The sequence below is a fragment of the Steroidobacter sp. genome (assembly GCF_036406195.1).
GTDB lineage: Bacteria > Pseudomonadota > Gammaproteobacteria > Steroidobacterales > Steroidobacteraceae > Steroidobacter.
In genome coordinates this window covers 172296-229966 of sequence record NZ_DASWVW010000033.1, presented here as the reverse complement: position 1 = coordinate 229966, position 57671 = coordinate 172296, and the positions used below count along the sequence as shown (strand labels likewise).

44 protein-coding genes and 1 riboswitch (2 of these 45 cut by a window edge) are annotated in these 57671 nt (G+C 62.6%); of the genes, 28 read left to right on the top strand and 16 right to left on the bottom strand.

What is annotated here, in order from left to right; all coding sequences use genetic code 11:
* Positions 1-125, top strand: the final stretch of a protein-coding gene (locus VGE08_RS16020) for a phosphoenolpyruvate carboxylase (protein ID WP_331068915.1). It extends 2590 nt beyond the left edge of the window; only the last 125 of its 2715 coding nucleotides appear in the window; its start codon lies beyond the left edge, outside the window; its stop codon occupies positions 123-125.
* 17 nt (positions 126-142) lie between these two features.
* Here VGE08_RS16020 and VGE08_RS16015 read toward each other — a convergent pair whose 3' ends face one another.
* Complete coding sequence (locus tag VGE08_RS16015; protein WP_331068914.1) at positions 143-370, bottom strand: hypothetical protein; 228 nt, start codon at positions 368-370, stop codon at positions 143-145.
* Positions 371-800: 430 nt separating this feature from the next.
* Between VGE08_RS16015 and VGE08_RS16010 the strand changes: the two genes are divergently transcribed.
* The gene (locus VGE08_RS16010; RefSeq protein ID WP_331068913.1) at positions 801-1328 is read left to right on the top strand and encodes a MarR family winged helix-turn-helix transcriptional regulator; all 528 of its coding nucleotides are present in this window, start codon (positions 801-803) and stop codon (positions 1326-1328) included.
* 102 nt (positions 1329-1430) lie between these two features.
* Here VGE08_RS16010 and folD (VGE08_RS16005) read toward each other — a convergent pair whose 3' ends face one another.
* The 3 genes from folD (VGE08_RS16005) to VGE08_RS15995 all read right to left on the bottom strand — a co-directional run bounded on the left by folD (VGE08_RS16005) (position 1431) and on the right by VGE08_RS15995 (position 5002).
* Positions 1431-2324: a bifunctional methylenetetrahydrofolate dehydrogenase/methenyltetrahydrofolate cyclohydrolase FolD gene (gene folD / locus VGE08_RS16005; protein WP_331068912.1), complete on the bottom strand. Its 894-nt coding sequence runs from the start codon at positions 2322-2324 to the stop codon at positions 1431-1433.
* 15 nt (positions 2325-2339) lie between these two features.
* Positions 2340-3887 (bottom strand): malonyl-CoA synthase, encoded by a 1548-nt coding sequence (locus tag VGE08_RS16000; RefSeq protein ID WP_331068911.1) that lies wholly within the window; start codon positions 3885-3887, stop codon positions 2340-2342.
* Between the two features lie 92 nt (positions 3888-3979).
* Positions 3980-5002 (bottom strand): diguanylate cyclase domain-containing protein, encoded by a 1023-nt coding sequence (locus VGE08_RS15995; RefSeq protein WP_331068972.1) that lies wholly within the window; start codon positions 5000-5002, stop codon positions 3980-3982.
* A gap of 308 nt (positions 5003-5310) precedes the next feature.
* Here VGE08_RS15995 and VGE08_RS15990 point away from each other — a divergent pair, with 308 nt between their 5' ends.
* The 5 genes from VGE08_RS15990 to folD (VGE08_RS15970) all read left to right on the top strand — a co-directional run bounded on the left by VGE08_RS15990 (position 5311) and on the right by folD (VGE08_RS15970) (position 10915).
* Positions 5311-6240 (top strand): carbohydrate kinase family protein, encoded by a 930-nt coding sequence (locus VGE08_RS15990; RefSeq protein ID WP_349258718.1) that lies wholly within the window; start codon positions 5311-5313, stop codon positions 6238-6240.
* 29 nt (positions 6241-6269) lie between these two features.
* Positions 6270-7457: a methionine adenosyltransferase gene (gene metK / locus VGE08_RS15985; RefSeq protein WP_331068909.1), complete on the top strand. Its 1188-nt coding sequence runs from the start codon at positions 6270-6272 to the stop codon at positions 7455-7457.
* A gap of 78 nt (positions 7458-7535) precedes the next feature.
* A riboswitch (S-adenosyl-L-homocysteine riboswitch) is annotated at positions 7536-7628 on the top strand.
* Between the two features lie 14 nt (positions 7629-7642).
* Positions 7643-9061: an adenosylhomocysteinase gene (ahcY, locus tag VGE08_RS15980; RefSeq protein ID WP_331068908.1), complete on the top strand. Its 1419-nt coding sequence runs from the start codon at positions 7643-7645 to the stop codon at positions 9059-9061.
* A gap of 106 nt (positions 9062-9167) precedes the next feature.
* The gene (gene purU, locus VGE08_RS15975) at positions 9168-10034 is read left to right on the top strand and encodes a formyltetrahydrofolate deformylase (RefSeq protein WP_349258717.1); all 867 of its coding nucleotides are present in this window, start codon (positions 9168-9170) and stop codon (positions 10032-10034) included.
* A complete protein-coding gene (gene folD, locus VGE08_RS15970) occupies positions 10031-10915 on the top strand; it encodes a bifunctional methylenetetrahydrofolate dehydrogenase/methenyltetrahydrofolate cyclohydrolase FolD (RefSeq protein WP_331068906.1) in 885 nt (294 codons plus the stop codon). The genes purU and folD (VGE08_RS15970) overlap by 4 nt, the downstream gene beginning before the upstream one ends.
* 109 nt (positions 10916-11024) lie before the next feature.
* Here folD (VGE08_RS15970) and VGE08_RS15965 read toward each other — a convergent pair whose 3' ends face one another.
* Entirely contained in the window at positions 11025-11939 is a 915-nt protein-coding gene (locus tag VGE08_RS15965) for a hypothetical protein (RefSeq protein ID WP_331068905.1), read from the bottom strand.
* Between the two features lie 96 nt (positions 11940-12035).
* Between VGE08_RS15965 and VGE08_RS15960 the strand changes: the two genes are divergently transcribed.
* Positions 12036-13109 carry an energy transducer TonB gene (locus VGE08_RS15960; protein ID WP_331068904.1) on the top strand — a complete coding sequence of 358 codons (1074 nt, stop codon included), beginning with the start codon at positions 12036-12038 and terminating at the stop codon, positions 13107-13109.
* Positions 13110-13112: 3 nt separating this feature from the next.
* On the opposite strand, the gene VGE08_RS15955 is transcribed toward VGE08_RS15960, so the two are convergent.
* Positions 13113-14006, bottom strand: a complete 894-nt coding sequence (locus VGE08_RS15955; protein ID WP_331068903.1) for a rhomboid family intramembrane serine protease — start codon at positions 14004-14006, stop codon at positions 13113-13115.
* Positions 14007-14275: 269 nt separating this feature from the next.
* Between VGE08_RS15955 and VGE08_RS15950 the strand changes: the two genes are divergently transcribed.
* Positions 14276-14920 (top strand): hypothetical protein, encoded by a 645-nt coding sequence (locus tag VGE08_RS15950; protein WP_331068902.1) that lies wholly within the window; start codon positions 14276-14278, stop codon positions 14918-14920.
* A 165-nt stretch (positions 14921-15085) separates the two neighbouring features.
* On the top strand, positions 15086-15592 hold the full coding sequence (locus VGE08_RS26385; protein ID WP_349258714.1) for an endonuclease domain-containing protein: 507 nt from the start codon (positions 15086-15088) through the stop codon (positions 15590-15592).
* A 92-nt stretch (positions 15593-15684) separates the two neighbouring features.
* Here the strand turns inward: VGE08_RS26385 and VGE08_RS15945 are convergent, their stop codons facing one another.
* Together VGE08_RS15945 and VGE08_RS15940 are read right to left on the bottom strand one after the other, a co-directional pair.
* Positions 15685-16611 carry an aldo/keto reductase gene (locus VGE08_RS15945; protein ID WP_331068901.1) on the bottom strand — a complete coding sequence of 309 codons (927 nt, stop codon included), beginning with the start codon at positions 16609-16611 and terminating at the stop codon, positions 15685-15687.
* A gap of 53 nt (positions 16612-16664) precedes the next feature.
* A complete protein-coding gene (locus tag VGE08_RS15940) occupies positions 16665-18812 on the bottom strand; it encodes a S9 family peptidase (protein WP_331068900.1) in 2148 nt (715 codons plus the stop codon).
* A gap of 256 nt (positions 18813-19068) precedes the next feature.
* Between VGE08_RS15940 and VGE08_RS15935 the strand changes: the two genes are divergently transcribed.
* The 4 genes from VGE08_RS15935 to VGE08_RS15920 all read left to right on the top strand — a co-directional run bounded on the left by VGE08_RS15935 (position 19069) and on the right by VGE08_RS15920 (position 25823).
* Entirely contained in the window at positions 19069-19566 is a 498-nt protein-coding gene (locus VGE08_RS15935; protein WP_331068899.1) for an RNA polymerase sigma factor, read from the top strand.
* A 125-nt stretch (positions 19567-19691) separates the two neighbouring features.
* A complete protein-coding gene (locus VGE08_RS15930; RefSeq protein WP_331068898.1) occupies positions 19692-20756 on the top strand; it encodes a FecR family protein in 1065 nt (354 codons plus the stop codon).
* Between the two features lie 109 nt (positions 20757-20865).
* Positions 20866-23589: a TonB-dependent receptor gene (locus VGE08_RS15925; RefSeq protein WP_331068897.1), complete on the top strand. Its 2724-nt coding sequence runs from the start codon at positions 20866-20868 to the stop codon at positions 23587-23589.
* Positions 23590-23642: 53 nt separating this feature from the next.
* Positions 23643-25823 carry an Atxe2 family lasso peptide isopeptidase gene (locus VGE08_RS15920; RefSeq protein WP_331068896.1) on the top strand — a complete coding sequence of 727 codons (2181 nt, stop codon included), beginning with the start codon at positions 23643-23645 and terminating at the stop codon, positions 25821-25823.
* Here the strand turns inward: VGE08_RS15920 and VGE08_RS15915 are convergent.
* Together VGE08_RS15915 and VGE08_RS15910 are read right to left on the bottom strand one after the other, a co-directional pair.
* Entirely contained in the window at positions 25796-27727 is a 1932-nt protein-coding gene (locus VGE08_RS15915) for an asparagine synthase-related protein (RefSeq protein ID WP_331068895.1), read from the bottom strand. The two genes, VGE08_RS15920 and VGE08_RS15915, sit on opposite strands and share 28 nt — an antisense overlap.
* A gap of 34 nt (positions 27728-27761) precedes the next feature.
* Positions 27762-28544 (bottom strand): lasso peptide biosynthesis B2 protein, encoded by a 783-nt coding sequence (locus tag VGE08_RS15910; RefSeq protein WP_331068894.1) that lies wholly within the window; start codon positions 28542-28544, stop codon positions 27762-27764.
* A 531-nt stretch (positions 28545-29075) separates the two neighbouring features.
* On the opposite strand from VGE08_RS15910, the gene VGE08_RS15905 reads away from it, so the two are divergent.
* From VGE08_RS15905 to VGE08_RS15895, 3 genes are all read left to right on the top strand, one after another.
* On the top strand, positions 29076-30416 hold the full coding sequence (locus tag VGE08_RS15905; protein ID WP_331068893.1) for an IucA/IucC family protein: 1341 nt from the start codon (positions 29076-29078) through the stop codon (positions 30414-30416).
* Positions 30417-30763: 347 nt separating this feature from the next.
* Entirely contained in the window at positions 30764-31249 is a 486-nt protein-coding gene (locus VGE08_RS15900) for an ECF-type sigma factor (RefSeq protein WP_331068892.1), read from the top strand.
* A gap of 131 nt (positions 31250-31380) precedes the next feature.
* On the top strand, positions 31381-32499 hold the full coding sequence (locus tag VGE08_RS15895; protein ID WP_331068891.1) for a metallophosphoesterase: 1119 nt from the start codon (positions 31381-31383) through the stop codon (positions 32497-32499).
* Between the two features lie 75 nt (positions 32500-32574).
* On the opposite strand, the gene nagA is transcribed toward VGE08_RS15895, so the two are convergent.
* From nagA to VGE08_RS15880, 3 genes are read right to left on the bottom strand one after another with little or no spacing between them, the layout of a single operon-like run.
* Positions 32575-33714, bottom strand: coding sequence for an N-acetylglucosamine-6-phosphate deacetylase (gene nagA / locus VGE08_RS15890; protein WP_331068890.1), 1140 nt, complete (start codon positions 33712-33714; stop codon positions 32575-32577).
* The gene (locus VGE08_RS15885) at positions 33714-34739 is read right to left on the bottom strand and encodes an SIS domain-containing protein (RefSeq protein ID WP_331068889.1); all 1026 of its coding nucleotides are present in this window, start codon (positions 34737-34739) and stop codon (positions 33714-33716) included. The genes nagA and VGE08_RS15885 overlap by 1 nt, the downstream gene beginning before the upstream one ends.
* Positions 34736-35479, bottom strand: a complete 744-nt coding sequence (locus tag VGE08_RS15880) for a GntR family transcriptional regulator (protein WP_331068888.1) — start codon at positions 35477-35479, stop codon at positions 34736-34738. The genes VGE08_RS15885 and VGE08_RS15880 overlap by 4 nt, the downstream gene beginning before the upstream one ends.
* A gap of 246 nt (positions 35480-35725) precedes the next feature.
* Between VGE08_RS15880 and VGE08_RS15875 the strand changes: the two genes are divergently transcribed.
* Positions 35726-38398 (top strand): TonB-dependent receptor, encoded by a 2673-nt coding sequence (locus VGE08_RS15875; protein ID WP_331068887.1) that lies wholly within the window; start codon positions 35726-35728, stop codon positions 38396-38398.
* A 107-nt stretch (positions 38399-38505) separates the two neighbouring features.
* Here VGE08_RS15875 and VGE08_RS15870 read toward each other — a convergent pair whose 3' ends face one another.
* Positions 38506-40134, bottom strand: coding sequence for a tetratricopeptide repeat-containing sulfotransferase family protein (locus VGE08_RS15870; RefSeq protein WP_331068886.1), 1629 nt, complete (start codon positions 40132-40134; stop codon positions 38506-38508).
* Here VGE08_RS15870 and VGE08_RS15865 point away from each other — a divergent pair.
* The 5 genes from VGE08_RS15865 (at position 40133) to VGE08_RS15845 (ending at position 49090) form a co-directional block, all read left to right on the top strand.
* Positions 40133-42322, top strand: a complete 2190-nt coding sequence (locus tag VGE08_RS15865; protein WP_331068885.1) for a family 20 glycosylhydrolase — start codon at positions 40133-40135, stop codon at positions 42320-42322. The two genes, VGE08_RS15870 and VGE08_RS15865, sit on opposite strands and share 2 nt — an antisense overlap.
* Before the next feature lie 10 nt (positions 42323-42332).
* Entirely contained in the window at positions 42333-44891 is a 2559-nt protein-coding gene (ptsP, locus tag VGE08_RS15860) for a phosphoenolpyruvate--protein phosphotransferase (RefSeq protein ID WP_331068884.1), read from the top strand.
* A gap of 28 nt (positions 44892-44919) precedes the next feature.
* Positions 44920-46677, top strand: a complete 1758-nt coding sequence (gene nagE / locus VGE08_RS15855; RefSeq protein ID WP_331068883.1) for an N-acetylglucosamine-specific PTS transporter subunit IIBC — start codon at positions 44920-44922, stop codon at positions 46675-46677.
* An 80-nt stretch (positions 46678-46757) separates the two neighbouring features.
* Complete coding sequence (locus tag VGE08_RS15850; protein ID WP_331068882.1) at positions 46758-48083, top strand: amidohydrolase family protein; 1326 nt, start codon at positions 46758-46760, stop codon at positions 48081-48083.
* An 86-nt stretch (positions 48084-48169) separates the two neighbouring features.
* Positions 48170-49090 (top strand): dihydrodipicolinate synthase family protein, encoded by a 921-nt coding sequence (locus VGE08_RS15845; RefSeq protein WP_331068881.1) that lies wholly within the window; start codon positions 48170-48172, stop codon positions 49088-49090.
* 16 nt (positions 49091-49106) lie between these two features.
* Here the strand turns inward: VGE08_RS15845 and VGE08_RS15840 are convergent, their stop codons facing one another.
* On the bottom strand, positions 49107-50384 hold the full coding sequence (locus VGE08_RS15840) for an MFS transporter (protein ID WP_331068880.1): 1278 nt from the start codon (positions 50382-50384) through the stop codon (positions 49107-49109).
* A 72-nt stretch (positions 50385-50456) separates the two neighbouring features.
* The gene (locus VGE08_RS15835) at positions 50457-51374 is read right to left on the bottom strand and encodes a LysR family transcriptional regulator (RefSeq protein WP_331068879.1); all 918 of its coding nucleotides are present in this window, start codon (positions 51372-51374) and stop codon (positions 50457-50459) included.
* 153 nt (positions 51375-51527) lie between these two features.
* Here VGE08_RS15835 and VGE08_RS15830 point away from each other — a divergent pair, with 153 nt between their 5' ends.
* The 5 genes from VGE08_RS15830 to VGE08_RS15810 all read left to right on the top strand — a co-directional run.
* Positions 51528-52724 (top strand): FAD-binding oxidoreductase, encoded by a 1197-nt coding sequence (locus tag VGE08_RS15830; protein ID WP_331068878.1) that lies wholly within the window; start codon positions 51528-51530, stop codon positions 52722-52724.
* A complete protein-coding gene (locus tag VGE08_RS15825) occupies positions 52724-54145 on the top strand; it encodes an FAD/NAD(P)-binding oxidoreductase (protein WP_331068877.1) in 1422 nt (473 codons plus the stop codon). Before VGE08_RS15830 ends, VGE08_RS15825 begins: the two co-directional genes overlap by 1 nt.
* A 79-nt stretch (positions 54146-54224) precedes the next feature.
* Positions 54225-55568 (top strand): sugar MFS transporter, encoded by a 1344-nt coding sequence (locus VGE08_RS15820; RefSeq protein WP_414717501.1) that lies wholly within the window; start codon positions 54225-54227, stop codon positions 55566-55568.
* 132 nt (positions 55569-55700) lie between these two features.
* Entirely contained in the window at positions 55701-57533 is a 1833-nt protein-coding gene (locus tag VGE08_RS15815) for a sensor histidine kinase (RefSeq protein ID WP_331068875.1), read from the top strand.
* Between the two features lie 68 nt (positions 57534-57601).
* Positions 57602-57671, top strand: the 5' end (the start) of a protein-coding gene (locus tag VGE08_RS15810) for an NADPH-dependent FMN reductase (protein ID WP_331068874.1). It continues 509 nt past the right edge of the window; the window shows 70 of its 579 coding nt (coding positions 1-70); its start codon is at positions 57602-57604; its stop codon lies off the right edge, out of view.

Sequence of the window (57671 nt, the reverse complement as noted above, 5' to 3'; positions counted from 1 at the left end):
CGATGCACCTGGTTCAGGTGGATCTGTTGCGGCGCTGGCGCGCCGGCAAGCGGGAAGACCGAGAGCTGCTGTCCGCGCTGCTGGCCACGGTGAGCGGCATCAGCCAGGCGTTGCAGGGCGCCTGACCGCCTGCGTTCAGGCACTAGCGCCGCCAGACGAGCTGATCTGCGGATTTCAGGTGGGGAAGCAGCCAGTTCACGATCATGTCGTGATCGACTTCGGCGCGCTCACGGCTGCGGCCGAACATTTCCGGCCGGTCTTGCAGCAACCTGAACGCGAAAGCGACCGCGTCGGTGGCGTGCGACCGACGAGATTCCGGTAGCCGGAACCATTCTTCTAGAACGCGCGCTTGGGCCTCTGGTTGTAGCATGCAGCGCTCCTGACGAGCGCGCCGGACGATAGCAGTCCGTTTTTATCGCCGCATCACTTTTTTCCTGCGTGCCCGGCCAAGGCGCGTGGTCAGGAAACGTCACTTGCGATTCGCAGCGTGCAAACAGGCAGATAGCATGTGGCGTGGCGCGAATGGACAAAAATTGTCACTGCCGGCGCCGCGGCCGACAACAGGCAGACCAAGAAATCACGGCAAATTCTCGCGCAGAAACATTCCGCCGCGCGCGCGTTGCAGCTGTGTTTGCATAACGCGCCTGATGCGTTCCGGAAATGGTGTTTACAACATTCCTTGATGCAACGTTCTATTCAAGCGCGACTGCTTGCGGCAGAATCCGCGTCCTCCCAATTTCTTCGGCCACAGCCGAATCGGCACGTAAGTGAAAGCTCCGCAGAAGAAGTCGCGTCAACGGATGACCAGCAAGACAACCTCTCCGTGGTCCAAGGTATCGAGCAGTGGCTCGCATCTGAACGTGGAGGACTTCCTCACGTTTAGATTGACGCGCCTGTCGAACTCCCTGCGCACCAATCTCACCAAGCCGTATCTCGAATCGTTCGGCTTGAGCTTGCCCGAGTGGCGCCTGCTCGCACTGGTGGCGCGCTTTGCGCCGATGCGCTTCTCGGAGGTGACCGCGCGCAGCGGCATGGACAAGGGACAGGTGAGCCGGACCTTGCGAGTCATGGCGTCTCGCGGCTTGACCAAGACCAAGGCGATCCGGGATCGCGGTTCGCGCTCGACCGAGGCGCTGGCGGCGCCGGTGATGGTGTCCATCACGCCCAAGGGCACTTCTTTATACAAGGCAGTGCTACCGGTGGCACGCAAGCGCCAGGCCGACATGCTGCTGGCGTTGAGTCAGCCGGAGCGCGTCGCTCTGTATTCCATTATCGACAAGCTGTCGGCCAACATCGGTGACGCCGAAGGCGCCGGCGACGCCGAGTAGTTTCCCGCCCGAGTGCCAACGGGCTCGCCCCGCCGGCGAGCCCTCGACGTATCAGCCCAGGTAAACGCGCAGCGTCAGGCTGGCCGTCTCGTTAGCTGGCGCTCAAGACAAGCCGATGAGCGGGCCGACGTCGCGACTGCTCGAGCGGATTGCCGCGTTCACTGTATTCATCAGCAGGCATGCGATGGTCATTGGCCCGACGCCGCCGGGCACCGGTGTGATCGCTCCGGCGCGCGCTACGGCGGTTTCGAAATCCACATCGCCCACCAGCTTGCTCTTGCCGTCCGCGCCGGTGATCCGATTGATGCCGACATCGATCACGATGGCGCCGGGGCGAATCCAATCGCCGGCGATGGCCTTGGGCCGACCGATGGCGGCAACCAGGATCTCGGCCTCGCGGCATAGCTGCGGCAGGTCCCGCGTACGGGAGTGCGCGATCGTTACCGTGCAATCGTTCTGTAACAACAATTGCGCCATGGGTTTGCCGACGATGTTGGAGCGGCCCACGACCACCGCGCGCTTGCCGGCCAGATCGCGCGTGACTTCGCGAATCAGGATGAGGCAGCCCAGCGGCGTGCAGGGCACGATCGTGTCCTGACCCAGCGCCAGCCGGCCCGCGTTCACCGCGTGAAAGCCATCGACGTCCTTGTTCGGATCGATCGCCGCCAGTACCGCCGCGCTGTCCACGCCGGGCGGCAAAGGCAACTGCACCAGGATGCCGTGCACGTCGCTTTGTGCATTCAGCCGCTCCACCAGCGCAATCAGCTCGGCGGTGCTCGTGGTCGCCGGCAAGCGATGATCGAAATGTCTCAGCCCGGCGGCCGCGGCTTGTTTGGTCTTGCTGCCAACGTAGACCTGGCTGGCCGGATCGTCGCCGACCAGCACCACGGCCAGGCCAGGAATCAGACCGTGTCTGGCCAGCTCGGCGGTGCGGGCGGCAACACGTTCGCGCAGGCGTTCGGCCACAGCGCGGCCATCGATCAGGGTGGCGGTCATGGAGAATCTCTCTGTTTATTTATAAAGGTTGCGATAACGCTCGCGCAGCGCACTCTTCTGTACCTTACCCATGGTGTTGCGCGGCAACTCGTCGAGCACCACCACGCGCTTGGGCAATTTGAACTTGGCCAGCCGCTGTTCGAGCGCGGCGCGAATGGCGGCTTCATCGAGCGTGGCATTCTTTTTGGGCACGACGACCGCGGTGACGCCTTCGCCGAAGTCGGGATGCGGCACGCCGATGACGGCGCTTTCATTCACGCCGGGCAGGGCGTCGATCTCCAGCTCCACTTCGATGGGATAGACGTTGTAGCCGCCGGTAATGATCAGGTCCTTGCCGCGGCCAACGATGTGAATGTAGCCGCGCGCATCGCGCTTGCCGAGATCGCCGGTGATGAAGAAGCCGTCGTTGCGAAATTCGGCGGCGGTTTTCTCGGGCATGCGCCAGTAGCCGGAGAAAACATTCGGCCCGCGCACCTCGATCATGCCGATGGTATCGGGCCCGGTCAGCGTCGCGCCGCTCTCCGGATCGGTGATGCGAACCTCCACGCCGGGCAGCGCCGGGCCGACCGAGCCGGCAATGCGCTCACCCTCATAGGGATTGGACGTGTTCATCAGCGTCTCGCTCATGCCGTACCGTTCCAGGATGGCGTGTCCGGTGCGTGACTGAAACTCGCGATGCGTTTCGGCCAGCAGCGGCGCCGAGCCGGAAACGAACAAGCGCACGTTGCGCACTACATCCCGGCTCAAGCCTGGATGCTGCAGCAGCCGTGTATAGAAAGTGGGCACGCCCATCATCACGGTAGTCCGCGGCAACAGGCAGACCACCTGGTCCACATCGAACTTGGACATGAACAGCATCGAGCTGCCGGATGCCAGCACGGTGTTGATGGCTACGAACAGGCCGTGCACATGGAAAATGGGCAGGGCATGCAGCAAGACGTCACTTGCGGTGAATCGCCAGGCTCCTGCCAGCGTCGCCGCGTTGGAGGACAGGTTCGATCGGGTCAGCATGGCGCCTTTGGAACGGCCCGTGGTTCCAGAGGTGTAGAGCAGCGCCGCCAATGACGAAGGTTCATGGGAGCCGCTGAGCACGCAGCTGTCCGTTGGCAGCCGATCTGCGATCTCGAGTAGAGAGCCGCCGCGCTGATGGCCGTCGTCCAACGTCTCTACGTGCCGGACGCTACAGCGCTGCGCGATCGGCAGTATCTGTTCCCGGTCGGCCGGCCGCACCACGGCGACGCTCGGCGCCGCATCGCCAAGGAAATACTCGAGCTCGGCGAAGGTATAGGCGGTATTGAGAGGAACGAACGTCGCGCCGAGTTGCAGGCAGGCGAGATACAGGGCAACGGCTTCGGGAGACTTTTCGACCTGCGCGACGATTCGATCGCCCGGGGCGACCTGCAAGGAGGCGAGCGCGGCGGCCACGCGGCGCGTGAGCGCCAACATCTCGCCGTAACTCAGGCGGCGGCCTTGGTCCGTTTCCAATAGCAGGCGCTGTGGATCGTCAGCGGCGACGGTTTCCAGCCACCGTGACGGGTCCCCGGCGGCAACGGCGTTCGACATCGGCAAGTCTCATGGACGGAATCAGGGCGCCCATGATACTCGCTCGTGCCCCACGTGATGCCTCGGGGCGTCTGGCGGGCTCGGTATAGAGATCAATAGCCGCGGCGGGACACCGCACGCTTCTCTTCGTACATGGCCGCGTCGGCGCGGGCCAGCAGTGACTCCAGGTCGTCTTCGGTGGGAATGTCCACCAGCGTCATGCCCACGCTGATGTTCAGCGGGTAGGGGCGACGGTGGGTCTGATTGAAAATCTGCAGATGCTCGCGGAGCCGGCCGCTCAAGGCATGCAGGTCCTGAGTCGAGTGCACGTGAGCCATGGCTACGAACTCGTCACCGCCGATACGCGCGAGGATGTCGGAGTTGCGGAACGTGTCTCGTAGCACTACGGCGGTGTCACGCAGCGCCTGGTCGCCAGCCCGGTGGCCGAGTGTGTCGTTGATGCGCTTCAACCCATTCAGATCCATGAAGAACACGCCCATCGCATAGTGCTCGCGCTGCGCGACCTTCAACGCCTGCTGGGCAAGCTCGAAGAATCCGCGGCGATTGCGCAACTGGGTGAGCTCGTCGATCAGCGTCAGGTTCTGTAGCAGCTCGGCGCTTCTGCGCAGCTCTTCCTCACGCTCGCGCACTGCCTGCTCGGCGCGATGCTTGTGGATCGCGACCTCGATCGCACAGCGCAGCTCGTCCTCATGAAACGGTTTGATGAGATAGCCCAGCGGCCCGGTCATGACCGCGCGCTGGAGCGTCTCGCTGTCGCGATGTCCGGTAAGAAAGATGATGGGCACATGCGAGTGCTCCTGCATCATGCGTGCCGCCTGGATGCCGTCGATGTCGCCGCGCAGGCTCACATCCATGACCACCATCTCGGGGGTCAGCTGCGTGGCCATGGCCACCGCCTCGGCACCTTCGCTGGCCACGCCACAGATGCGGTAGCCCAACCGGGTGAGCGCCTCCATCAGATCCTGCGCCACGATCCCTTCGTCCTCGACGATGAGGATGGAGGCGCCCCGCGTGTCGGACGCCGCCGCATCGAATCCCGCGACGACCTGCGGCCCGTCGTCACCTGGCGACGTTCCGGCATCGGCTGAGCGATCGTAGCGGTTGCGAGGCTCCACGTTGATCAAACCATCCTCCCGCGCGGCGGGGAACCCGCCTTGGCGCCGGGTTAACGCTTGAACCGTCCTACAGGTTCACCCGCCCAAGGCGCAAAAAGGCCTGTGGTCCAAAAATGGGGTGCAATGTCGCCCTCAGCGGCACGAACAGGTTTACTGGCGGGCCGGTTCGCCTACAATTCCGGCGCTCCAAACGTCGCCCGCCGCCGACGTGCGGCACGGTCCTATCCGACGATTCCCGCGGCCTCGAGGAGATACGACGTTTGAGTCAGCATGCCTTGATCTGCGGCTCGGTGGCCTTCGACACCATCATGGTGTTCGAGGACCGTTTCCGGAATCACATCCTGCCCGACAAAATTCACATGCTGAACGTGTCGTTCCTGGTGCCGCAGATGCGGCGCGAGTTCGGCGGCTGCGGCGGCAACATCGCTTACAACCTCAAGCTGCTGGGCGACACGGGATATCTCATGGCCACCGTTGGCCGCGATGCCGGTTTATACCTGCAATGGATGAGCGATAACGGCATTCCCACGGACTACGTGCGAGTGATCGAAGCCGAGCACACCGCGCAGGGCTTCGTGACCACCGACCTGGATGACAACCAGATCTGGGCGTTCCACCCCGGCGCCATGCAGCTGTCGCATCTGAACGAAGTGACCCAGGCGCGCGACGAATTGGCGCGAGCCGAGCGCAGCGTCAAAGTGGGCATCGTGGCGCCGGATGGGCGCGAGGGCATGGTGCGTCACGCCGCGCAGTTCGCCGCCGCCGGCATTCCTTTCATTTTCGATCTCGGCCAGGCCATGCCGCTGTTCGACGGCGAGGCCCTCAAGACGTTCATCACCCAGGCCACCTATCTGGCGCTCAACGATTACGAATGGCAGGTGGTGCAGCAGCGCACCGGCTGGAGCGAAGCCCAAATACTCAATCACGTGCAGGCACTGATCGTGACGCGAGGCGCGGAAGGCTCGGTAATTCACACTCGGGGCGGCGAGATCGCCATCCCCGCGGCCAGGCCCAAGGCGGTGGTCGATCCCACCGGCTGCGGCGATGCCTACCGGGCCGGTCTGCTGTATGGCCTGCTGCACGGCCTGGATTGGCCCACCACCGGCCGCATCGCCTCGTTGCTGGGCGCGATCAAGATCGAATCGCGGGGCACGCAAAACCACCGCTTCGATAGGGACGAATTCGTTACCCGTTATCGGGAGAATTTTGGTACCCCGCTGTCACTCGCGACGGGTTAGCATTCGCTTCGGGACATAGGACTTTCTTAATGAGCAGCAGCAGCTTTTTGTTTACCTCGGAATCGGTTTCCGAGGGCCATCCGGACAAGGTCGCGGACCAGATCTCCGACGCGGTGCTGGATGCCATCCTGGCGCAGGACAAATATTCGCGGGTCGCCGCCGAAACGCTGTGCACGACCGGTCTGGTGGTGCTTGCCGGTGAAATCACCTCGAACTCGGTCGTCGACTACCAGGCCGTGGTGCGGGATACCATCAAGCGCATCGGCTACGACAACAGCGACTACGGCATCGACTACAAGGGCTGCTCGGTCCTGGTCGCGTATGGCAAGCAGTCCCAGGACATCGCGCAGGGTGTCGACGAAGGGCGCGGCATCGACCTGGACCAGGGTGCCGGCGACCAGGGCTTGATGTTCGGTTACGCCTGCGACGAAACGCCGAGCCACATGCCGCTGGCGATCTATCTGTCGCATCGCCTGGTCGAGCGCCAGGCGCAGTTGCGCAAGCAGGGCAAACTGCCCTGGCTGCGCCCGGATGCGAAGTCGCAGGTCACGATCCGTTACGTCGACGGCAAGCCCAAAGAGATCGACACGGTCGTGCTGTCCACGCAGCACCACCCGGACATCGAGCACAAGCAGCTCACCGAGGCGGTGATCGAAGAGATCGTCAAGCCGGTGCTGCCCAAGGAGATGATCGGCAAGAAAGTGAACTTCCTGATCAACCCCACCGGCCGCTTCGTGGTCGGCGGTCCGCAGGGCGACTGCGGCCTGACCGGCCGCAAGATCATCGTCGACACTTACGGCGGCTCGGCACCGCACGGCGGTGGCGCGTTCTCCGGCAAGGACCCTTCCAAGGTCGATCGTTCGGCAGCCTATGCCGCGCGTTATGTGGCCAAGAACATCGTCGCCTCGGGCCTGGCCACCAAGGCGCAGGTGCAGGTGTCCTACGCTATCGGCGTCGCCAGGCCCACCAGCATCATGGTGACCACCTTCGGCACCGGCAAAGTGTCCGATGAGCGCCTGGAAGAGCTGGTCGCCAAGCACTTCGACCTGCGCCCCAAGGGCATCATCCAGATGCTCGACCTGCTGCGTCCGATCTACCAGAAGACCGCCGCCTATGGCCATTTCGGCCGCGAAGAGCCGGAATTCACCTGGGAGAAGACCGACAAGGCCGAGCTGCTGGCGGCCGACGCGGGCGTCAAGCGCGCCGCCAACGGCTGACGAATACAGTGTATCGAGCCAGACGCCGGGTCCGACTGATCGTCGGGCCCGGCGTTTTACGTTAGAATCCCGCCCCCGCGAACCGAGGGGCGCTGCAGCAGCTTGAGGCGTTCTGCCCACGACCTGCCAGGCTCGGTTCGCTTGGCCTTGAGGCAACGGCGCCCTCCAACATGACGGAGAAACGTATGAGCGCAGTCGCCAAGCCTGCATCCACGGGTGATTTCCATGTGGCCGACCTGTCGTTGGCCGATTGGGGACGCAAGGAAATCCTGATCGCCGAGACCGAAATGCCCGGTCTGATGGCCATCCGTGAAGAGTTCGCGAAGTCCCAGCCCCTGAAAGGAGCCCGCATCACCGGCTCCCTGCACATGACCATTCAGACCGCGGTGCTGATCGAGACGCTACAGGCGCTCGGCGCCCAGGTCCGTTGGGCCTCGTGCAATGTGTTCTCGACCCAGGACCACGCCGCCGCCGCGATCGCCGCCAAGGGCACGCCGGTGTTCGCGTACAAGGGCGAGACGCTGGATGAGTACTGGGATTACACCCACCGCATCTTCGAATGGCCGGATGGCGGCTACTCGAACATGATCCTCGATGACGGCGGCGACGCGACGCTGCTGCTGCATCTGGGCACGCGTGCGGAAAGCGACAGCAGCGTGCTGAACAACCCCGGCAGCGAAGAAGAGACCTGCCTGTTCAACGCCATCAAGGCCAGGCTGAAGGTCGATCCGAAGTGGTATTCGACGCGCTTGAAACAAGTGAAGGGCGTGACCGAAGAGACCACCACCGGCGTGAAGCGGCTGTACCAGATGGCGAAGGAAGGCAAGCTCGCGTTCCCGGCCATCAACGTCAACGACTCGGTCACCAAGAGCAAGTTCGACAACCTCTATGGCTGCCGCGAGTCGCTGGTCGACGGCATCAAGCGCGCCACCGACGTCATGATCGCCGGCAAGGTCGCGGTCGTGGCCGGCTACGGCGACGTGGGCAAGGGCTCGGCGCAGGCACTGCGCGCCCTGTCGGCCACCGTGGTGGTCACTGAAATCGATCCGATCTGCGCCTTGCAGGCGGCGATGGAAGGTTATCGCGTGGTGACCATGGACGAGGCCGCCTCATATGGCGACATCTTCGTCACCACCACCGGCAACTTCCATGTGATCACGCACGATCACATGAAGCGGATGAAGAACAACGCCATCGTCTGCAACATCGGCCACTTCGACAACGAGATCGACGTGGCGTCGCTGAAGCAGTACCAGTGGGAAAACATCAAGCCGCAGGTCGACCATGTGATTTTCCCGGACGGCAAGCGAATCATCCTGCTGGCCGAAGGGCGCCTGGTCAACCTGGGGTGCGCAACCGGCCACCCGTCGTATGTGATGAGCTCCTCGTTCGCCAACCAGACGCTGGCGCAGATCGAGCTGTTCACGAATACCGCGAAGTACCCGGTCGGCGTCTATGTGCTGCCCAAGCACCTGGACGAGAAGGTGGCGCGGCTGCAGCTCGCCAAGCTCGGTGTGAAGCTCACGGAGCTGACCGATGCGCAGGCGAAGTACATCGGCGTCGACAAGGCCGGGCCGTACAAGCCGGATCACTACCGCTATTAAAACGACGACATCACAGGAGATGACCATGTCCGACGGCTCGATACCCTCCGCGAACCTGCCTTCCGTGTCCCGTGCCGTAGCTCCGGGTATCGGTCGAGGTTCCGGTGTGGAGAAGGCGCCGAGCGTGGTCCTCACCACGGCCTGCCCCGACACCACCGGTGTCGTGGCAGCCGTGTCCGGCTTTCTGGCCGCCCACAATTGTCTGATCACCGAGGCTCAGCACTACGACGATCCGATTTCGGACACGTCGTTCATGCGCACGGTGTTTCATGACAACGGCCAGGGCGCGCCGTCGTTGCAGAAGCTGGACGAGGCGTTCTCCAGCAACGTCGCGCAGCGCTTCGGCATGCGCTACCGGTTTTACGAGGCGCGGCGCAAGTGTCGCGCCGTGCTGGCCGTGTCCAAGCACGGCCACTGCCTGAACAGCATGTTGCATCGCTGGAGCACCGGCACGCTGCCCATCGAGGTGGTAGCGGTGGTGTCCAACCATCAGGACATGCGCAGTCTCAGCGAGTGGCACGGTGTGCCTTATCACTATCTGCCGGTGATCGATGGCCGCAAGGAAGAGCAGGAACAGCGCATCATCGAGCTGTTCGAAAAGGTCGACGGCGAGCTGCTGGTGCTGGCGCGTTACATGCAGATTCTCACGCCGCGAGCCTGCGAATATTTCGCCGGCCGGGCCATCAATATCCATCACTCCTTTCTGCCCGGCTTCAAGGGCGCCAAGGCTTATCACCAGGCGCATGCGCGCGGTGTGAAGCTGATCGGCGCGACGGCCCACTATGTGACGACGGATCTGGACGAAGGTCCGATCATCGAGCAGGAAGTGGCGCGCGTGGACCACACCCAGACCGCCGAAGAGCTGGTGAACATCGGCGCCGACCTGGAAAGCGTGGTGCTCAATCGGGCCGTGAAGTGGCACGCGGAGCGCCGCGTGTTCACCAATGGCAACAAGACGGTGGTGCTGAAGTGACTGCCAAGATCATCGACGGCAAGGCGATCGCAAAGAAGCTGCGGGCGGAATATCACGCGCGCGTCGATGCGTTGAGGTCTCGTTACGGTCTGACGCCGGCGTTGGCCGTCATCCTGGTCGGCGACAATCCGGCGTCGCAGTCCTACGTTCGCAACAAGATCGGCGGCTGCAGGGAAGTGGGCATCCGCTCCGAGCTGATCGAGCTGCCCAAGACCGTGAGCGAAGAGCAACTGCTCGATCATATCGAGCAGTTGAACAACGACGACACCATTCACGGCATCCTGGTGCAGCTGCCGCTGCCGCCGCACATCCGCGTGTCCAGCGTGCTCGAGCGCATTTCGGTCGAGAAGGATGTCGACGGGTTCCATCTGTACAACATGGGCGGGCTGGTCACGGGCAATACCGTGTTCTCGCCGTGCACGCCCTATGGCGTGCAGAAGATCCTGGAGCATGAAAACATTCCGGTCGAAGGCCGCAATGTCGTGGTGGTGGGCGCCAGCAACATCGTCGGCAAGCCCACCGCGCTGATGCTGATGCAGCAGGATGCGACGGTGGTCATCTGCCACAAGAAGACGGTCGACCTGGGCAATTTCACCTTGCTCGCGGACATTCTGGTGGTCGCGGCCGGGGTGCCGAACCTGATCGTGCCGCAGATCGTGAAAACCGGGGCGGTCGTCATCGACGTCGGTTTCAATCGTCTGCCCGACGGCCGCATCGTCGGCGACGTGGACTTCGAAGGTGTGAAGGAGAAGGCGTCGTACATCACGCCGGTGCCGGGTGGCGTCGGCCAGATGACGGTGACCATGCTCCTGCACAACACGATCCTGTCCGCCGAGCGCGCCGCGACTGCGACAACTTCGCCGTTCCGGCGCCGAGCCTGATTCCCTAAGCCAGTGATTGGCGGTTAGCGGTTAGCGGTTGGTGGTTAGGGCAGTATTCAGCTCTTTTCTGGCTAACCGCTAACCGCTAACCGCCAACCGCTGGTCACGCCTAAGCCAGCATCGCCACGCGGCGGAACATCACCGCCGCGAGTTGCGAGCCCATGCCGCTGCCGACGAAGACCATGCGATTGTTGGCGGTGAGCTGATGCAGCCAGTCGAACGCGCCACCGTCGATCAATGGCATGGGATTGCCGTCCGGGGTGCCCGCGTCGAGCATGAATCGCAAGCCATCGTAGTATTTGTGCTCGAGCGGTTCGATCGCAGCTGAAATTTCCGGAATGGCCGCCGCGATGCGCTGCGCGAGATGCAAACGTTCTGGTGTCGCCAGCAGGCGCAGCCGGCGATCCGGAAAGTGATAACCGTGCTTTTCCAGCCGGTCGAGCGCTGCGATGTGGGTGCGAATGTGGTGCGTCAGCGCCTCGGTCACCAAGGCATGATCCTTTCGCTCGTGGCCTGCCGTTGCCAGGCAGAACATTCGGAAGTGCGCCGCGAATCCCGGGCGTTTGGGCACGGCCTGGGCGCGAACGCATCGATGGGAGGTGGTGAGTTTCACCACTGCATCGGGTGCGGCTCGCAATCGCCTGGCGCATTCCAATGCCAGCGCGTTGGTCGGGTCGGAGACCACCTCAGTCCCGCGCGCCGTGGACACAATCCTGTTCTGGCTGGTCAAGGCCACTGCTGAGCACGTTGCCAGTGGCGCAAGCGGCGACAGTTCCAGTGCCTCGAAATCGGCTGCTGCCGCCAGCAAGTGCGAGTCGAGCTGATTCAGCGTGCGTTGATCGACAGCGCACGGCTGCACGAACCTGTCGGTTTCCCATTGCTGACGAACCAGCGCGGGCGTGCGCTGCGCGGCCCGGCGCTCGAACACCGCAAGCAGCAGCGACCACAGCTCGGTCGCGGCCATTCCCTGCGATAGCGCGTCACGCAGGGTCTCGTCGACGTTGACAGGCTCCGTCGGGGTCATGGCACGCCGAGACTACACCAGTCGGGTGGCCACGGGGCTTTGCGCGAGTGCTGCGCATCGCGGACAATCGGCGGATCACAGGTTTCGAGATGGGATATGCGATTCTCAGCGGTTGCTTTCATCGCCCTCGCGGCCGTGGCGTTGCCTTTCGGCGCGCACGCCGACTGCACGCGGCCCGATGCCAAGATGACGATTCCCGACGGCACCGCCGCTACCGAAGCGGAGATGAAGGTCGCGGCCGAGGCCCTGCTGAAGCTCGATCAGGAAGTCGGCGAATATCTGCGCTGTATCAAGGGGGAGACCAGCCAGGCCACCGTCGGCAAGGACGCGCAGACGCGCGAAAAGATCCTGCAGGAATATGTCGACTCGCATAATTCGATGAGCGACCAGCTGGCGGGGCTGGCAGCCTGTTTCAACGCCAACCTGGACAGTTATCGCAACACCAAGGGCGGTGCCGGCGGCAAGACGGCGGATTGTTCGACGCACATGGCGGCCGCAAAGAATCGCGCCAGCGCGCCGGCGCCGGGCGGAACCCCTGTGCCGAGCTCGCTCGTGAAAGAAGCGGACGGTCATTCGTTCGAGCTGCCGGGAGGGGCCTGGAGCTACACCCTGATTCGCGACGAGACGCCGCGTTCCTGCGGCGCAAACGCGGCCGGCAAAGTGTGTGTGAAGCGCACGGTATTCGTGACCAACGGCTCCGATCAGGAGCTGGAATGCAAGGCGTACATTAAATATGAAGGCACCGATGCCCAGGGCCGCGTGCAAACCGACGGGCAGGCCGTCGTATCCAGGCAAACATTGCGAGCCGTGACGTGGAGCCTGGCGGAGCAGGGGGTGAGCGCGTCGACCTTCGAAGCGATTTGCACGCCACGAGCACCGCTGCCGCCGCTCGATACCAAAGCCGGCTGCAAGTATGAAGTAGTGAAGCCGGTGAATATCTCCGACTTCTATCCGGAGGAATCGCGGCAGATGGACGAGCAGGGGCCGGTGGTCGTGGAGTTCACGGTGCCTGGCAAGGCGGCCAGCCCGACCAATGTCAAAGTGATCGCGAGCAGCCTGTCACCGCGGTTGGATCAAGGCGCGGTGCAAGCCGTCAGCGCCATGGTCATGAGCAGCGAGTGCAAGAATCAGCGTTATCGGCTGCGCTTGAATTTCCAGTTGGAGCAGTAGTGCTCAGTGGAGCGCGAGCAGCCATGCGGCGGCGAGCGTCGCGAGGCTGAGCGCTCCGCTCGTCAATTGCAGGCCGCGTGAATCGAAGCGTTGCTCGGGAATCTTCCCGAGCAGGGCGCCGAGCACACAGCCGCTCACGAAGCCAGTCACGTGTGCGACGACGTCGGTTCGTTCGCCGCCGGCACCAAGAAAACCCAACAGAATCACACCCGCGATCAACGGCCCGAGCCGCCTGGCCCATCGTAGGTTGGTGGCGGTCTCGAGCACCCATGCATACGCGCTCAAGATGCCCAGCGTTGCGAACACCGCGGTCGATGCACCGATGGAGCTTTGTTGCTCGGGCATCCACAACGCGTCCAATGCGTTGCCCATCATCGCGCCGATCAAGATGCTCGCCCACGCGACTCCGCTGCCCAATGCGCGCGAGGCGAGATAACCCAGCACGGTCCCGAAAGCGAGATTGCTCAGCAGGTGGCCCACATCCGCATGCAAGGTGAGCGCGGTTACGACTCGCCACCATTCGTGCGTCGCTGGAATAGCGCCGTTCAGCGCTCCTGCTTCGAGCCAGTCGAAACCGAACAGGCCACTGCCGGCGGCGTAGGCCACTGCGATCATCACCAGCGCGTATACGATCGAGCCAGTCCACGCGCGCGGATGCACTTTCGGCTGTTTCGGAACATGAAGCGGAACGGTCGCTTCCCGGGCCACAGCAGTCAGATGATGTCGCGCCAGGTCAGCTGACTCCTCGGGCACCACCACGACGAACATCCCTCCTCGCACCACCGTCCACGAGTGAATGCCGACCGCCGAGAGAATCAGTGTCTGCTGATCGCAGTCCGGCATTCGCAACGAGCGAAAGACCTCGACCAGATTCGAAGGCGCTTCTTCAGGGGGCATGGTCCGGGCGAGGGCCTGTGGTGGTTCTTTGGGCGAATCGGCCGGGATGGGGGCGCCGGGCTGCAATTCCAAGGTCAGGGCCCGTGGGGCCGCGGGGCCTGGACTAACATAGAATTGATCGAAACCGCCAAGCCGCAAACCCGAGGGCTACAAGCTGTCCGATGAGTCGCCCGTCGAGGTCCGGCCGGGTCGTGGTCGGAACAAGCGGCGGTGGTGTTCGTCCTACCAGTGGGTTCGAACGGGTTTGGAGAATCAATATGAGCGACTCGATGCAAAGATCACGACGGCGATGGCGAGGTTTGTTTCTCGCTGCCTGGTGCGGCGGGATGTTGATGCCGATGGTCGGCGGTGCGGCCCAGGAATCGGCTGAGGATTCAGGGCCGGTTCAGGCGGCTTGGAAGACGCAGGAGATCCGGTACAGCTATACCGGCTTCACCACCGCCTACGATTGCAATGCTGCCGAGGATCGATTGAAGGCGATCCTGCGTGCGGTTGGTGCGCACGAGCAAACCAAGGTCTCGGCGCAAGGCTGCGAGCTCAATCGACCGTCGAGGAATTTCTTCGTCACGATTACGACGGCTACACCGGTGCCGGCTACGGATGTGCCCAAGGGGGCGGTCGATTCCAGCCGTGAGGATCTACTCAAGCGGCTGGGTGTGCCGTCCAAGAAGCTGGACGAGATTTTTCCGGCGGAGTGGAAGACGGTGCAGCTGTCCAAAGACCGCAAGCTGAATCTCCAGCCGGGCGACTGCGAGTTGATGCAGGGACTGCAAGATCACGTGCTGCCGAAGTTGTCGGTGAAGATCGTGTCCCAGCGCATTCAGTGCGTGCCGAGGCAGCTGCCGTTGCTGACGCCGGAGTTGACGGTGGAGGCGTTGGTGCCGGTGAAGACGGCGGATCAGACGAAGTCTTGACCCCCTCACCCCGGCCCTCTCCCCCAGAGGGGGAGAGGGAGATGGGAGTCTGAGGCCCTCTCCCGTAGAGGGTGAGAGGGAGATGGGAGTCCTGAGCCCATCTTCCCAAAAGGGAGAGGGAGGTAGGGAGTTCTGAGCCCCTCTCCCTTTGGGAGAGGGGTTGGGGTGAGGGCGTCCCAACATGGAAGTACGAATGTGACTAAGGAATCCCCAACCGACGCACGCGAATTCGCTCGCACCCTGCGAGCAAACTCGACGGAGGCAGAGCAACGGCTTTGGGCCAACCTTCGCAACCGGCGGCTCGCGGGTTTCAAGTTTCGCAGACAGCAGCCGCTTGGGCCTTACATCGTCGACTTCGTTTGCGTGGAGCGAAAACTGATCGTGGAAGCCGATGGCGGACAGCACGCAGATCGGCGGGAATATGACGATGCGCGCAGCGAGTACTTGGAACGGCGCGGGTATCGCGTGCTTCGGTTTTGGAATAACGATGTCTTGTTGGAAACAGAGGCGGTGTTGGAGGTGATTTTGAAGGGGCTGCTTGACCCCTCACCCGAGCCTCTACCGCAAGCCCCCTCACCCCGGCCCTCTCCCCAAGGGGAGAGGGGGAAAGGCGTGAGAGTTGAGGCATCAGCCTCTCCTCAAAGGGAGAGGGGGAAAGGCGGTGAGAGTTGAGGCATCAGCCGCTCCCCTCGGGAGCCCCTCTCCCTTTGGGAGAGGGGTTGGGGGTGAGGGTCCGAGGGTTGGGGGTGAGGGTCCGAGGGCGGTCAGCCGACCAGTTTGATGACTTCCTGCTTCTGCGCGGCGGAGAGCAGCGGGCCGAAGCCAGCTTTGAGATTGTCGCTCTGCCGATCGGGTTTGCCAGTGGCTGGAATGACTGCCGTCACCGCTTCATGGCTGAGACAGAACTTCAGGAACATCTGCGCCCATGAGGTGATGCCGAGCTCGCTGGCCCAGGCGGGCAGCGATTTGCCCTTGACCTGATTGAACAGCTTGCCGTCGTTGAAATTGCGATTGGCGAGCACTGCGATGCCGAGGTCCTGGGCCATCGGGAACAGGCGGCGCTCGGCGCCGCGATTGGTGACCGAATAGTTGATCTGCAGGAAGTCCGGCTTGGTTTCCTGAACCACGTCGGCGAGCTGGTCGTGCGCGGAGTCCAGGTAGTGAGTGATGCCCGTGTACTTCACCTTGCCTTGTTTCTGCAGCTCGCGAGCTACCGCCAGCTGCGTCTTCCAGTCGCCGAGGTTGTGAACCTGCAGCAGCTCGACCTTGTCGGTGCGCAACGATTGCAACGATCTCTGGAACTGCTTCAGGCCCTGCTCGCGCCCCGAAACGCCGGACAGCTTGGTGGCGATGAACGCCTTGGGCCGCAGCCCGGCATCGTCCAGCAAGAGACCGAGGATATCTTCGGCATTGCTGTAGGTGGGAGCCGTGTCGATGATGGTCGCGCCGGCATCGAAGAAGCGCTTCAGCACTTCTTTCAACGCCGTGTATTCGGGACTGCCCTGAGTGATCTCGAAACTGCCCGAGGTGCCCATGCCGATGGCCGGCACGCGCTCGCCGCTGGAGGGAATGGTTCGCGTCAACATCTCGTCCTCGCTTGCCGCTGCGGCCAGAGACGTCCATGAAGAGCCGAGCAGCGCCGAGCCGGCGAGCAGCGCGGACTGGCCGATGAACTGGCGGCGTGTAGACATTGCAAATTCTCCTGTCGTAGAACCGGTTAAGTTACTGGGCTTGTCGTGCTCGATCAATTCTGCAACCAGCGCGCCAGCCACCGGTGCACTTCAGCGAAGAACTGCCGGCTGTTGTCTCCCTGCAGGATCCAGTGATTCTCGTCGGGGAACACCAGCAGCCGGCTTTCGACCTGCTGACGCTGCAAGGCATTCCAATATTCCAAGGTGTTGTTCAGCGGCACGCGAAAGTCTCGCTCGCCGATCGTCACCAGCACCGGCGTTTTCCATTGCGATGCGTATCGGATCGGATTCTGCGCATCCCAATCCACGCCTTGCTGCCACGGCGGGCCGCCCATGTTCCGTTCGCGCGGATAAGTGATATCGCTGGTGGCCCACTGACTCTCGAGATTGACGAGTCCCGCGTGACTGATCAGGCAGCGATATCGAGTGGTGCTCGCCTGCAACCAGTTCGCAAGATGACCGCCGTAACTCGCGCCACCGGCGCATTGACGCGTGCCATCGATGAACGCGTAGCGTGCGATCGCTTCATCGGCGGCCTGGTTGATCTCCAGCGCCGGCCCTTCCAGCGGGTCGCCCTGAATGGCTTGTGAGAATGCTGCGCCGAAGCCGGTCGAACCGGTGTAATTGGTCAGCAGCACGACATAGCCCGGCGCCGCGAGCAGGTGATAGTTCCAGCGCAGGAAGAAGGTGTCGCGCCACATGCCGTGCGGACCGCCATGCATGAGCACCAGCAACGGATATTTCCTGGCGGGATCGAAGCCCGGCGGACGCACGATCATGTTATGAATCTGCGCGCCGCGTTTGCTCTCGAACCAGAAATGTTCGACAGGCGCCAGATCCAACGCTGCGACCTTGTCTGCGGAGAAACGCGTCAGCGCCTGATGCGTGCCGCGCTGAAGATCGATGCGGACGAGCTCCGCTGGACTGACGGCGCTATCGAAGTTGGCGATCAGCACCGGTACGCTGCTTTTGTCTGCGCCGACGAGGTTGATATAGCCGCCAGCCTTCAACTCGAAGGCCAGTTTCGCCTCGCCGCCGCTGCTCTTGCCGCGAAAGATCTTGGAATGACCGGCGTCTTCCGCAAGCAGGTAAACGTCGCGACTGTTGGGTGCGATCGTGAAGCTCAAAGGATCGCGTTCGGCCGGTAACGTGATATCGGCGCGTCGCTCGAGTGAAGGCCAGTCGAACACCGCGAGGCGTGTCGGGCTGAAGACCGCCCGGCCGCGAACTTCGCGCAACGCATACAGGCTGCGGCCATCCGGGCTGAACTGCGGCTCGCTCCAGCCGTCGGTGCCTTTGAGATCGTCGCTGCCCGTGAGACGGCGCGGTTCGCCACCGCTGCCGGACACCTGCCACAGCTCGGTGTTGGTGAAATCGAAGGCGGCACGATTGGCATTGCGCGAGGCGGTGAAGATCAGGCTCTCGCCATCAGGCGCCCACGTGAGATCGAGCTCGCTCGAGCTCGGTGTGCAGCGGCCACTGAAGCCCGGCTGCTGGATCATCTCGCTGCCCGCGAACAGATCGCGTGCGTCGTTCAGGCCCACGGTCTGCACGAACGCATGCGGTTGTCGATTCTCCGGCAGCCACACATCCCAGTTGCGGATGGGAAAGCCATCGTAAGCGCGCATCTTGTATTTGCGTGCCTTTTCTTCGGCGACGATGCGTTTGCTGTCCTCGTCGTTACGACTCTCCGGCGCCACGTCGCTGGTAAAGGCAATCTTGCGGCCATCGGGCGAGAATTTCGGAAGGCGCGCGCCCGTGCTGAGGCTCGTCGCTCGCAGCGCTTCGCCGCCGCCGGCAATATCCAGAATGTAGATCTGATTCACCTCGTCGCCATCACGCTTGGCTGCGAAGGCGATGCGCTTGCTATCCGGACTCCAACTCGTGCCGGATTCCGCCGCTCGGGTTTGCGTCAGCCGGCGCGGCGGTGTCTTGCCGTCGGTGGCCACCAGCCACAAATCGCTGGCTTGCTGATCGTTGCTGTAGGCCGGTTCGGTGACGCTGAAAACTGCCAGCTTGCCGTCGGGGCTCACGGCCGGCGCGCTCACTCGCGGCATGAGCCAGATGTCTTCGTGCGTGACGGCCCGGCGTCCCGAGGGCTGGTGGGACGCCTGTGTGGCGGGAATTGCGGCGATTGCAGTCGAGGCGAGGGCGAGCAGGGCGGCGGTGCGCGTTGACCAACGCAATGATCGGGTTGTCACTGGCGGCGGCTCCTTGTGGGTTCGTGCGAGCTACAGTCTGGTCGATCGAGCGGTCGATCTTACCGATCGATGCTGCGGCTGCGCGAGCGATTGTCCGTTTCGGCAGTATCGGGTCCATTGCGGTACATCGCGTTGTCAGATCCAGAGTGAATAACGCAATATTCCGCACGCTTCACCCCGGCGCGAACCCACGACAGAGTGGACCGCGAAGCTCATCCCAAGTAGACAGACGCGCCGTCGTAGCTCGAGGCCCCATATGGATGTGTTCCTGAGGCAGCTGCGCAGCCTCAAAAAGTTATTGCGCCGACGTGGCGCCACGCCCGACCAGGCGGAGGACCTGGTCCAGGAAGCGGTGCTCCGCCTGCACGCCTATACCCGGCAGGGTAATCAGGTGCAGAACCAGGAAGCATTCCTGACCCGCACGGCGCTCAACCTGGCGGTGGATCAGCACCGGCATGCGCGACTCGACAGTTATGAGAGCGAGCCGGTCGAGAACCTGGATCTGCCCGATCTGGAGCCTGCGCCGGATGAGGTTTTCGCTGCTGAGCAACGTCTGATGAAGATGCAGGCGGCGCTCGAGCGTGCCAACTCCAGGACCCGGGACGTGTTCTTCATGCATCGTCTATACGGTTTCAGCCATGCCGAGATCGCGCGCCGCCTGGGAATCAGCGTCAGCGCCGTGGAAAAGCATGTGGCCAGCGCCGTGACGATTCTCGCCATGGAGCGGCAGCAGGAACCGGATTGCAGCGACTGAGCCCCGAGCGCGACGACGCCGCGACGACGCTTCGCCAAACAACCAAACCAGAGCACGAGTCCAAGAGCAACCAGAGAACAACCGCAAAAGAATTAACCACAGAACGAATCAGAGCACGAACCCCAATGAGCCCCACCGAGTCGCAAACCCGCCAGCCCGTGCCACCAGCGCGCCTGGCCGAGGCCAGCGTGTGGATCGCCAGGTTGCACGGCGACGCACGTGGGCGCGAGCTCGAGGATGGGTTGCGGCGCTGGCTACAGGAAGATCCGGACAACGCGCGAGCATTCGAGCTCGCCACCGAAGTCTGGGAAGAGGCAGCCAATCTGCGTCGTTTCATTGCGCTACCCCGTAGCGAGCGACGGCCGGCTCGCATGTGGTTTCGCCCGCTGCTGGCGGCTGCATCGTGCGCGATCGTGCTGGTCATCGCCGGTTTCCTCTGGCTGCAGTATCGCGGCGTGATCACCACCGATGTGGGCGAGCAGCGCCAGGTGGTGCTCGACGATGGCACTCGCGTCTTCCTCAATACCGACACGCGCATCGAGGTGAATTTCGAGCAGCAGGTGCGGCGCGTCGAATTGCGTCGAGGCGAAGCATTCTTCAACGTGGCCAAGCGCAAGGAGTGGCCGTTCGTCGTGGTGGTGGGCGATCGTGAGGTGCGCGCGCTGGGCACTTCGTTTGTCGTTCGCAAAGATGCCGGTCGCACGGCGGTGACATTGGTGGAAGGAAGCGTGCTGGTCACGCCTCTGCCCACCGCGGTCAACACTGTCGCTCCGAAGATCATCGAGGCCCCAGGTGCCGCGGCGCAGCTGCCGTCGGAGCTCGCGTCCGTTCCCAGCGAGCATGGCGGCACGCGCGTCGAGGGCGTCAAGCTCGCGCCGGGTCAGCGGCTGACGTTCAGCAATGATGCGCCGGTCGAGCTCGACACGCCGTCGGTGGAGCGCACCACCGCGTGGCGTCGTGGCCAGGTGATTCTGGATGACACGCCGCTGCAGGCTGCGGCTGCCGAAATGAATAGATACAACCAGACCAAGCTGGTCGTTCAGGACCCCGAGGCGGGAGCGTTATTGATCAATGGGTTGTTTCAAGCGGGCGACTCCACGCACTTCGCCAATGCGGTGGCGCAGGCGTATGGACTGACAGTCATTCAGCGAGGCAACGACATCGTAATTTCCGGCAAACCTGTTCAGTGAGGTTTTTACAAAGCTACAACGTCGATTAACCGGGGTGTCGGGAATCCTGACGATGTCTGTCGTTCAGGATTTTGGGGATTCGGGACTGCCAACTGGTTAGGAGACCACTTTGAGTACCAATAGACGGAACGTTCGTGCCTCTTTTCGCCTGTCGCGGGCTGGAACGCTTGCAGCGAGCGTTTTGGCCATTCTCACGGCCGCGGCCGATGCGCAGGCCGTGACTGAATGGGATTTGCCCGAGCAGCCGCTCGCCAAATCGTTGCGAGCCATCGCGTCTCAATCCGAGAGCAACATCATCTTCGACCGCAAGCTGGTGAACAACCGGCTGGCGCCACCGCTGAAGACTCAAGCCAGTGCCGAAGATGCGCTGTTGCAGGTGCTGGAAGGCACCGGTCTCACGTATCGCCATCTCGATGAGAAGACAGTCACGATCCAGCTCGCGAGCACGGATCCCTCGGCGGCGACCAGCGCGCTGTACGGGTTGAAGGATGGCCGCATCCGCCTGGCACAGGCGGAGACGGACGAGACACGGCGGGGCCGCACGGTCGAGGGCCGCACGCTGATCGATATCGAAGAGATCATCGTCACCGGTACGAACATCCGTGGTATCGAGAACAGCACGGCGCCGGTCATCGTGCTGTCCAGAGAGTACATCGATTCCACCGGTTTCGGCTCCGTGACCAAGCTGGTTGAATCGTTGCCGCAGAACTTTGCGCTGGCGAATCAAAGCAGCTTGCCGGACGGCTCGGGAGCGGTCAGCAACTCCAGGGAACAAGGTTCGTCCATCAATCTGCGCGGCATCGGCGAGGGCACCACGCTGGTGTTGCTGAATGGCCGCCGGCTCGCGCCAGGCTTCAGATCCGCTGCCGCCGACATCTCCTCGCTGCCGTTGACCGCGATTGATCGGATCGAGATTCTGACGGACGGCGCTTCGGCTATTTACGGTTCCGACGCGGTGGGCGGCGTCGTGAACTTCATCCTCCGCGAAGACTTCGAAGGCGCGGAAACGCGAGTGCGCGCAGGTTTCGCCGACGGCACCAACGAGTATCGCGTGAGCCAGGCCCTGGGCAATTCCTGGTCCTCCGGCAATGCATTGCTATCGGTGGAATATTACAAGCGGGACGAATTGCTCACGCGCGATCGTGACTTCATTCCAGCAAACGTTGCGGCGGTCGGGCTGTTGCCCGAAGACGAAAATATTTCGGCGGTGTTCACCGGCGAGCAGCAGTTGTCCGGGACGGTCACCGCATTTGCGGACGTGCTCTATGCACAGCGCGACAGCTTCAATCGCGCAGCTCGCGTTACCCCCACTTTCGGCGGAGATGCACCCAGCGCCGAGGTGGACAATCCCCAGCTCAATGCGACGCTGGGCCTGAACTGGGCGCTGGGCGGCGACTGGCAGCTCGAGCTGTCGGGCTCCTATGGGAGCAACGATCTGGAAACCAAGGCCGGAGGAATCAACTTCCAAGGCAGCGCTTTCGACTCCAAATTCGAAACCACGTCGGGAAGAATCAAGGCGGACGGTACGGTGCTCGGCTTGCCCGGCGGCAACCTGCGCATGGCCATCGGGGCCGACTATCGTTCCGAGACTTATGAGGACACCAATACGCTCGCCGGTGGCATCGTCCTCAGCTCGACCGACACTGATCAAGACGTCAGTTCCGCGTTCGCAGAACTGTACATTCCCCTCGTCGGCGAACCCAATGCGATGGCCGGGGTGAGAGCCCTGGAGCTGTCGCTGGCCGGACGCTACGACGACTATTCGAGTTTTGGTTCTTCCTTCGACCCGCAGTACGGCCTGATGTGGGAACCGGTTGAGGGTCTGCGCCTGCGCGCCAGGCACGGTACCTCATACAAGGCACCGAACCTGGTCGAGTACAGCTTCGGCGGCAATGTTGCGGCGGCGGTGCTGTCGGTGGATCCGATGTCGCCCACCGGATTCAGTTATCAGCTGCAGGTCCTCGGCACCGATGTCGACAGCTTGAGAGCCCAGGAGTCCACCAGTACCTCGTTCGGCCTGGAGTTCACCCCGGAAGCGATCAAGGGCCTGGCCATGACGGTGAACTACTACCGGATCAAGTACCGCAATCGGATCACGACTCCGCCGGTTGCTCCGGTGGCCCTGGCGGATCCGGCCTCTTTCGGCAGCTTGTTCATTCGCAACCCGTCGATCGATCAGGTCAATCAGTTCATCGCCATCGGCCAGCTCGGCCCGCTGGGCTTCATTCCACTCAGCCCGATCGACTTCATGTTCGATCCGAATTTCGATCCGGCGACGGTGGAAGTCATCACGGATGGCAGGCGGCGCAACCTGAGCTTGGTGGAAACCAATGGCTTGGACTTTTCCACGCGCTACGATTTCGGCGTCGGCTCCTCCAATGTCGCTATCGGCATCGACGCGACCTACGTGCTGCAGATCGAGCAGCAGATCACCAGCACCAGCGCGCCGTTCGACACGGACGATACATTCGGCAATCCGCCGAACCTGCGCATGCGTGCCATGGCCAGCTGGCAACGTGGCAGCTGGAGCGCCAATGCGTTCGTGAACTACACCGACTCGTACACGGACAACAGACTCACCGTGCCGGTGTCGATCGACGCCTTCACGACAGTGGATGCGCGCGTGGCTTATTCCTTCTCGAATCAGTTCAGCAGCGGCTTCCTGTCGGGAGTGACGGTGGGCCTCAGCGTACTGAATCTGCTGGATGAGGATCCGCCGAGCACGGTCGTGCAGTCGCCTCCCATCGCTCCGAGTTTCGACCTGGGTTTCGACCCCACCAACGCCAGCCCGCTGGGCCGGTTCTTCGCGCTGGAGTTCACGAAAACGTGGTAGCTCACTCTGGGCCCGGCCGTGACGTTCGCGTCACGGCCGGTTGGTTGGCTGCCATGTCGCTGTCGCTCCAGGCCGTCGCAACGACGGCCTGGAGCTCCAGTCATGATTCCGGTGCGGTCACTGCGCTGACCATCCCGCATGTCGAAGCTGGCGCGAAGCGCCTCATCACGACGGATGACCTCATAGCGCTGCGCGACATCGATTCCTTCAGCCTGTCGCCCGACGGCAAAAGATTCGCGGTGCTGATACGCCAGGCGGATCCAGTCGCGAACGACTATCGCACCGGCTGGTTCATCGGCTCCACCGACGACGGTTCGTTGACGTTCGCGGGCGATGGCGGCGAGGCGCGACTGTCGAGACTGCTGACGGGCAGGCGTGGCGGCGACGTCGTCGGTTCCGCCAGCCGCTGGTCGGCGGATGGTCAATGGATTGCTTATACCGTGCAGCGTGATGGCGAAGTCCAGCTTTGGCGCAGCCGAGTCGACGGGAAGATTCAGGAGCAGCTCACTCGCAACGCGGCTGATGTGCGCGATTTCGTCTGGAGCGAAGACGGCCGCACTGTGTTCTTTACCGTGGGCAGCACTCGCGAGTCGCAGCGCGCCCGCGATGAAAAAGGTCGTCGCGATGGCTTCCGGATGGATGAGTTTCAGTGGTTTGACGAGGTCATTCATAAGGCGACGCCCGCGTACCCTCCCGAGACCGACTTGACCGTCTGGGCCGTAGCCAGCAATGGTCGCGACGAACGCATGGCCAATGCCGAGGAAAAGAAACAATTCGAGGAAGGTCGGCGGCGCGGTTATTCCTGGGGGCGCGACTATTCACAAACGGTGAAGGTGGAGGAAATTGGCGGCGCGGCTGCTCCGCCGATTGTCGGCAAGAACGGCTTTCGGGCCTGGCTGGCCCGCGTCGATCCGTCGGAGCGCGGTCTGCTGCCGAGGCTGCGTTTGACGGCGTCGTTGCGCCCGGATGGCTCACAGCCGATTGCGTGTACGGCTGATGAATGCACCGCGCAGATCTTTTCCAAAGTCTGGTGGAGCGAGGACGGCAAGCAGGTCATTTTCTGGCGCGAAGAGGGCATCAATCTCAGCGATCAGGGGATCTATTCATGGACGCCCGGCAGCGGCGCGGTGAAACCGCTGAAGCGCGTCTCGGGCGATCGCTTCAAGGAGTGCGAGCTGCTGGGGCAGCGCCTGATCTGCGTGCATGAAACGCGCACGCAACCGGCTCACATCGCCAGCATCGATACCCGCTCCGGACGCACGTCGGTCCTGGCCGATTTCAATCCCGAGCTCAAGAACCTGCGCCTGCCCAAGGTCGAGCGCTTCGAGTGGGATGCGCCGCCGGACACCCTGGAGCTGGGCTATTCCAAGCGAGCTTACGGCTACATTGTGTATCCGCCGGACTTCGATCCGAAGAAAAAATACCCTGTCGTGATCGCTCCCTATGCAGCGCAGGGTTTCATCCGCGGCGACGTCGGCGACGAACAGCCGCTCATGGTTCTGGCGGCCAGCGGCTTCGTCGTTCTCGACACGGCATTCCTCTATCCCATGGGCAGCATGGGCACCGATGATGACGTCACGATGTACCAGAAGAGGTATTCCGCCGAGCACGGCTTTCCCCACATGACCATGCTTCTGGGATCGACGATGGGCGGCCTGGACGCGGCCGTGGCGCGCGGCTGGGTCGATGAGAAGCGTGTGGGCATGGGAGGATTGAGCCAGGGAGCGATGACCTCCTTGTACGCACTGCAGAAGCTCGATCGTTTGTCCGCGGTCTCGGTCAGCGGCCCCAGCTGGTCGCAGCTCGAGGTGTATCTCGAAATGAACGGCGCAGCGCAGGAGTGGCTACGCACGCCGAAGCGGCCTGAAGCCGCCGAGTATTGGGCGCAGATCGATCTGGCCGACCATATCGATCAGGTCGAGGCCCCGATCCTGATGCACCTGGCCGACCGGGAATCGGTCGGCGCATTGCGGCTGCATTACCGTCTGCGCGATGCGCAGAAGCCTGTCGACGCCTTCATTTTTCCGGACGAGTATCATCAGAAGTGGCAGCCCGCGCACCGCTATGCCATCTACAACCGCAATCTCGACTGGTATCGGTTCTGGTTGCAGGACTACGAGGATCCGAGCCCGGCCAAGGCCGATCAATATCGGCGGTGGCGAGCCCTGCGCGAGTTGCAGTGTCGCAATCCGCGTTCGCTTCGCGACTACTGCGCTGACATCGATAAGGAGTGAGGCACGGCGGTGCTCTGCGCCGCGCCCGACCATTTTTGTAACCAGGCCTCCGCCGCCAGATAGCACAGCAGAATAGGGGCCGGCACCACGAGCGCAGGCTCGGGCGCGGCGAGGCAGGCATCGAGCCGCGCACGATCCAGGTAGCCTTGTTCTACCAGCAGGCCGTCGAGCAGCCGCTCGCGAAACAAGCTTCTATGGCGCTTGATGATCTGCTGGTAGAACGAGTTGCCCGACCCCTTGACCTGGCGTTTGCGGATCTCGGCGGGCAACACGTCCGCGAACGCGCGCCGTGCCAATCCGCGGCTGATGCCACCGACGAGTACGGTGCTGGTCGGAATCCTCAACATCGTCTCCCAGACCGGCAGGGAGTTCAGCGGATCGATGTGGTCAGCGTACCTGCCGCTGTCGAAAACGTAGTCGTACCAGGCCGACCAGGTCAGGCCTTTGATGTGATCCTTCTTGCCGGGCGGCAGCGCGGCGCGTGAGATTCGCCTGGCGAGCTCGCTTTCGAAATCCTGACTGCTCAGGCCCGCGCTCAGCTCGGCGCTGACCAGTGTCGGCAGACTGAGAATGGCCATGGGAGTGACATACGGACGCCGCAGCAGGCCGTGACGAACGGTCTTGCCCAACACGGACCATAGCGACTCCTTGCTGAGCCGCGTGGTCGCGAGGATCTGCTCCCACAGGCCGCGCCCCAAGCCATGCAGATACGCCTGGTCCAGGGCGGGCAGGGGTTGGATCGTGGCCTGGAACACCGAGTCGCCCGCCTGCCCCGAAAAGAAGGCCTGGGTACCGCGGCTGCTGATCAGATCGAGCTGGATGTCCTCCAGTTCCATCACCGTGAAGTACATGTTGGGGTTGACCGTCGGCGCGGTATCCCAAAGCCGCGTCAGGTCCATGGCGAGCTCCCGCTGCCGCTGGATCAGCTCGGTGCGCCATCGTTCGGCGACCATTCGCGCGAAGTATCTTTCGTCTCCACCGCCGACGATCGCACGAATCCTCTCCGCGGTCTTGCGGTCGGTGCCTGGAATCACCACCTGCTCCTGGCCCGATTCCATGTCGATACAAACATTCAAATAGCTGACCCTCGCCGGCGAGGGAACCTGCGCCAGGCAGCCGGCGACGATGGAAGAGTCGAGTCCGCCGGAAAGCCGCAGTGTGATGTCGTCGTAGCAGGAAGCCCATGCGTTGATGGTGTCCTGTACAGTCGTACGCAGCGTGCTGGTCGCGGCATCCAGTTGATCGAGATCCGCTGCGCTGGCGATCTCGACCGGATCCCACAGCACCGAGCGCGTCATGCGCCCATGGGAGAATGTGAGGCGATCTGCGCTCGGCAGCGGTGTCACGCCCTCGATGCCGGTCGCTTCGCGAGTGAGACCGCTGAACAGCAGCCAGCGAACGAGATACTGACGATCGATGCTGTAGCGAAGCGGCAGCAGGCGAACGCAGTCCTCGATGTGAGAAAAGAAGATGTCGACGCCTTTGAAGCGCGTGTAGTAGCCGGGCATGCTGCCGAGCGGATCGCGGAACACGTGGTGGCTGGCGCTGTTCGCATCATGCAGTACGGCGAAGTAGGTGCCCCAGTAGTGATCGACCAGATACTTGCCGCCGCTATTGACGATCTCGCGTGCGCTTGCATCGTTGAAGTCGATCCGCGGCGTCGTCGTATAGTCGCCCTGACGCCGATCGAAGAGTCTTCCCAACACCACGCCGCCCCCGTTTGGTAACAGGTACGCCTCGGCCGAGCCGTGCCGCATGCCTGTGTGCATCACGAACATTCCGGATGCGTCGCGGGCGCTGACCCATCCGGCAGGTTTGCTGCCGGAGCTCAGGCCGAAGGATTGAAAGGTCCGCACGCTTTCGAGGTTGAGCGGATCCCAGAGCATGGCGAGATAGCGTTGCATGGCCGTGTCCTTGGCGGGTTACGCGTTGCTGACTTCAGATCGTCATGATGGGTGTGAAACCGGCTGCCGTTTCCACGTCTTCGTTGTAAATGAACTGCCCCTGTTGTACCCAGCAATGGGCGCCCCACGGTTCGAGCCGGACCGCGAACACCCAGGTGGGAAAGATCCGGTAGCGCGCGAGAAATTCGATCAGGGCCAACGAGTCGAACAGGCAGAGATAGTTGCGCGGGAACAAGCCTCTGAGCGTATGAAACACTGCCGTCAGATCACGGGCCGCGTCCATGTCGAACGAGCCTTCCGTGCCATGACGTGCTTTGCGCCGTTCCACGGCTTTCACTGTATGCTCGATCCGCTGCCAGCGAAGTCGTGCCGCGGCGGTAGTGCACGCGGCGATGAAGGAATAGAAATGCGAGATGCGCAGTCGTACTCGCGGCTCGGACTCCGGATCGATCAGGGGTTCCAGCGCGACTTCTGCCTGCGTTGGACGGATGCTCTTGCCATGGCTTGGATCGGTGACCAGCAGCCCGCCGGTGAGCAATTCCTGCAAGGCATCTGCGGCTTCCGGTCGTGCCTCGTCCAGTCGTCCGCTGGGCACGAGCGCCTTCAAGACCGCTGCGGTTGGCCCGTTGATCAGCGTGTAGTCGTCCTGCTTCAGGTCGAGAAATACGAGGTCATCGCCACGCCGGCAGAAGTGGACGTGCAGCGGAAGGAAATATTCGGCCATAGCAACCTGCGCGAGAGTGCCATCCTGAGCAAGCGGGGCGCACCGCTCATCCAGCAATGCGCCCCGCCCGGTCACGTTGTTGGCAAATGCCAACCGTGATTACACCGGGAGCAACGGCTGCGCGAGCTGTTCACCGGGAACCACACTCTTCACGCCCTTGGTCTCTTTGGAAACCTTACCCAGCTTGATCATGGTGCTACTCCTTTGCTTGTTCGCCACCCTAGGTGATGGCGCGGCGAGGATGCGTTTGGTTGCAAGCCGCCTACAAGGGCTGGCCGGAGCGTCATGACACGGATGAGGCGCAGCTACAGCTACTACGCATGCGTACAGCGCAACATGCATGCCCGCATATATCGTTGCGCTGCAGGAAAAAATGCATGACGACTCGCCGGGTTACGGAGTTAACGAGCATGAAACTCACGATACCGTCGCCGTTCATGCCCCGGTCTTCGCTACTGGCAGCAATGACTTGCCCTGCACGAATGTGCGCGGGTGACAGTCTTTGATTGTTTGCATTCGCAAGGAATGCCCTGGGCATGCGACGTGGATTTACTCACGGAAGCGGTGTGTGCTACCAAGTAGCCTCTGTGACAGTGCTCGCTATCGCCGTGAAAGGAGTCTACGGTGGCTGCAAATCTTCTCTCGGATCAGGACGTTATCGGGCAGTTGCCGCCCTGGTTGCAGCACTGGCTGGAGCTGGAGCGCTTCCACCTGCACCGGGCGGACAGGTATCAGGACCGCTCGCGCGATCCCGGTTTCGAGGTCCGCTACCTGCCTCAGCATGCGGCTGCGTTCAGGTTACCGTGCTTCTGGGTACCGCGAAGATCGCTTCAGGTGTACGGCCGTCAGACGGCGGCGGGTGAGCTTGATTTCTTTGCAGGCAGTGGCGCAGACGAGCGCGTGCTGATCCCGATACATCCATCCGCGATCGATCACTACCGCACGTTCCTGGCAGACGCCGGTGCCGAGGATGCAGCGAAGCGAGGACAGTGCATCTGGGCCTTGCCCACTTCGAGCACCAGGACACTGCTCGTGTGGCAGGACCAGGCGCCGCAGACCGCCGTGTTCGTCAAGACTTCGCTGCATTCGCCCTTGTTCGGTGACCGCCGCCTGCTGGCGAAATCAGTGGGCCGCAGCGTGGGTTTGTCCGGGTTGGTGCAAGGCGAACGGGAGGAATTGCCCGACGCGCTGAGCTGTCTGCGGGAGCCGGTTGGTTTCGCGCCGCGCTCGTCACCCGAGCTCGGCGGCGCCGTGATTCGCTCGATTCCGCCGCACATCAAACAAGGGCACATCCGCGTCGCGCCGCTGTTTTCGCTGTTGGGCGGTGACGGCGATCGAGTGCCGCTGCTGCTGACCCTGCTGGAGCGCAGCGGTATGCAACCGCTGCAATGGTTGGAACAAGTGCTGTGTGCTCCGTTCGCTAGGCTGTGGGCGGAATTGTCGTTGGGTCGCGGCTTGATCCTGGAGGCGCATGGCCAGGATCTGCTGCTGCAGCTGACTCCGGACCTGGCAGCGGTCCGCGGTTTTCTTTACAGAGATTTCGAAGGGCTGCAGGTGGATTGGGAGTTGCGCCGACAACGCGGCTGGCCAACACCCGCGAACATGCCGCACGACTGGTCGTGGCGTGAAACCTACGACAGCTGGAATTATCCCTTGAGCGATCTCGTCTGGTACAAGTGGTGGATCAGCCTGTTCAATTATCTGCGGCTGGTGTTGTTCGAAGTCGAAACGTCGCTGCGAGAATGGCACGACGGCGGCCTGGTGCGCGGGCCCAAGTGCGGCGAAGGCGAGCTGACGATGCTTTTCTCGCGCCACCTGTTCGCGGCTATCGAGCGGCAGTTCAACCAGTCCCCGGGTGCGCCGTATGACGTGCTTGGCTCGTTGAATCGTTTCCTCATCCAGCTGAAGCAGCTCAGGAGAGCGTCGATGCAGGGCCCGCCAGGTGGGGCCATCGACCGCGGGTGATCGCCGCCCGGCGAGCGCGCGACTTCCCGAAGCAGCCGGACTCATTCTTTATACATAGCTCTGACTTTATACATGCTCTTATAGATAGCTCCCGGTCCAGGCCCAGCCTGGACGACTCAGCCATCGCACCGTCTGGAAGATTGCAACGTTTGAGCTTCCGCAGAGGGCGGAGTGCTACCCGTCAGCAATCGCCCGGGGTCAGTGCATTGCGGCATTCACCAGGGGTTTGGGATGAGGTTTTTTCCACGCTGGCACGTCTGAATAATAGGTCACCGCGCGGCCGTCATACTGCCCGCAGGCCAGGGCTCTCATTCTGGAACGACGATGAAATAGACAAGGTCCGGCGAATGAGCACGGTACAAGCCAGTCAGCATCCCCGTGTTTCCATGTCCAGCCTGGCCGGCCGAGCTCTCGCGAGTCTTCCCATTCCGTCGCGGGAAGATTTGTGCCGTCAGGCGACCGCCGGTGCTTCGCGCGCCGCGCTGGAAGCGCTGTTCGAGAAACGTTTCGGAGAGCAGCCGGACGTCGAGCGCACGCGCTTCTTGTTTTTCGCGGCGCCGATGCTGCGCCGCTTGGTGATTCGTGCCGCGGATCCAAAGGAAGTGGTGGCGGGCACGGAGATCAGTTTTGCCGACGTGAAATCCTGGCTGGACTGGCTGGACTCCATGGACCCGCTGTGCGCTCGAATGATCGATTTACGGTATTTCGGGGGGCTGACCGTCAAGGAAACCGCGAAGCTGCTCGATCTGCCGCCGGCCGCGATCCTGCGGGAGCTGCGTTTCGCGCGGTCGTGGCTGCGTCTGAAGATCATCGAAGAACCGGCGACCTCATGATTGTCTGGTAACTGGCGCTTTTTGTCGGGCGCTGGCATTCGACCGCTTGTAATCGACCGTGTCGGACGGCATGTAGGGTGCCCTACACCCTTCCGCGGGAGCGGGGTCATTTGCGACGCGGTTTTCTCATCATGCTGGCCATCCTTGGCCTGCTGCATGCATATATCGGCTTGCGGCTGCTGCCGGCGTTGTCTGTCGGAGTAGCCGGCCAGATCGTGGGTGCGCTGCTGCTCGCCGGCTCCTGGGTGTTGATTCCATCGGGCATCGGGGCACGATCGAGGCGGCGGCGCTCGGCGGGAGCGGACGGGTTGCAGTGGTCCGCGCTGATCGCGATGGGATTGTTCTCTTCGCTGTTCGTATTCACCCTGTTGCGTGATGTTTCATTGCTCATCGCCATGCTGTTTACACCAGCTGCGATGGCCAGCCATGTGCAGCAGGCTACGGCGTGGATCGTGGTGGGCGCCGCCGGGTTTGCGACCCTGGTGGGATATATCAATGCTCGACGAGTTGCACGTGTGGTGCACGTCGATGTTCCGATCGCCAATCTACCGGCGGCGCTTAACGGTTTTGCTATCGCGCAGATCAGCGATGTGCACGTAGGCCCGACGATCCGACGCAACTACGTCGAAGGCATCGTCGCCGCGGTGAATCGACTGGAAGCCGATGCGATTGCCATCACGGGCGATCTGGTCGATGGCAGCGTGCGTGAACTGGCGTCGCAAGTCGAGCCCTTGTCTCAGCTGCGAGCGAAGCACGGGACGTTCTTCGTAACCGGCAATCACGAGTACTACTCTGGCGAGCGCGCGTGGACGAACGAGCTGCGTCGCCTGGGAATGCGCGTGTTAGTGAATGAGCACGTCGTAGTTGCTCACGGCGCAGCGAAGCTGGTGATCGCTGGCGTGACTGACTACAGTGCGCATCACTTCGATCCGGTCAATCGGAGCGATCCCGCCGCCGCGTTGGCCGACGCGCCTGATGATGCGGGAGCGAAGATATTGCTGGCGCATCAGCCGCGCTCGGCGCCGGCCGCGGCGGCCGCGGGGTTCGATCTGCAGTTGTCCGGCCACACGCATGGTGGCCAGTTCTGGCCTTGGAATTTTTTCGTGCGCTTCCAGCAGCCATTCACCGCCGGACTGGACCGTCTTGGCTCGCTGTGGATCTATACCAGTCGCGGCACGGGTTATTGGGGGCCGCCGAAACGTTTCGGCGCGCCATCGGAGATCACGTGCATCAGATTGGTCGGCGGTTAGCGGTTAGCGGTTAGCGGCTGGTTCGGAAGAGAAGCGATTCCGCGTCCTTTCTCGCTAACCACTAACCACCAACCGCTAACCGCTAACTCCGCCGATCCAGGTTTCCAGCACGTTGATGCCTTCATCCACCAGCACCAGGTCGGCGCGATAGCCGGGCTCGATGCGGCCGAGCTCGCACTCCAGGCCCAGGAAAGTGGCAGGGTAGAGGCTGGCCATGCGTGACGCCTGGACCAGGTCCACTTCGAGCATCTCGAGGGAATTGCGGACCGCCGTCGCCATGTCGATGTCCGAACCCGCCAGGCGTCCATTTTCATCGACCAGCGTATTGTCGTAGGCCACCGAGATCGGCCGGCCCTGGAGACGAAATGTCTTGTTCGGTGCGCCCACCGTTGGCATCGCGTCGGTGACGAGCATGAAACGATCGCGCCGCTTGCTGCGCATTGCAATCCTGAGCACGACAGGATCGACGTGATGACCGTCGACGATCACGCCGCACCAACTGTCCTCGTCATCGAGCGCCGCCCCGACCGCACCCGGCTCGCGGCCAGTGAGTGGTGACATCGCGTTGAACAGATGCGTGAAGCCGGTCAGCCCATGATCGAGCGCCGTGCGAATTTCGGCATATGTGCCATTGGTATGGCCCGCGGAAACGATGACGCCCGCATCTTTGAGCTTGCGAATGATCTGCGGCGTGGTGCGCTCCGGCGCGAGGGTGACGAGCGTCTTGCCGCCTTTCAACGAAGTGAGCAAACCCAGTGCATCTTCGTTCAGCCAGCGCAGCTTGGTCTCGTCGTGCACGCCCTTGCGCGCTTCGTTCAAGAACGGGCCTTCGATGTGAATGCCGAGCACCCCTGGCACGCCGCTTTCGATGGCGTCCTGAGTGGCCTTTACCGCGCGCGATACGACATCCAGATCGTCGCTGATCAATGTGGGCAGAAAGCCTGTGGTGCCGAAGCGTCGATGGGCGCGGCCGATTTCACGAATCGACGCGACGCTGGGATCGTCGTTGAACAGCACACCACCACCGCCATTCACCTGCACGTCGATGAAGCCCGGCAACAACGTCTGGCCGCGCAGGTCGTGCGTGATATCGGCGCTCCACGGCGAGGTCTTCGATACGACTTGCTGGATATGCGTGCCTTTGATGAGCACCACCTGGTCTTCGGCCCATCCCGAGTCTCGCAGCACGCGGCCGTTGACGAGCGCCAGTGTCATCACAGCGTCTCGGTCACTTTGTTGAGATGCGGCGGGCGATCGGGATCCAATCCGCGCGCAGGTGCGAGCGCTGCGATCATCCGATAAAAACTCTGCACCATGAGCAGCGGCTCGACTACGGGATGCGACTCAAGCGCCGGCAGATTGATGGCATTCGTGACGGTTGGGCCGGCGATGAGAACATCTGCGCCGCGCGCCACGAAATCGGCGGCGAGTTTCTCGATCCCGCCGCGGCTTTCGTCATTCTGCGAAAAGATCAGCACGGGGAAGCCGCGGCCCACCAGTGCCATCGGGCCATGCTTTACTTCCGCCGCACTGAATGCTTCCGCGTGCAGGCCGCAGGTTTCCTTGAACTTCAGCGCTGCTTCTTGCGCGATGCCCAGCCCGAAGCCACGGCCCAGTACGAACAAGTTGTTTGCCCGCTGCAGCAGCGGCACCACTGCGTTCCAGTCCAGATTCCAAGCCTGTTGCAGCTGATCCGGCGCGCGCATCAACGAATCGATCAACGTTTGATCGGAGGTCCAGCACGCCACCAGGTGCACGATGGCGCTCAGCGATGCGATGTAGGATTTGGTTGCCGCCACGCTGGTCTCGGGCCCGGCGTTCAATGCGATCGTGTGATGTGCCAGCGCCGCAAGCGGTGAATCGGGCGAATTGCACAACGCGATGACGCACGCGCCGTTGCGCTTCGCGTTCTCGGCGGAGGCGAGCAGATCGGGGCTCTTGCCGGATTGCGAGATCACCAGGAAGAGCACGCCGCGCATGTCCGTCTGAGCGTTGTACAGCGAGCTCATCGACGGCGAGAACGAGGTTGTCAGCAGTTTGGTGTGCGATTCGATCAGGTACTTCGCGAATGTGGCAGCGTGGTCGGAGCTGCCGCGCGCGCAAGTCACAACTGCGCGGGGACTCATCTCTCGCAACAGCGTGCCGATGTGGCGAACGCTGGCCGCGTTGTTTTCCAGCTGGCCGCGCACTACGCTGGGCGCTTGTGCGGCTTCGCTGAACATGCGGCTGTCCGGGCTCATGAGGATGCGCTGAGCTCGGCGACGAAGTCATAGATGTCGCCGCGATAGTACGATTGGGAAAACTCGACGGCACGGCCATCCTTGAGAAAGCCGACGCGCTCTACCAGCAGGCCCGCGTCTTTCTCCTGTGCTTTCAACAACTGGGCCTGCTCCGCGGTGAGCAACACTGCGCGTAATCGCTGAAGCGCGCGCACCGGGCGATTGCCGGTGCGTTCCAAAGCTTCGTACAGCGATGTTTCCACCGATTCCACCGATGGCAAGCAATCGGCGAGCACGGTCGCGTACTCCAGCGCCATCGGCGCGTCGTCCGCGTAACGAATTCGGCTGAAACGATAAACGGGCGTGCCGGGGCTGGAGCGCAGCGTAAGTGACTCACCCGGAGTCACGGTGCCTGCCGCTCGATCGAGCCACACGCTGCGTGGCTTGCGCCCTCGCGCGCGCATGTCTTCGGAGAACGAGGTGAGCTTGGCGAAATTCTTTTCGACGCGATTGGTTACGAACGTGCCCGAGCCTTGCTTGCGGATCAGCAGTCCTTCCTCGACCAGTCCGTCGATGGCCTTGCGCACCGTGATGCGCGAGACGTTGAGCTCTTCGGCGAGATCGCGCTCGGGCGGTAGCGCGTCGTCGGCGCCCAGGACGCGATTTTCGATGGCCAGCCGCAGCTTGCGCTGCAGTTGCTGGTACAGCGGCAGGGTGCTGGCTTCATCGAGTGGCTGCAGATGCTCGGCTAGCGGGCTCAAACCCCTCTCCTCGGTAAGGGAACGGCACGTCGTGGTGCAGTGACGAAGCAAAAGATGCCATTTGAGCATGACCAATGCAATACCAATAGGCTATCGATAGCTGACTTCTGGTCATCTAACTGTCTGTCATGCCAATAAAAACTCGCCTGAAAAAGAAATGGTATTGGCGGGGCTTGGCATTTTGGGGGTACTGGTACTATATTGGACCCATATTGGTCTGATCAGCAAAACAAAGGGGTAGGGAGCATGAGCAAGCGAAGCACGACTCTGATCGGCGCGGCCGTCGCCCTGGCACTGTTGAAGCAGACGGCGCCTGTGCAGGCCCAATCCACCGGCTCCAGCGAAATCGAGGAGGTGGTCGTCACTGGCATCCGAGCCAGCTTGCGAGAGTCGATGGAGACCAAACGCGAAGCGGTCGGCGTCGTCGACGCTCTCACCGCCGAAGACGTCGGCAAATTCCCAGACAAGAACCTGGCGGAAGCTCTGCAACGCGTCCCCGGCATCGTGATCAACCGCGAATTCGGCGAAGGCGAACGCATCAACCTGCGCGGCACCGGTTCGAATCTGACGCGCACTCTGCTCAACGGCCATGCCCTGGCGACCGCCGACTGGTTCATTCTCGATCAGCTCAACAGCACGCGCAGCTTCAACTATCTCATGCTGCCGGCCGAAGTCATCGGCAAGGTCACCGTGGCCAAATCGCCGCAGGCGGACTTCGAGGAGGGCGGCATTGGCGGAACGATCGATGTGGCCACTCGCAATCCGCTCGACATGAAGCCCATGTCGACCTACCTCTCGGCGCAAGGCGCGTACACCGAGCTGGCGGACGAGTTCGACCCGCAAGTCTCCGGGCTCTTCAGCTGGCGCAACGATGACAGCACGCTCGGCGTGATGGTGTCGGCTTTGTATCAGGAGCGAAACATCCGGCGCGATGGCGTCGAAGTGCTCGGTTACGAGAATGTCCAGGTGGCCGGCGACACCGTGTTGTTTCCGTCGATGATCGGGTCGGCGCTGTTCAAGCAGGAGCGCATCCGTTCGGGCGGCAACTTCGGTGTGCAGTTCCGGCCCAGCGAGGCGATCGATATCAACGTCACCGGTCTGTACTCGCGCTTCGAAGCCGACAACTCCAATCAGAACTTCATCGCCTGGGGCACGCGCGCACTGAGTGGCGCGGCTGGCGTTCCGGGTTGTCCGCCGGGCGGTACGCTCACGAACCCTGTGATCCAGGATGGCACCGTCGTGGCCGGCCGCGTTTCCTCTTCGATTGGCGGCACTTGCGATTTCGGTGCCGTGTACGACGCGATCAAACGCTTCGCCACCGCCGAGACCCGCAACATCGACTTCGACATGAACTTCCGGCCGAACGACTCGCTGACGCTGCACATGAAGGTCGGTTACACCGATGCCGAGGGCAATACCGATGCGCAGCCATTCGTCGAATTCGGCGCGCCGGGCGTGTTCGAATACGACCTGCGCGGCAAGGCGCCCCGCTTCAGCTTCGTGCCCAACGCCGATGGCGAGGTGGTCGACCCGAACGATCCGGACGATGTCAGCCTGATCTTCAGCTCGCTGCACCAGATCCTGAACGACGATGAAGAAACCTACGTCTATGCCGATGCGCTCCAGGAAGTGGAGTGGGGTCCGGTGAGGTCGGTCAAGGTCGGCGCCAAGCACACCGACCACCAGCGCGACCTGGTGTTCAATGCCACCACGTATGGCGGCTTCCACGTGCCGCTGAATGGTTTGTCCGGAGATGTGTTCGCCGGCGGCTCGACGCCGGGCGATTTCCTCGATGGCGTGGGCGGCGGCCTGTTCGATCGTTATTGGTCGCCGGACTTCAACACGGTCGAGGATCGGCTGTTCGCCAATTTGCGCAATACGCAGCGCTTCTTCTATCCGGCGCAGAGCTTCGCGGTCGGCGAGAAGGCCTGGGCCGGTTATGTGATGGCGAACATGGAAGGCGACAAGTGGCGCGGCAACGTGGGTGTGCGCTATGTCCGCACGGAGCAAACATCCGAAGGCGCGCAGCTTCGCGAGGATGGTGCGATCGCCAATCCGTTCGGCCGTTACAACGCGCTCAAGATCGAGCGCACCTATGACGATGTGTTGCCGAGCTTGAACGTCGCCTTCGACCTCACCAATGAGCTGGTGCTGCGCTTTGCGGCCGCCAAGGTCATGGCACGGCCGGATTTCACCGACGTTGCCCCGCGCTCGTCGCTGAACATCGGCGCGTTGACTGGCAGCTCCGGCAATCCGGATCTCGATCCGTATCGCGCCAACCAGGCCGACATTTCGCTGGAATGGTACCGCGACAACGATTCCATCATCGCCGCTGCGGTGTACTACAAGGACATCAAGTCGTTCATCACCGACCGGCCGGTGACCCAGCTGGTCACGATCCAGACCGGGACACCGTCGGCGGCCTGTACGCCGACCGGGCAGACGGATCTGTACAACTGTCCGTTCACCATCAATCAGCGTTCCAACGGCGGGGGCGGCAAGATCCAGGGCCTGGAGCTGTCGGTGACGCAACCCATCTGGGGCAACTTCGGCATCAACGCCAACTACACCTACTCGGATGCGGAAGCCGACAGTGGCGACCCGATTCCGGGCAACTCGGAAGATACGTTCAATCTGGCGGCCTACTACGAGAACCAGAGAATGAGCGCGCGCCTGTCGTATACGTACCGCTCGGAGTTCTTCGTGACGTTCGATCGCTCGACCCAGCTGAACCAGAAGGCGCTCGAATCGGTCGACGCTTCGTTGGTGGTCAACGTGCTGGACAACGTCGCGCTGACCCTCGATGCCATCAATCTCACCGAGGAGGAGATCGAGCAGTACGCCACCATCGAAACGCGGCCGCGCGCGATCTATGACAACGGTCGCGTCTTCTATGCGGGTGTGCGGTTGAAGTTCTAGCGGGAGGCGGCGTCCGGGCGGGCTGCAACCCCGCCCGGATGCGGTTGGCGGTTGGCGGATAGTGGTTGGTGAAGAATGATTTCTGCTCTCTTACGAACCGCCAACCGCTAACCGCCAACCGCCGAGTACCCTCTGGCCTGCAGCAGCGGCTGCAACTGCGGAACGAACGGTGCCAGCTGCCGCGCGTAATTGCGGTGGCGTCCGACCGAGCGGTCGTTCAGCCGCTCGGTGACCTGCGCATAGCTTGGCGTCGGCGCATAGCGCCGGTTCTGGTGAAAGTTCAAGGTCGCGCTCTCGAACGGCAGTTCCAGGAACTCCAGCAGCCGGGCCGTTTCGCCCTGCTGGTCGGCGATGAAACTCTCATAACTCAGGACCCATTCCAGATTCGAATCCCCCGTCGGCTGCTCGCGAGCGTAGTGCGCGTCCAGATCGGCCACGGCCAGCAGGTGATGCACGATGTCCTCGATTCGATAGCCGCAGTTGAAACCATGGGTCATGTTATGCGACAGCATGGAGACGCAGACATCCAGCGGATGGCGTATCACACGCACGAGCCTGGCGCGTGGGAAGGCCATGCGCAGCAGCGGCAGCCAGATCTCGTTGAAGGGCATCTTGTCGGTGAAGAAAAGTTTGCCGGGCGCGGTGAGCCCATACTGCTCGGCGCGCGCGAAGTAATAGTCACGAAAGATGGTCGCTGCCCAGCGCCGGTCGGCGGCGCACACCCGCGCCAGATTGTCGGGAAACGATTCGGGGCCGGCGAACTGGTTCAACGAGAACTGTCTCAGCTCGCCGAGAAACGGCAGCTCTCCGCCGGCGCGCACGGCCGAATGACTGGCCAACACCTGTTCGATCAGCGTTGTGCCCGAGCGCGGGAAGCCGACGATGAACACGGGTTGCGGCACGTCCGAACGCACCGAGGCGCTCGGCAATTCGCGAAACGTGCTAGCGACGAAAAAGCGTTTCAGCTTCGCGAAGAATGTTTCTACGCCCTCGGCGTTGTAGGTCAGGCCACCGGTCTCGGCGGCCAGCCGTTGTTTGCCCAGCACCAGATCGTTCCAGGCTTCATCGTAACGGCCCAGCCGATCCAGCAGCCGGCCGCGTTCGAGGCGCGCATCGCCACTGAGCCTGGCGGCGCCGTCGAGCAGCGCCAACGCTTCGTGCGGTTTGCCGAGTCGCGACAAATGATTGGCTCGCAGCAAGTTGATGTCGCTGCCCGGCGATGCCGCGGCCGCTCTTTCCAGCAGTTCCCACGCGCGCGGCATGTCGTTGGTGACTTCACAAAGTTTGGACCAATGCGCCAGCGTCTTGAGGTTGCCCGGATCGAGCGCATCGGCACGCGCAAAGCACGGCTCTGCTTCATCCGTGCGGCCTTGTTTCATCAGGTTCAGCGCCAGGTTGGCCAGGAACATCGGTTGTTCGCCGCCGACCTCGATCGCCCGGCGGAAATGCCACTCGCCCGAGGGCAGATCGTTCTGCTCGGACAGCAGCGTGCCGAACAGATTGTGAGCTTGGGCGTTCAGAGGATTGACGTGCAGGGCCGTGCGCGCCAGCGTATTCGCATCGCCCATGCGGCCCATGGTCACCAGCAGCTCGATGAGCTCGTTGTAGGCCCAGTCGGTGCGCGGCTCGCGGGTGAGTACCGACTTGAGAGTTTCTGCCGCGGCGCGCAGATTGCCGTCACGCCGCAGCGCTTCAAATTTGGACCATGATGGATGCGAGGCAGCGGAGGAATTCATGATCGGTGAGCTCGAGCCGCGGGAGTATCGACAGTCGCAGCATACTGCGCTCGCTGCGTTCAGCAAGCGCAGCGGATTGATGTCCGTCGCCGCCGTCGCGCTGACGCTGTTGATGCTTTCAGGCTGCGGCCACTCAGAGCAGCTGTCCTCCGCTCGGATCGATACGCCTGTGAACGTCATACCGGCGCCCGGCAGTGTCGAGCGTGGCGAGGGTAGGTTCATGGTCACGGACGGCACTCAGCTGGCTTTTGGCGACGGCGCCGAGGGCAAGCGCATTGCTGAATATGTCAGCGACCTGGTTCGACGCACCTATGGTGTCGGCCTTGGCTCTTCCGGCAACACTGGCAACGGCGTCATCCAGTTCGAGCTGGCCGCAGGTACGAGTGTCACTGGCCCGGAAGGCTATTCGCTGGTTGCTACACCGGAGCGGATCGTCGTCTCCGCCCATGATGCGCGCGGTCTTTTCTATGGCGCGGTCACCCTGTGGCAGCTCATGAGTCAAGGCGAAGGCGGCCTGCAAGTTCCGGCCGTCACAATCAAGGATTCGCCGCGCTTTGATTGGCGAGGTTTGATGCTCGATTCGGCTCGTTACTATCAGCCGCCGGAGTTCATTCGCAAGCTCATTGATTTAATGGCGCTGCATAAGCTGAATGTGCTGCATTGGCACCTCACCGACGACCAGGCCTGGCGCATCGAGATCAAGAAATATCCGCGACTCACCGAAGTGGGCGCATGGCGTGTTGCGGCAGGGCCAGCCGCCGCCGCGGACATCGATCCGGCCACCGGCAAGCCGCGCCTGTACGGCGGTTACTATTCTCAAGACGAAGTGCGCGAGATCGTGGCGTACGCTGCTTCCCGCAATATCACCATCGTCCCGGAAATCGACATGCCGGGTCATGCGAGTGCCGCCATCGCTGCTTATCCACGGCTCGCGGCGTCGTCCAAGCCCTCGCCGCAGGTGCCGGCCGATTGGGGCATCTATTCCAGCCTGTTCAATGTCGAAGAGTCGACGCTGACATTCCTGGAGGACGTGCTCGACGAAGTCGTGTCGCTGTTTCCGGGGGCGTACATTCACATTGGCGGCGACGAGGCCGTCAAGGACGAATGGAAAGCTTCGCCGCGTGTGCAGGCTCGCATGCGAGAGCTTGGCGTCAAGGATGAACACGAGTTGCAAAGTTACATCGTCCAGCGCATGGAGAAGTTTCTCAGTAGCAAGGGCCGCCGGTTGATCGGCTGGGACGAAATTCTCGAAGGCGGACTGGCACCGAATGCCACAGTGATGTCGTGGCGTGGCATCGATGGCGCGGTGGCCGCGGCGTCGGCGGGACACGACGCGGTGCTTTCGCCGCACCCGACGTTGTACTTCGACCATCGTCCGTACGACGTGCCGCGTCCGCCGGGCCGCGGTCGCGTCATTACGATAGAGGAAGTGTATGCATTCGATCCCGCGCCCGCGGCGCTGAGCGAGGAGCAGCGCAAGCACATTCTCGGCGTGCAGGCGAACATCTGGACCGAGCACATTCGCACGCCTGATCGGGTCGAATTCATGGCCTTTCCACGCGCTGCCGCGATTGCGGAGGTCGCGTGGTCGCCGGTCAAGGATTGGGACGGATTCTCGGCGCGGCTGCCGGCACTGTTGGATCGCTACAAGGCCCTCGGCGTGCGCTTCGCGCAGCCGGCGCCATCACGGCCGCTCGATCCATTCCGACGCACGAGTCACGAGCTGTCCTTGTGTAGTGACAAAATTCCGTTGTCGCTGGAGGACGATGCGCCTGTCGATTCGCAAGGCGGCGAGCGTGCCGTTTTCCTGGTCGACATCATGCAACCCTGCTGGCTGTTCAAGGCGGCGGATCTTTCCAAAGTGACGTCGCTGGTTGCGTCGGTTGGGCAGGTACCCTTCAACTTTCAGATCGGCGACGCCGTAACAGCCATCGAGCTGCAGGCGCCCGCCACCGCGGTGGGCGAGTTGGAAGTGCGACTCGATGATTGCAATGGCGAGCGAGTCGCCGTGTTGCCGCTGGCGCCGGCCGTGGGCAACTTTGCCGTCACCAAGCTGCCGGTTGCGAAGATCGCCCCCCGCGAAGGCAGGCACGATCTGTGTTTCACGTTTACTCGCAAGAGCGTGGACCCGATCTGGGTCATCGATTCGGTTCAATTACAAACGAGCTCGGCAGGGGAGGCGGAATGAGGGGCTGGGCATGCTGAGGTTGCATTCTCCCTTGCGGGGCTGGTGCGCGCGGCTGGACGAAACGCCGGACGAGGTGTTCGCGCAGCGGTTGTTGGGCGACGGCGTCGCCATCGATCCTACCGGCGACACGCTATACGCGCCCTGCGATGGCGAGATCGTTTCGGTAGCGACTTCCCGGCACGCGGTCGCTCTTCGTGCCGAGAATGGCGCGGAGATTCTGCTGCACGTCGGCATCGATACCGTAGCGCTGGGCGGGCAGGGATTTCAGGCACTCGTCCAGGCGGGCGAGCGCGTCAAGCGCGGACAGCCGCTGTTGAAGTTTGATCTGGACGTATTGGCGCGCGGCGCGAAGAGTCTGATTACGCCGATATTGATCACCAATGGCGACCAGTTCTCGGTGGCCGAAGCCTGCGTTGGAATGAGCGTGGAGGTTGGTGACGCGCTTTTGAATGTGGTGAGTGCGGCGAGCCAGGCCGACTCGGCGTCCGGAGCCGCCGGTCAGGAAGAAACATTGAGTTTCGCCGTGCCGCTGGAGCATGGCATCCATGCGCGCCCGGCGGCGCTCATCGCCAACTTTGCCAAAGCACAGAATCATGAGATCACGGTGTCTTCGCACGGCCGCCAGGCGAATGCCCGCAGTGCAGTGTCGCTGATGTCACTTGGCGTGAAGCACGGCGACGAGGTCGCTCTGGTCGCCAGCGGCGCTGGTGCTCGCGCGGTGCTCGAACAACTGAAGGCACTGGTGCTCGGCATTCACGAGGCGCCCCATGCTCCGGACGCCGTTCAAGCAGCCGCGCCGAGTGTTTCAAGTGCTCCGAAGGGTGGCGCTGCGCATGCGAGCGACCGAAGCGATACGGTTGATGCGACGGCCGTAACCAATCGCCTGCGAGGTGTCATCGCTAGTCGCGGCCTGGCCGTTGGACGAGCGGTCACATTGAAGGACGCGGAGATCGCGGTCGTCGAAGCAGGCCGCGGCATTGCGCATGAAAGCGCTGAGTTCGAACGCGCACGTGACGAAGTTCGAGTGCGGCTGAACCAACTCGCGCAGCATTCGCAAGGCGCCGCCAAGGAAGTCATCACCGCCCATCTCGAGTTCATCGATGACTGGGAACTGGTGGCTTGCGCGCGCCGTGCGATATCACGCGGCAAGAGCGCCGCTTTCGCATGGCGACGAGCCGTGCGCGATAGTGCAGACACTCTTCGTGCGCTCGGCGACCCTCGCATGTCCGAGCGCGTTGACGATTTGATCGATCTGGAGTCGCAGGTGCTGCTTGCCTTGAGTGGCGAAGCACCCGTCACTATCCCGAGCCTGCCGGAACGGTCCATCCTGGTGGCCGAGGATCTGAAGCCATCGCAACTGGTCTCGTTGGATGCCACCAAGCTCGCGGGCATTTGCCTGGCCGCGGGCGGACCGACTTCGCACGTCGCAATTCTCGCTGCCGCAATGGGCGTGCCGGCGTTGGTTGCACTGGGCCCGGCGGTGAACGCAATCGCAGACGGCGCCTGGCTCGTGCTCGACGCCGAGCAAGGCACGTTGAGCATCTCGCCCGACCAGATTGCATTGGCCGCGGCGGAGCAAACATTGGCACAGCGTCGCCAGCGTCAACAAAGCGAACGCGCCGCCGCTCACGTGGATTGCCGTACCGCCGACGGTCAGCGTATCGAAGTGTTCGCCAATCTGGCGTCCATCGCCGAAGCGCAGGTCGCCGTCACGCACGGCGCCGAAGGCTGTGGCCTGTTGCGGACCGAGTTCCTGTTCCTGGATCGCGATTCGCCACCCAGCGAAGACGAGCAGTTGCATCAGTACCAGAGCATCGCGGGTGCGCTCGATGGCCGGCCCCTGGTCGTCCGCACATTGGATATTGGAGGCGACAAACCCATTCCTTATCTGCCGTTGCCAGCCGAAGAGAATCCGGCCCTGGGCCTGCGCGGGGTACGCACGAGTTTGTGGCGGCCGGACCTGCTTCGCGTCCAACTGCGTGCCATTCTCAGAGTGCAGCCGACGGATCAGTGTCGGGTGCTGTTGCCCATGATTGCCGACCCCGCCGAAATTCGCGCGGTTCGCCGCATGCTCGATGAAGTGCGTCGTGAGTTGAGTCTCAGCACGCAGGTGCAAGTGGGCGCGATGATCGAAACGCCGTCTTCCGCTGTGATCGCGGCGCGCATTGTGCGTGAGGTGGATTTTCTTTCTATAGGCACTAACGACCTGACTCAGTACACGCTCGCAATGGATCGCGGCCATGCGGAGTTGGCCCATCGGATCGATGGCCTGCATCCCGCGGTGTTGCATCTGATCTCAATGACGGTCAACGCGGCGGACGAGCACGATAAGCTGGTCGCGGTGTGCGGCGGCCTCGCATCCGAGCCCGCTGCCGTAGCTATCCTCATCGGTCTCGGCGTGCGAGAGCTCTCGGTCGTGCCAACATTGGTGCCTCAGCTGAAGAGTCTGATTCGCACGCTCACGCTCGAGTCCTGCCAATCGCTCGCACAACGCGCGCTGGCAATGGATACAGCCGAAGCAGTGCGCGCCCTGGCCAATGAAGCCATGACGCCGGCGGCGCTTGCGTGATGACAACAGTGACATTGCAGGGGATCTCATGAAAAACATGATCGCCGGCTTGCAGTCGGTCGGCCGCGCACTGATGTTGCCGATAGCGGTGCTGCCCGTCGCCGCCTTGTTGTTGCGTCTGGGCCAGCAAGACCTGCTCGATATTCCCGCCATCGCCGCGGCCGGTGATGCCATCTTTTCCAATCTTGGCCTGTTGTTCGCTATTGGTGTGGCAGTTGGACTCGCGCGCGAGAATCACGGCGCTGCCGGACTCGCCAGCGTGGTCGGATACCTGGTGACGACCAAGGGTGCCGAAGTGTTGATTGCCGTGCCGCCCGAAGTAACTGCAGAGCTGGTGGGGCAGGCGCGTGACATGGCCATCGCCGCATTTCGCGAACGGGAGCTGGCCAAGTTGAGCGTCCCGGCCGGATTGATTTCCGGCTTGATCGCTGGCTGGTTTTACAACCGCTATAGCGATATTCGCTTGCCCGCCTATCTGGCCTTCTTCGGCGGCCGCCGTTTCGTGCCCATCGCCAGCGGCACCGCGGGTATCGTGCTGGCGGTGGCATTCGGGTTCGGCTGGCCAGTCCTCGAACAGGGCATGGATGCCGCCAGCGACGCAGTGTTGGCGTCGGACTCCATCGGCTTGTTCGCCTACGGCGTATTGAATCGCGTGCTGATCGTCACCGGCCTGCATCACATCCTCAACAATGTCGCGTGGTTCCTGCTCGGCGACTTCCAGGGCGTGACCGGCGACCTGAAACGTTTCTTCGCCGGCGATCCCACTGCTGGCGCCTTCATGTCCGGATTCTTCCCCGTCATGATGTTCGGCCTGCCGGCCGCCTGTCTCGCCATGTATCAAGCCGCACCTCCGGCCCGTCGCAAGGCCGTCGGCGGCATGCTGTTCTCGATGGCGCTGACTTCATTTCTCACCGGCGTCACTGAACCCATCGAGTTCTCGTTCATGTTCCTGGCGCCGGCGCTCTATGCCATCCACGCCGTGCTCACCGGCGTTGCCATGGCCACGATGAACCTGCTGAACGTGCGCCTCGGCTTCGGTTTCTCGGCCGGCTTGTTCGACTACGTGCTGAACTTTTCCAAAGCCACGCAGCCACTCTGGCTCATACCTTTCGGCTTGGTTTACTTCGCGCTGTACTACGGGCTGTTCCGATACTTCATCGCCCGCCTCAACCTCGCGACACCGGGACGTGAAATCGAGGACGTGCAGCGAACCGCTGATGCGGAAACGCAGGATGATGCAGTTCAAGGGTGGATTCGTGGGTTGGGTGGCGCCCAGAATCTGGTCGCCGTCGATGCCTGCACCACGCGTTTGCGATTGACGATCGCCGACCAGGAGAAAGTGAGCGAACCGGCGCTCAAATCGCTCGGTGCTCGCGGGTTCGTACGGCCGTCACAGGAAACATTGCAGGTCGTTGTGGGACCGATCGCTGACCAGCTCGCCTCGTCGATCCGCGCTGGGTTGAGATTGCCTGCAGCGGGCGGGACTGTTCAGCCGGCCGTGTCTGCACCGGCCGTGTCTACGAGGGTAGAGAAGGCAACGGAGGCGTCGCCCGTGTCGGTTGCTCAGCTGCTGCGGTCATTGGGAGGCTTCAAGAACATTCGAGACATGCGCGCTGCCGCGAGCAGATTGTGCTTTACGTTGCATGATGATGCGGCTGTGTCCGGTGATGTGGAGAAGTTGGTGGGTGTGCGAGGGGTGGCGAGACCCGCGGCGCATAGTCTGCACATCATCGTGGGCCCAGCGGCCTCCACAGTACTCACTGAGCTTGCCCGCTCCCGTGCCTGACGCGGCAGAGCAACCTGCATTGACCTGCGCGACCGACCCCTCGATCATACGCGCCGAATCAGTCCGACCGAGTGGGCCCAATGACGTGGCGATCGAGTAAACACATCATCGTGCTGGCTGCTGTTCTGCTTGGCGCATGGCTCGTCGCAACGACAGTTGGAGCCGTCCCCATCGCCGTCTTCAATCAGGCAGCACCGCAACAAGGCGTAACCGCCATCGTCGGCGCCTCGGTCGTAAACGTCGAAGACGGCTCGGTAGTCCCCAACGCCGTGGTGCTCATCGAAGGCGATCGCATCAAAGCCATCGGCCCCGCATCGTCAGTGAGCGTGCCTGCAAACGCTCACACGATTCGAATGGACGGGAAATGGCTTGCGCCCGGCCTGTTGAACATGCACACCCACTTCGGCCTGAAGCTACCCGGTCCCGCCGGCGCCGCCCTCGAAAATGAAACGGACATGCAGCTCGTGCTACGCATGGCCGAGAACGCACGCCAGTCACTATATGCAGGCGTCACCACCGTTCGTCTGATCGGCGAAGAACATGGCAGCGATTTCGCGCTCAAGGCCGCGATCGATAGCGGCACCGCGCTCGGTCCTCGTATCCAGACCGCGGGCGAGGTCATCGCCACCACAGGCGGCCACGGCTCTGCCGAAGCCGATGGTCCCGCCGAGCTGTCGAAAGTCGTTCGACAGCAGATCAAGAACGGCGCGACCTGGATCAAGGTCGCCATCTCCGGCGGCATCTCCGATTCACATGGCAGCATCGCCGCGTCCGCCATGACGCCGGATGAGATGAAGACCGTGATTGAAGTCGCGCATCGTAACGGTCTCAAGGTGACTGCTCACAACGGCTCGCCAGTTGCAGCCGATGAAGCGCTGGCCCTTGGCATCGATTGTTTCGAGCACGCCTATCATCTGACGGAGAAGCAGCTGCGCACGATGAAGGCCAAGGGCACGTGGCTCGTGCCCACCGCGGTCGTCACCGATGAAGGTGCCATGGAATTCTTTCGCAAGATCGGCTCGCCGCCGTGGTATCTGCAACGGGTCGAGAGCACTCGCGTGGATCATCTGCAGATGCTGCGGACCGCCGTGAAATTGGGCGTGAACATCGCTCTCGGCACCGATCAATTTCCCTTCGAGCCCAATGCCGGCACAACCGCCACGGTGCGCGAAGCGGAACTTTATGTTGCAGCTGGAATGACGCCCCTCCAGGCACTGCAGGCCGCAACGATCAAACCCGCGACCCTGCTCGGTATGCAAAACGATGTAGGCTCGCTCGCACCCGGTCGCTACGCAGACATCATCGCTGTGAACGCCAATCCAGCGCAGGATATCGCCGCGCTCCGCAGCATCCACTTCGTGATGAAAGGCGGTGCGGTGGTGCGTCAAGACCGCTCGTTGCCGTGAACGCAACGTAAAGGCCGCGCCGGTCTATTGAATTGACCGGGCATCTTGCCTAGCGTGTCGTTCCTCCAAGCTCGAAGGTCGAAGTAATGGACAGGTACTCGATCCAGTGGCGCGGCTATATCCCGGCTATCACTACGCCATTCACCGCCGAGGGAGCGCTCGACCTGGCGGCGCTGGATCGGCTGCTGCAGTGGCTGTACGAAGAGGGCATGCACGGCATCATCATCGGCGGCACACAGGGCGAGTGGTGCACGATTTCTTCCGACGAGCGCAAGCAGCTGCTGCAGGCCGTCGGTCGCAAGCTCAGCGGCAAGATTCCACTCATCGCCGGATGCAGTGCGTATACATCGAGCGAAGTCGCAGCTCATGCGCGGCTCGCGGCGGAATATGGCTTCGACGGTATTCTGGTCACGCCACCGCCGTATATGGTGCCCACCGATCGTGAGATTCTCGCGTTCTATGGCGAAGTCAACGATGCAGTGTCACTGCCCATCTGTGTGTACAACTGGCCGCCGGGCACCAACGTCGATATGTCGCTGAACCTGCTGCGCGACATTGCCGGGTTGTCGAACGTGGTCGCGATCAAGAACTCCACCGCCAACCTGCGTCACTTCATCGACGTATTTTTCGAGTTGAAGGACCAGGTGCGTGTGTTCGGAGTGCCGATGAACGATCTGGGTATCCTGCTGGTTCAGCAGGGCGCCGATGGCACCATGGGCGCGGGCGGAGTGCTCGGCCGCGAGCTGCCCGGATATTTCAATGCCATCTGGGAGGACGATCTGCCGCGCGCACGCAGCCTCGGTGCCCGCAACGAATTGTTGATGCAGGCGTGGTTCAAGCCGGACTACACAGGCCGCTTCGGTTCGGCACAAGCCATCTTCAAAGCAGCGCTGAACGAGTTGGGCCTGCCTGGCGGCTATCCGCGCCGGCCCTTGTTGCCCTTGGAAGCCGAAGGCGTGCGCCTGGTGCGGCAGGCGCTCGTGCAGCTCGGCAAGCTCGGCGCCTAGAGCAGCAGCGCCGGGCTCATCGAGCCATATCGGTCCGAGGGACGATTTCCGCAGTTGCTTTTCCACGCTCGAGGAGAGTAAAAAGCACACCGAAGGCCAACAGGGGAATAACGCCGGCGGCAACGAACACTGGCGCGTAACCATAATGATCGAGTGCCCAGCCGGTGGCCATGGTGAAAACCATGCCACCGACTCCGGCACCCACTCCGCTCAGTCCCACCACCGAGCCCACCGCATCTCGCGGAAACGCATCGGCGCACAACGACATCATGTTCGGCGCCCACAGTCCGAAGCCCAGCATCGCGGTGCTGATGCCGGCGAAAATGATCACGATGTCCAACTCGAACGCGGCCGTGATGCCCGCGGTCATCAGCAACATTCCACTCAACATCACATTCAAGCGTGCGGTGAGCACATTTCTGCCGCGCCGGCACAACCAATCGGAAAGCGCGCCGCCCAACACGATGCCCACGCCTTGCGCGAGGAATGGAATCCACGCGTACTTGCCAATGTTGGCCGCGGTAAAGCCTGCGCTGCGCGTGAGATACTCGGGAATCCAGAAGTAGTAGAACCAAACCCATGGATCGGCGAGCACGCGTGCGGCGATGACAGCCCATACATTGCGTGAGCGAAGCAAACTCAGATACGGCGTCCGCTTTACGGGTTCGTCCGTGCCAGCGTCCTCGTCGATGTGACGCAACTCTTCTTCCGTGACTCGCGGATGTTGCGCAGGCAATTGATATAGCCAGAGCCATGCGACCAGCCATACGAGTCCGGTCAGTCCGGTGAGCATGAATGCCCAGCGCCAGCCGAATGTGAGATAGATCCACGCCACGGCGGGGACCGAAATCACCAGTCCCGCGCTGACACCGGCGCTCCACAGACCTGTGGCGAGGCCGCGCTCCTTGCGGGGAAACCATTCGGAAACGGCCTTGACGGACGCGGCCCAGCTGCCTGCTTCGCCTGCCCCCAACAGAAAGCGATACACGGCAAAGGAAGCGACACCGGTACCCAGGGCATGCAGGCTCGCGGCAACCGACCACCACGCCATGATGATCGCAAAGCCCAGGCGCGTTCCGATGCGATCGATCAGCCAGCCGGTCACCGGCTGCATGAGCGTGTACGCGAACAGGAACGCGGTGAGAATCGATGCGTAGCCAGTGTTACTGATATGCAACTGATCGCGCAGGGTCGGCGCGAGCACCGTCAGCACCTGGCGATCGACATAGCTGATCGCGGTCGCCGCGAACAGCATCAGCACGACCACCCAGCGAAAGTTGGGGATCTTGTTCACGGTAGCGCCGCCGCTCGATCGTATCGAGCGGCGTTCTTGCGATGGCGAGTGGTTGTCCGAACGATGGACGGACTATTGTGCAGCTGTGGAGGCAATTAGATTCTTCAAGTGCGCCTCGATCCGCAGCATCAACCGGTACACGCCGTTGGGCAGCTGCCGGCCGGCGCGCGTGACCAAGCTTATACGCGTGGAGCTCAACACCGGATTGTCGATGGGAATGGCGACGAGCTTGCCCTGGCTCAGTTGCGGCTGCACCAGGAACTCGGGCAGGAACGTCAGGCCGCGGCCGCATTTGGCGAAGTCCTTGAGCAGCATCATCGAGTTGGCGATCAGGCCCGGCTCCAGGAACACGCCTTCGGCTTGCTCGGCCTCGCGCACGATCTGACGAATGCGGAACGCATCCTCGGGCAAGCCGATGCTGTGGGGTTTCAGCTCGGCAAGCGTCACGCTCTTGTGCTTGGCCAACTCGTGCTTGGGATGGACAATGCACTTGAGCGGCTGGGACAAGGTCAGTCGCGCGCGGACTTTGGGATCGCGCGGCACGTCGAAGATCAAGCCGAAATGAGCCTCGTCGTCGCGCACCAGGGCGACCGCGTCATTGGTGCCGCTCATTTTCACGCGCACCGTCAGTCCCGGAAACCGGCGCATGAATTCCTGCAGCAATTCGCTGAAGGCGTCGTTGATGAACGCCTCACCCACGGCCAGATTGATGGTGCCGGTACGAACGCTGCGCAACTCGGCGACGCGCGACAGGAACAGCTCGCGGTGGGCCTGCATCTCCTGGTAATAGGCAAAGGCGGCGTTGCCGGCCTCGGTCAGCTTGATCTTGCGGCGACCGCCCTCGATCAGCCGCGTGCCGAGCTCCTTTTCGAGCGCCGCGATCTGCCGGCTGATGGAGGAAGTCGCGACGTTCAACTGGTCGCTCGCGGCTCGCATGGTCCCGAGCCGGGCCGCCTCGTACAAATAGCGCAGTCGGATTTCCCCGTGCACGCCTTCTCCGTGATACTTGCATCAAACGCAACAAAGTCGAGTCTATGTTGAGCCTGCTGCCGGATTCAATCAGGCGGTAGCTGGCCAGCTGGGGCCGGCTTTGCCTGCGGACGGGTTCTACTCAGAAGGGTCGATTGTGGGCTGTAGAGAGCAATGATGCGCGTCGATGTGGTGGTGCTCGGTGGCGGCCTGGTGGGCTGCGCGGCCGCGTATTACCTGGCCCGGCGTGGCGCCAGTGTGCTGTTGCTGGAGCAAGGCGATCTCAATCGCGGAGCTTCCGGGCGCAATGCCGGCTCTCTGCATTTCCAGCTGGAGTATCGGTTGCTGCGCCATGGGGATCAGCTTGCTGCGCAGTTTGCGCAGATCATTCCGCTCAGCCTGGTGGCGATCGAGGATTGGCGAGGACTCGAAGCCGAGCTGCAGGCCGATCTTGAAGTGGCGCTGGCGGGCGGGCTCATCGTCGCGGAATCTGCCGCTGACGTGGCGTTGCTGGAGAAGCGCCAGGCTTTGCAGGAGAAGTGGGGCCTGGCATCGAGGTTGTTGGCAGCTTCGGAGGTGCGTCGACTCGCACCGTATCTTGCCGAGAGCGTGATTGCCGCCGGCTACTTCCCATACGAAGGGCACGCCAATCCCCGCTTGGTGGCATCAGCCTTTGCTCGATGTGCTGAAGCCCGAGGCGCGCAGATCAGTGTTCAAACGCGAGTCACCGGCCTCATGCGCGATGGTGCCGAGTGGCTGGTCAGCATGATCGATCGCGAAGGCCGCGCTCGGGAAGTGAGTGCGGGTGCCGTGTTGAATGCCGCCGGCGCGTGGGCGGCGGAGATTGCAGCGATGGCGCACTTGCACTTGCCCATCTTCGCGGTGCCCTTGTCCATGAATGTCGTCGAGCGCACCAGGCCGTTGATTCCCCATCTCGTTCAGCATGCCAGCCAGCGACTCACGCTCAAGCAAGTGTCCGCGGGCAATGTGCTGATTGGCGGTGGCTGGCCGGGCCGGTTCTTGCGCGAAGCAGCCACGATGACGACTCGAGGCCGGGCGCAGCCGGTCGTCGAGAATGTCGTTGAGAACGTGGCATTGGCGGCGCGACTGGTGCCGGCGATCGGCAATTTGTATTTGTTGCGTTCGTGGACCGGGATCACCGGCATCACGACTGACCAGATGCCGCTGCTCGGCGAAGTGCCGGAAGCACGGCGATTCTTCGTGGCCGCCGGTGGCACGGCGTTCACTCACGGGCCGACTTATGCGCGGCTGATCAGCGAGCTGATTCTGGACGGTCGGTCGTCCACGGCCATCGATCTGTACAGTCCTGCCCGGTTCAGTCACATCAATCAATTCATGGCGTCGGTGTGATGAGCGGCCCGACTGAAAACAAACAATCGCTCGCCGACCACGAATGCGAAGTGGCCATAGTGGGCGCTGGCCCGTCGGGTCTGGCCGCGGCCGCGCTGTTACGTGAGCACGGCGTCGATTTGACCATCATCGATGAACAGCCGCGTGCCGGCGGACAGCTCTTTCATCAATACGATGGGCGCGAGCTCGCGCTGCCTGCCCTGAATGAAAGGTCGGGTATCGACTGGAGATTGCAGTCGACCGTGCTGGGAATGATGCGGCCTTCGCCGTATCGCGTGCAGCGCGGGCGCAACGCGCCGCACGAGTTGTGGGTTCGAGGTCCCGACGGTTGTTATTTGTTGCGAGCGAGAGCCGTGTTGCTTGCGACAGGTTGTCATGATCGGCCGCTCGCCTTCCCCGGGTGGACTCTTCCAGGCGTGATGAGTGCCACTGACATTCGAGGGCTTCTGCAAAGCCAGCAACGAATGCCGGGCAATCGCGTCCTGTTCGCTGGCAGCCATCCATTGCAACTCGTCGTTGCCGAGCAGCTGCTGAACGCCGGCGTGCCAGTGACGGCGGTCGTATTCACTCAGCAAAGTCAACCAGCCCGGTCCTTGCTCCGGCGCTCACGACAGCTATTCGAGACTGCAAAGATCGTGAGCAGACTGCGCCGTGCCCGCGTTCCTGTGATCTTTGGCAAGACCATCGTGCGCGTCGACGGCGGCAGCGAAGTCCAACGAGCGACGATCGCGACGTTGAGTGCCGACGGCAGCATCGACCGCCAGCAAACGCAGGTCTTCGAATGCGATCGCGTCGGGATCTATCACGGCTTCCTCGCGTCGACCGAGCTGGCGCGCCAGGCTGGAGCGGAAGTGCATTGGCACGAGCGCGCCGGCGGTTGGCTTGCAACGCATGACGAATGGTTTGAATCGAGCATCGCGAATTTATTCGTGGCCGGTGAGATCACGGGTGTCGATGGCGCTGACGCGGCCATCGAAAAGGGTCGCATCGCCGCGGCGGGCATGCTTCGCGCGCTGTGTCGTGTAGGCGACCATGACGCGAACAAATGGGTCGAGTCGGCAAAGAACCGCTTGTCGCATCTTCTGCGCGACGCGACCATCTTTCGAGAATTCGCTGGACCGCCCGCTGGCCTCGATCTGCAAACAATGACCGGCGACACGATCGTGTGTCCCTGCGAATCCATCAAGCGCGGCGACTTGCAGCGGCAGCTGGCGGACAACAAGCATGTAATGTCGACCGATGCAGCGAAGTCACTGACACGAGCCGGCATGGGGTTGTGCCAGGGGCGCATGTGTGGCGATAACGTTGCTCGGATTCTCGCCGCGGAGCGGGGCGTGCCATTGAACATGCTGGCGCCGTTTCAGGCACAAGCTCCCGTCAAACCCGTTCCGCTGGCCGTGCTGACCCGCCCGCGCCGTTGATATCGCTCACTTTCGACCCACGGCGTCGCAGCAGACGTTTCTTCGCCCGAGCCGCTTTTTTCCGGCCGCGCTCTCTGGCATGCTGACAACGTTGTCAGATCGCCAGCAGATAAGCGCCATCGCCACCGGGGGAGCCAAGACGATGAATGCCAACGGCAACCAACAGCCGAGCTATATGCCCGCACTGGTCGTGCTGACCTCGTTGTTCTTCATGTGGGGATTCATCACCTCCTTGAACGACATCCTGATCCCGCACCTGAAAGCGATCTTCACCTTGAGCTACACGCAGGCCATGCTGATCCAGTTCAGCTTCTTCGGCGCCTATTTCGTGATGTCGCTGCCGTCGGGCTACCTGGTGGAGAAGCTGGGTTACCGGCGCGGCATCATCATCGGATTGTCGACGGCGGGCGTGGCCTGTCTGGGTTTCTATCCGGCGGCCTCGATGCAGTCGTATCCGCTGTTCCTGGCGGCGCTGTTCGTGCTCGCTTCGGGCATCACGCTGTTGCAGGTCGCTGCCAATCCTTACGTGACCGTGCTCGGTCCGCCGGCAACGGCGGCGAGCCGCTTGAATCTGACGCAGGCATTCAACTCGGTGGGCACGACCGTCGGTCCGTTCCTGGGCTCGATGTTCATCCTGACCGTGGCGACGACCGCGGGCTCGCCGGTCGATACTGCGAGCGAGATCGAGACGGTGCAGGGCCCTTATCTGATCCTCGCCGGCCTGCTGTTCGCGATCGCGCTGGTGTTTGCGCAATTCAAGTTGCCGGTGGTGAAGGGCACCGATGCGACCACGGCGCCCGCCGATGACCACAACGTGCCCAGCGTCTGGAAACACTCGCACCTGGTGCTCGGCGCCGTCGCCATCTTCACGTATGTGGGCGCGGAGGTTGCGATCGGCAGCTTCCTGGTGAATTTCATGGCGCAGCCCGAGGTAGGTGGACTGACGGAGCAGGCCGCAGGCCGGTATCTCTCGCTGTACTGGGGCGGCGCCATGCTGGGCCGCTTCATCGGCTCGGCAGTGCTGCGCACGGTGAAGCCGGGCTATGTGCTCGCATTCAACGCTGCGTGCGCCATCGCCTTGCTGCTGATCGCGATGAGCGTGGCTGGCAAGGTGGCGATGTGGGCGGTACTCGGCATCGGTCTGTTCAACTCCATCATGTTCCCCACCATCTTCACGCTCGGCGTGGCCCGGCTGGGCCGTCACACCGGCGAAGGCTCGGGCGTGCTGTGCATGGCCATCGTCGGCGGGGCCATCATGCCGGTGGTTCAGGGTTACTTCGCCGATACGATCGGGTTGCTGTCCTCGTTCTTCGTGCCGGCCCTGTGCTACGCGTACATCGTGTTCTACGGGCTCAAAGGACACATCGTGCGCAGCGTGCCGCATTCAGAAGTTTCGGCAGGCGCCACGCGAGCCAATATGTGACGGTTCTCTCAGCGCTGCAGATCAACGATCGCGGCCCGCGCGAGCATGGGTCGCAACTGCCTGTTCCATGTGGCGAGATCAGTTGTCGCGTGAGAGACTGCCCGCGCGAAGAAGAGCTCGCACGGGCAACTCATGACGGATGGCAACAGGCAGCGCGTAGCAGGACGCACGCAACAGCGGGGATTCATCGACGGCGCACTTCCCATGCTCGTCAAGCGTGCGGTGGTCGCGCAGGCTGTTCTCATTCTAGTGGCGTTGTGGAGCTACGCGACCTGGCGGGTATACAGCGACAAAGCGGACACGCTCGAATCGGCGCGGCACGAGCTCCGCGCCATCGCGTCGGGCATGTATGTCCACTTGCAGGCGGTGCTGAACGATAGCCTGGGCGCGGCACGGACGGCGGCACAGACCATCGATGCAGCTGGCGGCGTGATGCAGACGCCAGCGGCGACCGCCGGCCAATTGCTGGCTCGGGAGCTGAGCAGCGGCGAGTATGTGCGAGCGCTGTTCGTGATGACTCCGAATCGATTCGTCGCCGCGGTCCGCAATCGCGACGTTCAGGTGCTGAATGCGCCGCCGGCCTGGCTGCAGGCGGCGATCGATGACAAGCGCAGCGTCTATATCGGTGGCACCGTCGAAGATCCCGTCGAAGCCACACAGCGTGCATTCCCGATCGCGGTTCGCACCCTCGACAGCTCCGGCGCCACCGTCTGGGCGGGCGCCTTGCTCGGAGTCGACGCGCTCGATCGGTTGTACGAAACGATGGCCATCAGTGGTGGCGCGCTCAGCGTGACATCGACCAACGGCGATCTGTTGTTGCGAGTGCCGACACCGAGCCTGCCTTATCGACAAGCGTACCAAGACAAGGGCAACGGCCAGATCAACGTGCGCGACAGCGAGGTCTATCGAGGCGGCGCCGGGCTGTCAGCAGAAGGCGGCTTCGTCGAAGCTCCCAATCCTCTCGCCAGCGGCACCTGGGTGTATGCGATTCGTTTGCTCGACGGTTATCACCTGGCGGTGGCGGCCAGTCGCGAGAAGCAGGCCATTCTTCAGCAATGGCACGATCGCACGCGCGGCCTCACCATCGTGCTGGCCGGTATCTCCGTGCTGTTCATTGCGCTGACTGCGCTGCTGCGGCACTTCGTCAACAGGCTCGAACGAGCCAACATTAATCTCGGCCAGCTCAATGCCGAGCTGGAAAGCCGCGTCGCGGCCCGCACCGCGGAGCTGCAGGAGGCGAACCACCAGCTGGCGCTGACCAACGAGGAGCTCGAAGCATTCACGGCGTCGGCATCTCACGACCTGCGCTCGCCGCTCGGGACCATCGCCGGCCAGGCGGGTCTGCTCAGGAACGAGCTCGGCGCGGTGATGACAGATGTGATCACTCAACGCATCGACCGCATCCAATCCAATGTCACGCGCTCCTCGGAGATCATCGACGGCTTGCTATCGCTGGCGCGCGTCTCGCGTCAGGAACTGCTGAACGAGCGGGTCGACATCTCGGCTCTGATCGGCAGCATCGTCGAAGAGTTGCGCCAGCAATATCCGAAGCATCGCGTCGAATGCACGCTGCAGCCGAATCTCACGGTCAATGCCGATCCGCGGCTGATGAAGATCCTGTTCGGCAACCTGCTCGGCAATGCTTGGAAATACACCACCCGCACGCCCAATGCCCGAGTGGACATGGGCTGTACCAAGGCTACCGGCGGCATGGTGTTCTCGGTCCGTGACAATGGTGCGGGCTTCGATATGTCCGCCTCGCAGCGTTTGTTCGAACCTTTCCAACGGCTGCACAGCGCTTCCGATTTTCCGGGCGTCGGCATCGGGCTGGCGATCGTCGCGCGCATCGTGCGCCGGTATGGCGGCAAGATCACCGTCGATAGTGCGCCCGGCCGTGGCACCATCTTTCGCTTCACTTTGCCGGCGGCCGTGGTAGCGGCCAGGGAATCGATGGCCGCCAACTGATGCGCGGGCCTGCGCTGGACCGGACAGTGATAAGGTGAGACTTCCCAATCCATGGAGTCCGCCGCTCGATGCCGAATCCCGCTTCGCGTCCCCGTATCGTCGGCATTGGCGGCACCACCAAGGCCGGTTCGTCGACCG

Coding starts and splice junctions, on each gene's coding strand:
- VGE08_RS16015 (WP_331068914.1), bottom strand. CDS start 370: ATGCTACAACCAGAGGCCCAAGCGCGCGTTCTAGAAGAATGGTTCCGG.
- VGE08_RS16010 (WP_331068913.1), top strand. CDS start 801: ATGACCAGCAAGACAACCTCTCCGTGGTCCAAGGTATCGAGCAGTGGC.
- folD (WP_331068912.1), bottom strand. CDS start 2,324: ATGACCGCCACCCTGATCGATGGCCGCGCTGTGGCCGAACGCCTGCGC.
- VGE08_RS16000 (WP_331068911.1), bottom strand. CDS start 3,887: ATGTCGAACGCCGTTGCCGCCGGGGACCCGTCACGGTGGCTGGAAACC.
- VGE08_RS15990 (WP_349258718.1), top strand. CDS start 5,311: ATGGTGTTCGAGGACCGTTTCCGGAATCACATCCTGCCCGACAAAATT.
- metK (WP_331068909.1), top strand. CDS start 6,270: ATGAGCAGCAGCAGCTTTTTGTTTACCTCGGAATCGGTTTCCGAGGGC.
- ahcY (WP_331068908.1), top strand. CDS start 7,643: ATGAGCGCAGTCGCCAAGCCTGCATCCACGGGTGATTTCCATGTGGCC.
- VGE08_RS15965 (WP_331068905.1), bottom strand. CDS start 11,939: ATGACCCCGACGGAGCCTGTCAACGTCGACGAGACCCTGCGTGACGCG.
- VGE08_RS15960 (WP_331068904.1), top strand. CDS start 12,036: ATGCGATTCTCAGCGGTTGCTTTCATCGCCCTCGCGGCCGTGGCGTTG.
- VGE08_RS15955 (WP_331068903.1), bottom strand. CDS start 14,006: ATGCCCCCTGAAGAAGCGCCTTCGAATCTGGTCGAGGTCTTTCGCTCG.
- VGE08_RS15950 (WP_331068902.1), top strand. CDS start 14,276: ATGCAAAGATCACGACGGCGATGGCGAGGTTTGTTTCTCGCTGCCTGG.
- VGE08_RS15945 (WP_331068901.1), bottom strand. CDS start 16,611: ATGTCTACACGCCGCCAGTTCATCGGCCAGTCCGCGCTGCTCGCCGGC.
- VGE08_RS15935 (WP_331068899.1), top strand. CDS start 19,069: ATGGATGTGTTCCTGAGGCAGCTGCGCAGCCTCAAAAAGTTATTGCGC.
- VGE08_RS15930 (WP_331068898.1), top strand. CDS start 19,692: ATGAGCCCCACCGAGTCGCAAACCCGCCAGCCCGTGCCACCAGCGCGC.
- VGE08_RS15920 (WP_331068896.1), top strand. CDS start 23,643: ATGTCGCTGTCGCTCCAGGCCGTCGCAACGACGGCCTGGAGCTCCAGT.
- VGE08_RS15915 (WP_331068895.1), bottom strand. CDS start 27,727: ATGCAACGCTATCTCGCCATGCTCTGGGATCCGCTCAACCTCGAAAGC.
- VGE08_RS15900 (WP_331068892.1), top strand. CDS start 30,764: ATGAGCACGGTACAAGCCAGTCAGCATCCCCGTGTTTCCATGTCCAGC.
- VGE08_RS15895 (WP_331068891.1), top strand. CDS start 31,381: ATGCTGGCCATCCTTGGCCTGCTGCATGCATATATCGGCTTGCGGCTG.
- nagA (WP_331068890.1), bottom strand. CDS start 33,714: ATGACACTGGCGCTCGTCAACGGCCGCGTGCTGCGAGACTCGGGATGG.
- VGE08_RS15885 (WP_331068889.1), bottom strand. CDS start 34,739: ATGAGCCCGGACAGCCGCATGTTCAGCGAAGCCGCACAAGCGCCCAGC.
- VGE08_RS15875 (WP_331068887.1), top strand. CDS start 35,726: ATGAGCAAGCGAAGCACGACTCTGATCGGCGCGGCCGTCGCCCTGGCA.
- VGE08_RS15865 (WP_331068885.1), top strand. CDS start 40,133: ATGATCGGTGAGCTCGAGCCGCGGGAGTATCGACAGTCGCAGCATACT.
- VGE08_RS15870 (WP_331068886.1), bottom strand. CDS start 40,134: ATGAATTCCTCCGCTGCCTCGCATCCATCATGGTCCAAATTTGAAGCG.
- ptsP (WP_331068884.1), top strand. CDS start 42,333: ATGCTGAGGTTGCATTCTCCCTTGCGGGGCTGGTGCGCGCGGCTGGAC.
- nagE (WP_331068883.1), top strand. CDS start 44,920: ATGAAAAACATGATCGCCGGCTTGCAGTCGGTCGGCCGCGCACTGATG.
- VGE08_RS15850 (WP_331068882.1), top strand. CDS start 46,758: ATGACGTGGCGATCGAGTAAACACATCATCGTGCTGGCTGCTGTTCTG.
- VGE08_RS15845 (WP_331068881.1), top strand. CDS start 48,170: ATGGACAGGTACTCGATCCAGTGGCGCGGCTATATCCCGGCTATCACT.
- VGE08_RS15830 (WP_331068878.1), top strand. CDS start 51,528: ATGATGCGCGTCGATGTGGTGGTGCTCGGTGGCGGCCTGGTGGGCTGC.
- VGE08_RS15825 (WP_331068877.1), top strand. CDS start 52,724: ATGAGCGGCCCGACTGAAAACAAACAATCGCTCGCCGACCACGAATGC.
- VGE08_RS15820 (WP_414717501.1), top strand. CDS start 54,225: ATGCTGACAACGTTGTCAGATCGCCAGCAGATAAGCGCCATCGCCACC.
- VGE08_RS15815 (WP_331068875.1), top strand. CDS start 55,701: ATGACGGATGGCAACAGGCAGCGCGTAGCAGGACGCACGCAACAGCGG.